Source organism: Anaeromassilibacillus sp. An250 (assembly GCF_002159845.1).
GTDB lineage: Bacteria > Bacillota > Clostridia > Oscillospirales > Acutalibacteraceae > Anaeromassilibacillus > Anaeromassilibacillus stercoravium.
In genome coordinates this window covers 1-57,671 of record NZ_NFJK01000018.1, presented here as the reverse complement: position 1 = coordinate 57,671, position 57,671 = coordinate 1, and the positions used below count along the sequence as shown (strand labels likewise).

Below are 57,671 nucleotides of genomic sequence, written 5' to 3'. Positions count from 1 at the left end.
ACATCGTTGCCATCGCTGCATAAAGCAAAAACCCCACTTCCGAAGAAGTGAGGTTTTCGTTCACAATCTCTTGGTGATGGTGGAGATAAGCGGGATCGAACCGCTGACCTCTTGAATGCCATTCAAGCGCTCTCCCAGCTGAGCTATACCCCCAGATAAGAGAGATTGTGATGTTTAATTTTTATGTTCCCTGTACGGGGGTTGTTTACCGCTTCAACCGGGCTCCCAGCTGAGCTAATGCCCCATAGTTTGCTCGAAATGGAATCGCTCGAAACAGCTTTTTTATATTAGCACACTTTTATTTTCAATGCAAGAGGTTTTGGCAAAAAAATTGTAAAAATAGAGTCTGCCCCACCCTCTGGTAAAGTAAATGATTCCGAATGAATCTGAAAAGAGAAAACCACTCACAAGATCCGCCTACTAAAGGCTGGGAAGCCCGGGGTAAGGTTCCGCTATGTAAACCACTTGTATAATAGGAACCAATGTCCATTCGGATGGAAGCCGGCGATTGTCCCGCTAAATCATCGCGATGAGAAGAAAATCCATAAGAGCATCCGATGGAATAAAAGATCGGCGTGATTCTCTGGCTATTTCAGGCTAGGGGCAAAAACTAGCGGATTGAAAATCAAGTAGAAATCTGATAAAATTGTATCAATATCAATCTATTTTACTGCAAAAGAGGAGTAATATATTATGCTAGGTGCCGATTTTGGCATTATTGTAGGGATTATTATTTGTGTAATGTTTTCAGCGTTCTTTTCTGCTTCTGAGACAGCCTTTACAACGTTAAACCGAATTCGTCTAAAAACTGAGTCCGAGGCAGGCGACTCTCGGGCCGCACTTGTACTTTCCATCGCAGAGAACTATGATAAAATGCTGTCCACAATCTTAATCGGGAACAATATTGTGAATATCGCCAGTGCTTCTCTGGCGACGATTGTATTTACCCATGTGCTGGGTGATGCCGGGGTGTCTGTGTCCACGGCGGTTATGACGGTCATCGTGCTGATTTTTGGGGAAATCTCTCCCAAAAACCTGGCCAAAGAGCATCCGGAGGCGTTTGCACGGTTCAGCGCCCCATTTTTAAGACTCTTGATTACCATCTTGACCCCGATTAATTTTATTTTTTCCCAGTGGAAGAAGCTGCTCAACAAGATCTTTAAGAAGAAGTCGGACAATCGAATGACCCAGGAGGAACTGAAAACCATTGTGGATGAAGCACAAAGCGAAGGTGGCATTGACGAGGAAAAGGGCGAGCTGATCCGCTCAGCGATCGAATTTGACGACCTGACGGCTGACGATATTTTGACGCCTCGTGTGGATATTGTTGGCATCGACGAGGAATGCCCTTTTCAGGAAATCTCGGATATTTTTCTCAAGAATACATACTCTCGCTTGCCCGTTTATTCCGATTCCATTGACAACATCATAGGAATCGTTCACGAAAAGGACTATTTCAGCGCTCAGAAAAGTGGCATCAGCGATATCAAACAGGTGATGAAGAAGGTCCTTTACATCAGCCGGACCGTAAAGATTTCCGACCTGTTGCGGACCCTGCAAAAGACAAAATCCCACATGGCGATCGTCGTCGATGAATTCGGCGGGACAGAGGGGCTTGTCACGATGGAGGATATCATCGAGGAGCTCGTGGGCGACATTTGGGATGAACACGACGTGGTGATCGACTACTTTAATCAAATCGACGACCATACTTATGTAATCAATTGCAGCGCGGACCTGCATGACCTATTTGAAGAATTTGATCTAGGAGACTCGGATGAATTTGAGTCTGCTTCCGTCGGCGGATGGGCTATGGAACTGCTCGGAAAAATCCCGTCGGTGGGGGACACTTTCGATTTTAAGGGATGGCATATTACCGTCACGAAGGCGACTTCTCACCATGCAACACAGTTGACAATGGTTTCACCAGAAGAGGGGGCAAGGGACGAATAATCTTTGGGAAAATTGGCACTTTTATCTTTTGGGATTTGTGCTATACTGAATAAAAGTTTTATCAATAAACTTGTGCGCGGCTTCGCTTGGATAAGGGGTGAGTGTATGCAAGCGATCAACCTTTCCATTATTCTGCCTGTTCGGAATGTAGAGCAGGAGATTTCTGGGATCTTGCGTTCTGTGGTGAGGCAGACAAACGGGATCGAGGCAGAATTTATTTTGGTGGATATGGGGTCCGAAGATGGGACGCCTTTGGAGTGTGTGCAGCTCATCAAAAATGAGAAGTTACATGGCTTTGTGATCCAAAATGGCGACGGCGACGTTGCCGCAGCGCTCAATACCGGAATACAAAAAGCCAGCGGAACCTATGTTTCCTTTATTTTTGCCCGGCGGTTGTATATGGACTTCTTAAAAGGCTATCTGGAAACCGCGGAGCGCACAGACGCAGATTTTGTATTTGGCAGTTTCAGTGAAGAAGATGTCCGTTTAGCGGAACGCCGTTCGCTCAGTAAGGCGGTCCAGCAGCAGTCCGGCGTGCAATACATGAAGGAAGTCATCCGTGGAAATTTGCAGATCGACCTTTCGGCAGTGTTATTGAAACGCAGTTTCCTGCGCGAATGCGGGCTGCATTTTACCGAGGGATGCCGGTACGGGTACGCGCAGGAGTTTTTATACCGCTGCCTCCTGAATGCGCAGAATATCGTGCAATCTCCAACACTTTTAAAGCGGGATACGGTGTTTGAACTCAAGCGTGGAAAAGAGAAGCCAGTCGGCAAGGAAATTTTCCAGGCGGTGGAGGCAATTCAACGGGTGGAATTGCTGTTGCAAACCAGCTTTAAGCAGGAAACGGAACTACAGGCGCTGTTTTCGCAGGAGTTGCTTCCGCGGACCGTTATGAACAGTGTGGATGTCATGCTGCGGGAGGGCAGCGGATATAACGCGGTGCGTGGCGTTTTGCGGGTTTTGGGGTACGATTCATTGCTCAAAGCAGGCAGACGTACAGAGAAAAATCTAAAGCGGCGTATCCGCGTTTGGAATCTAATCCCTTGGATGTACCAGGCAAAATGAGATGGCTGTGTAAATTGGTATTACACAGCCATTTCTTGACAGAGAATACTATGTATTATATAATATAGTAGAATAGGAGGTATCTATATGGACATACAGCTGAAAAAGGGGCTTTTGGAGGTATGTGTCCTAGCGGTGGTGGAGTGGCAAGATTCATATGGATACCAAATTATGAAGGATTTATCCGCCTGTGTGGAGATCTCGGAATCGACGTTGTATCCCATCTTGCGCCGTTTGGAGGCGAGCGGATACCTGACAACATACTCTGTTGCACACAACGGCCGTCTTCGGAAATATTACCGGATAACCTCTTTGGGAAAACGGCGGCTTTCTGATTTTTGCGAAGAGTGGAAGGAATTGGAACGCATTCATGCGTTCATTTTACAGGCAGGATGCGAAAAGCACCAGTTGCCTGCGGGGGAACGTACGGACAAGGAGGGGAAGAACCCGTGAAAAAAGAGACCTATTTCCAAACGCTGTACAAGCGGCTTCGGAAACTTCCGGAGAATGACCGCCAGACAACCGTTGCGTTTTATCGGGAAATCGTAGAGGACCGGATGGAGAACGGGCTTTCAGAAGAAGCAGCAGTGGCAAGCCTGGGAGACGTCCACCAGCTTGCCCAGAAAATTCTGTTGGAAAATCCACAGCGGCGGTCCAGCACGAAACCGTTATGGATTGCCTTGGGCGTTACGATGGCTGTCCTAGTCGGAATGGGAGCCCTGGTTACCTGTGGCGTTTTGACCTATCGGGAACTCCGGACATCTTCGGTTGCCGAACCGATCGGCCCTATGGAGGATTCTATCCCATCTTCTCAGCTTCCAGAGGGAGCTGTACAAGGGGAGAAGGCTTCCACCCCTCCATCCGAAGAGGGCCAGACGGAGAAGCATATGGAAGAATACCGCACATCCGTCGAGGAAGTGGATGTAGTGGAGGTTGATGCAGAAAACAAACAGATTCTTTTTGAATCCTCAGAAGAGGAAGAACTGGTGATCCTCTACGAGACCGATGACACACAGTTTTATTCCATCAAGAACGAAGGCCGTTCTGTAACTTTGAAAAATGAAGACCACCGGCGTTCCGACCAAACAGAGGGGAGCTATCGCATTCATGTGCAGATTCCTTCGGCTTACATGGGAAGTTTGAAGGTGGAAACCGGAAACGGAAAGATCGTTGCAAAAAATTTGCAGCAACTTGCGGATGTCTCTTGTGTGACAGACAATGCCGCAATCGTTTTGGAAGAGTTTGCAGCTCAAAAACTATCGGTAGAAAGCAAGAACGGAGCGATTTCTTTGCACGACGTCCAGGCAGATCAATCGCTGGCACTCCATGCGACGAACGGCTTTATCGGATTAACCGGTTGCACCTCGCCAGAGATCGGGATTGCGACCCGAAACGGTGCGATCCATTTGACACAGGTTCAGGCGGCGCAGGCCATCCGGGTCGAAAGCTCTAATGGGGCAATTTCCCTGGATTCTCTGGAATCCCCGGACATTCAATTGCAAAACCAGATTGGAGCAATCACTGGAAGCATCCAAGGGAAAAAGGCGGATTATCGGATCGTCACAGAACAGAAATTGGGCGAAAACAACTTGACCGAGCAATCCGGCGGCACGAAACAGCTGCAAGTGAAAACCAATCTGGGACGCATCCACGTCACTTTTAACGAATGAAGAATACAAACGAAGCAGAAGCTGGCGGAAAGAAATGCTGGCTTCTGCTTTGTTTGTTTTTTACCGTAAAGACGTTGTTCGCTTCGGTTGTAAGAGAAGGCGCTGTTTACGCCTGCAAAGCGAATCCGCCGTCCTGTAAAGCGCGCTTCGCTCGCTTGTTTTATGTATGGTGGGATTTTGGGGCAGCGGAGGAAAGGGCGAGTCTTGGGAAGGGCGGGCGGCATTGAGCGAGAGATTCGGATAAGATGGAAAATTTGTGGGGCTTATCTTGTGAAAAATGCTGCAACCCTTGCGAGAATATGCACAATATGGTATAATGACTCGAAAACCATACAACATGGGGAGGGCTAACCTTTTGGCAGAATTTTCCCAAAAACAATATATGGAGGACGTGGCGCAGATCATGGCGGTTCGTGCGTGCGGGCCTCAACCCATGGCATTTGTACACACCTATGGATGCCAGCAGAATGTCGCGGACGGCGAAAAAATCAAAGGCCAGTTGGAAGAGATGGGGTTCGGTTTTACGGACGACGTAAACGAAGCGGACTTTATTCTGTTCAACACCTGTGCAATCCGCGAACATGCCGAGGACCGGGTGTTCGGCAATGTGGGTGCTTTAAAGAATGTCAAACGCCGCCATCCGTCCGTACTGATTGCGTTGTGCGGATGCATGATGGAGCAGGAACATGTGGCGGAGCGCATTCGCAAGAGCTTTCCTTATGTCAATTTGGTCTTTGGCACACATGTGATTCATAAATTTCCGGAGCTGATGTTCCGCATGTTGACGGACGGGCGCCGTGTGTTTGAGCGCGGCGACGACAGCGAGGATCAGCAGATTGTGGAGGGGCTTCCCATCCACCGCGATGGAAATGTGCGCGCGTGGTGTACGGTGATGTATGGCTGCGACAATTTCTGTTCCTACTGTATTGTTCCCTACGTGCGCGGCAGGGAGCGCAGCCGCTCTCCTCAGGCGATTTTGGAGGAATTCACCGGCTTGGTGCAGGCCGGGTATAAAGATATCACCCTGTTGGGGCAGAATGTGAATTCCTACGGCAAGCATCGGGAGGAAGGGGTCAATTTTTCAGCGTTGCTGCGCATGCTCGACGAGGTGGAAGGCGATTACCGCATCCGCTTCATGACCTCCCATCCCAAGGACGCAACCCATGAGCTGATCGATACCATCGCGCAGGGAAAGCACATCAGCCACCATCTGCACCTTCCGTTCCAATCCGGCAACAACCGTGTGCTGCGGGAGATGAACCGCGGCTATACGCGTGAAAAATATTTGGACCTGATCGCCTATGCGAAGGACAAAATTCCGGATCTTTCTCTAACCTCGGACATCATCGTCGGCTTCCCCGGGGAAACCTATGAAGAATTCCTCGACACGGTGGACCTCATTCGGCGGGTGGAGTTTACCTCCCTCTACACGTTTATCTATTCGCCGCGCGTGGGAACCCGTGCCGCAAAGATGAATGATCCCATCCCGGCGGAGGAGAAAACCAAGTGGTTCCAGGAGCTCTGTTCTGTGCAGGAACAGATTGCGGCGCGACGCTGTGCGGCGGCTGTGGGAACCGTCCAGCGGGTGCTGGTGGAAGAGCAGAATGAAAAGACCGGCCTGCTGACCGGCCGGACGGACGGCAACGTCGTGGTGGATTTTCCGGGCGATGCGTCTCGGATCGGAACGTTTGCCGATGTTCGTGTGACAGCCGCGCGCAATTGGATTTTGCGCGGGGAACTGGAAGAAGCAAACAATTAAAGCGCTTTGAAACCTTTTTTAAGGATTCTTGATATACCACCTATATTTGATAAGGAACAGGAGCGATGGATATGGATATTATTGAGTTGGCCAGAGAGATCGGCCGCGAGCTACAGAAGGACGAGCGTTATCTGAACATGCGCACCGTGAGCGCACAGTGCGATAAGGACGAAGAGCTGCAGGAGCTGATCGGGGAGTTTAACCTCAAGCGGATTGCCATCAGCAACGAGACCCAGAGCGACACGCGCGGCGAGGAAAAACTGCAGCGTCTGAACGGCGAGATGCGCCATATCTATGCACGCATCATGCAGAATGAGAACATGACGGCCTATAACCGCGCAAAGGAGGACTTTGACCGGCTGTTGCAGCGCATCAGCGCGATCATCAGCCAGAGCGCCGACGGCGAGGACCCGAACACGGCCGACTATGTGGAATCCTGCGGCGGGAATTGTTCCGCCTGCGGCGGTTGCGGCTGATCCCGCCAAGGACGAAGAACATTCGAATGGAACCGAGAGACGATCCTCCCGCCGGGCCTGTTCCGGCGGGGATTGTTTCTTTTTTGAAAGAGGAGAGGCATTGGCATGGCGAATTTATCCCCGATGATGCAGCAGTATTTTCAGATCAAGGAGCAGTATCCCGACACGCTTCTGTTTTTCCGCCTGGGCGACTTTTATGAAATGTTTTTTGACGATGCAAAACTCGCCTCGCGCGAGTTGGAATTGACCCTCACCGGGCGCGATTGTGGGCAGGAGGAGCGCGCGCCCATGTGTGGCGTGCCGTTCCACAGTGCGGAGACCTATATCGCCCGGCTGGTTGCGAAGGGGTACAAGGTGGCCATCTGTGAGCAGATGGAGGATCCTGCGCTCGCAAAGGGGCTTGTCAAGCGCGACATCGTCCGCGTCATCACCCCCGGCACCGTGCTGGAAAGCAGTATGCTGGATGAGACGCGCAACAATTTTATCTGTTCGCTCTGCGCGGAGGGAAAGCAAGCGGGAATCTGTTTTGCAGACATCTCCACGGGGGAGCTGCATGCCACCACCCTGGAAGGGGAGGATTTGGAGGAACGCTTGGTCAATGAGCTCTCGCGCTATTCACCGCGGGAGATTCTCATCAACCCGGACGCTTTGGAATACAAAACCCTGCCGCCCTTCATCAAGGAACGCCTTTCCGCCAGCTTGGAGCTTTTGGAGGCGGCGGAGTACGAGGCGGAGACGTGTGAACCGCTTGTTTTGGAGCAATTTCAAAAGGAGACGCTCGAGGCGTTGGGCCTGGAGCAAAGCCCGCTGGTGGTGCGGGCAATTGGCGCCCTGCTGTGCTATTTAAAGCGCACCCAGCGGACAGGACTGGAGCGTATGACGGAGGTCGAGCTCTACAGCGGCGCTCAGTTTATGCGGCTGGACCTGAATGCCCGCCGGAATTTGGAACTGCTCGAAACCATGCGGAACAAGGAAAAGCGCGGGTCCCTGCTCTGGGTGTTGGATAAGACCCGCACGGCCATGGGCAAGCGCCTGATCCGCGCGTGGATTGAGCAACCGCTTCTCAGCCCGGCGCAGATCAGCCGCCGCTTGAATGCGGTGGAGGAGCTCTCGGGGGATGCCATTTTGCGCGGCAGCCTCTCGGAGCAGCTCACCGGAATCTACGATTTGGAGCGCCTGATGTCGCGGATTGTGTACGGTTCCGCCAATGGGCGGGAGCTGCGGTCTTTGGCGGCGGCAGCAGCCAAGCTGCCGGGGTTGAAGGGCCTCTTGAAGGATGCGCAATCGACCATGCTTTCTGGCGTTTACCAGGACCTGGATACGCTCGACGATGTGTTGGAGCTGATCGACCGCGCCATTGTGGAGGACCCGCCGTTTACCATCCGGGAGGGCGGCATCATCAAACCCGGCTACAGCGCGGAGCTGGACGAGCTCAAGGGCGATATGAGCGATGGGAAGGGGATCATCGCGCAAATCGAGGCCAAGGAGCGCGAACGCACGGGGATTCCGAAACTGAAGGTCGGCTATAACCGCGTATTTGGTTATTATATCGAGATCACCAATGCCTACAAGGACCAGGCGCCCCCGGAGTACATACGCAAGCAGACCCTCACCAATTGCGAGCGCTACATCACGCCGGAGCTCAAGGAGCTGGAGGGGCGCATCCTTGGCGCGCACGACCGCTCCGTCCAGCTGGAACACCAGCTCTTTGACGAGGTTCGCAAGACCGTGGCCGCCCAGCTCAACCGGATTCAAAAGACAGCGCGTGCAGTGGCTCGCCTCGACGTCCTGCTTTCCTTTGCGCAGGTCTCCGTGGACAACGGCTATACCCGGCCGGTGGTCGACCTCAACGGGAAGATTTTGCTCAAGGAGAGCCGCCACCCGGTGGTGGAAACGCTTTTGGACGCGCCCTTTGTACCGAACGACGTGCTGCTGGACAAGGGGGAGAACCGGGTTGCGATCATCACCGGCCCCAATATGGCGGGCAAATCGACCTATATGCGCCAGATTGCCCTGATTGTCATCATGGCGCAGATCGGCTGCTTTGTCCCGGCCTCCTATGCGGAAATCGGCATTGTAGACAGCATTTTCACGCGCGTCGGCGCGTCGGACGACCTCGCTTCCGGGCAGTCCACCTTTATGGTGGAGATGACCGAGGTGGCGGAAATCATCAAAAACGCGACGGACAAAAGCCTGTTGATCCTGGACGAGATTGGCCGCGGAACCTCTACCTACGACGGCATGAGCATTGCGCGCGCCGTGCTGGAATATGCCGCAGACAAAAAGGCTCTTGGCGCAAAGACGCTCTTTGCCACCCATTACCACGAGTTGACCGAGCTGGAGTCGCTTATCGACGGCGTGAAAAACTATAATATCGCGGTCAAGAAGCGCGGCGACGACATCACCTTCCTACGGCGCATCGTGCGCGGCGGGGCGGACGACAGCTTTGGCATCGAAGTGGCGAAGCTGGCCGGCGTGCCGGACAAGGTGGTTTCACGCGCAAAACAGATTTTGGCCGAGTTGGAACAGGGACAGCAGGTTTCCATGCCGAAGGCGCGCGGCAGAAAACGCCAGGAGGAGCCGGAAGTGCAGTTGGCCCTGATCCCTCCAAACGAGACAGAGGTGATGGACCGTCTGCGGCAGCTGGACGTCAACACACTGACGCCCATTGAATGCATGAACACGCTATTTGAGCTTTGTAGGATTGCAAAGGAATAAAAATAGAGATCGATAAAGATAAAGGAGGTGCCGTATGGGAAAAATCAATGTGCTGGATAAACATGTGGCCGAGCTGATCGCCGCCGGCGAGGTGGTGGAGCGGCCGAGTTCCGTCATCAAGGAGCTTGTGGAAAATGCAGTGGACGCTGGCGCGACCGTCCTGACGGTGGAGATCAAAAATGGCGGCACGACCTTTATGCGCGTCACCGACAATGGCTGCGGGATTGCGCGGGAAGACGTCCCGGTCGCTTTCCTGCGGCACGCAACCAGCAAGGTGAAGGTACAGGACGATCTGGAAAACATCGCCACGCTTGGATTCCGCGGGGAGGCGCTGGCTTCCATTGCGGCGGTGGCGCATGTGGAACTGCTCACCCGCACGGCGGACGAGCTGGCGGGGACGCACTATGTGATCTTCGGCGGGGAAGAGGAGTGCTGTGAGGACGCGGGCTGCGCCCAGGGGACTACCTTCGTGGTGCGCGACCTCTTTTACAACACGCCCGCCCGCATGAAGTTCCTAAAGAAGGATGTGACGGAGGCCAACGCGGTTGCAGCGGTGATGGACCGGCTGGCGCTTTCCCATCCAGAGGTTTCCGTGCGCTTCATTCGGGACGGCAAGGAGACGCTCCACACGCCAGGGGATGGAAAATTGAAGTCCGCCATTTACGCGGTGTTTGGCAAGGAGTTTACCGCCGGGTTGATGCCGGTGGAATACGCCTACAACGGGGTGGAGGTGTCCGGCTTTGTCAGCAAGCCTGCAAATGCCCGTCCCAACCGCAGCATGCAGCACTTTTTCCTCAACGGCCGTTATGTAAAGAGCCGGACCGCGATGGTCGCCTTGGAGGAGGCCTTTAAGGGTTCCCTGATGGTGGGAAAGATGCCGGCGTGCGTGCTGCATCTCCGTATGGCCTATGGTTCCGTGGATGTCAATGTGCATCCAGCCAAAATTGAAGTGCGCTTTTCAAATGAACGCCCGATTTTTGATGCGGTCTATCACGGGGTGAAGACGGCTTTGAATCAATGGGACAGCCCCCATGTGATGAAGCTGGAGCGCCCCGCCCAGGCCCCTTTCCCAAAAACCCGCACGGTGGAGCAGCTTCCCCTGCGGACGGAGCAGCCGGTTCCGCAGAAGGCCGTGGAGACGGAACATGCGGTACAGGAACCAGATGCTACACCTAAGCCGGAGGCACCTTCTCTACCGATCAAGCCCGCCGAGCCGCTTCCGGGCCTTGCCGTGAATGACAGTGGCGCGCCTGCGGGATTGACCCGCACCTTTGGCGCGGATATGCGCTTTGCGGATGTCGCCGGGCCGGAGGATGAAGAATGGGCGGCGGTGGAGGCGCTTCCGCAGCCGGAGGCCGTAAAAGAAGAGCAGCCGGTCCCCACAGAACAAATTCCCGCAGAACAAACTCCCACGGAGACGCTACTGCCCAAGCAAGAGCGCCCACCGGCCCGTTTGGTCGGGGAGGCGTTTGGAACGTATATCATCCTGGAGCGCGGGGATGAACTGGTTTTGATCGACAAACATGCCGCGCACGAGCGGATGCTCTACGAGGAGTTAAAGGCAAACCGTGGGACGGCCGCCCATCAGATGCTGTTGGAACCGGTGACCGTTACATTGGAAAAGAACGAATATGCCGCTGTGCTGAATGCCCTGGATCTCTTTGAGCAAGCTGGTTTTGAATTGGAGGACTTCGGCGCCGGGACAGTTTTGGTGCGCAGCGCACCGCTGATTTTGGGCGGCGAGGACATAGCGGACGCGGTGATGGAGATGGCGGGGTATCTCGCCAGCAGCAAGAACGATCTCACGACCGAACGGCTGGATTGGCTCTATCACAATGTCGCATGCCGCGCAGCGGTCAAGGCTGGGGACGAGAGCCACCCGGAGGAATTGCTCGCCTTGGCAGACCGGTTGGAGCAGAACTCGCAGATCCGCTACTGCCCGCACGGACGGCCTGTTTCGATCCTTTTGAAAAAACGCGATTTGGAAAAGCAATTCGGCCGTGTTTGACAAATTCTTTGCCAGATGGAGTTATAATAGAAATGATCTCAAAAGCAACAAAAATGGAGGAACGCATTCCTGTGGCCGCAGTGGTCGGACCCACCGCCTCCGGCAAGAGCTGGCTGGCGGTAGAGCTCGCCCTTCGGTACGATGGGGAGGTGGTCTCAGCTGATTCCATGCAGATTTATACCGGCATGACGATCGGCACTGCCAAGCCTACGGTGGATGAGATGCGCGGTGTGCCGCATCATCTGATCGACTTTGTGGACCCTCACACGCCGTTCAGCGTGGCGGACTATGTGAAATTGGCGGCACAGTGCGTGGCGGATGTCCATGCGCGCGGACGGCTTCCCATCCTAGCGGGTGGGACGGGCCTCTATGTGCGCTCTTTTCTACAGAATCTGCAATTTACGAAGGAAGACCGCGACGACGCTCTGCGCGCGGCGCTCAAGAAACGCGCAGAAGAGGAGGGCGTCCAGGTTTTGATGGACGAGCTGCGGTGCATTGACCCGGAGTCGGCGGCGCGCCTTCATCCGAACAACCTGGGAAGGGTGATCCGCGCAATTGAGATCTATCGTACAACCGGCCAGACCATGACCCAGCAGATTGCGCACTCCCGCAGGGAGCCTTCTCCCTATAATGCCTGCGTGATCGGCCTGGATTTTCTCGACCGGGACAAGCTTTATGCCCGGATCAACCGCCGGGTAGACGAGATGTTGGATGCAGGCTTGGAGGAGGAAGCCCGCCAGTCGCTCGCCCAAAGTGCTTCTACAGCGCGGCAGGCGATCGGCTACAAAGAGTGGATTCCCTATTTTCAAGGGGCGTGCACCCGGGATGAGGTGGCCGAGAACATCAAGCGCGAGACCCGCCGCTATGCCAAACGGCAGCTGACCTGGTTCCGCCGGGACGAAGGCGTCCATTGGCTGCATGTAGACGATTATCCCGATGGTGCGGCTCTCGTATCGGCGGCACAGGTTATTTTGGATGAGTGGCGGGACAATGGCTGACCGCCGGCGCTGCAAAGGGGGAATGTGAATGAACAATTCCATGTTGAAGCGATTGCTGTCCATCTTTATCGCTCTGTTGCTGTTTTTTTACATCGGCTATCAAATTTACAGCGCCAATTACAGCACCGTGCGGACAGAAACGGCTTTGAGCAAGACGGAAGCGGATACAATCGAGACGACCGGGATCGCCATCCGGAAGGAAAGCTTGATCGAGCAGCCCGCGAACGGCGTGGTGGCCTATGCCATCGAGGACGGCGGGCACATTCACAAGGACGGTACGGTGGCGGTCACCTATGCGAACGAAGCCGACGCCACAGCGCAGCGGCGGCTTCAGGAGCTGGACAGTGAAATTGAAAAGCTGCAAAAGCTCAACGCCCCCGGCGATACATATGCGGCGAATCCGGATTCGTTGAACAAGCAGATTAACCAGGAACTGACGGATCTGCTCATTGCTTCCCGGCAAGAAGGCTTAAGCGGCCTCTCAGAATATCGGGAGGAGTTTCTTTATCTATTGAACGAAAAGCAGATTGTCACAGAAAAGGTCACCGATTTCAATGCGCGCATCAGTACGCTCCAGGCGGAGCGGCAGTCCATTGCATCGTCCCATGGGACACAGACGGGAAGCATCGCTTCGCCGGCCTCCGGCTATTTTATCAGCCATGTGGACGGCTATGAAGGGGTGTTCGATTATGACCAGATCGAAGACATCACCCCGGAGGAGATCCGCGAAAAGATGGCCATGCAGGTGACACCCTCCGCCTCGATCGGCAAGGTTTGCGGGGATTTCAACTGGTATTTTGTCTGCGTTGTCGACGCGGACACCGCTCTGAAATTCCAGGAGAAGGCCAACCAGACCAGTTATGAAGCCCGTTGCGTTACATTGACGTTCCCATTTGCATCCGCTGAGCCGCTCCCGGCGGAAGTCGTCAAGGTCAATCAAAAGGATAAGGAATCCGAGGGGGCCGTTGTGATGCGCTGCAATAATATGAACGCTTCGTTGGCGCGCCTGCGAAACGAGACGGTCCAGATTGAGATCGAGGAATACGACGGAATCCGCGTCAGCCAAAAGTCGGTGCACTTTGAAACAATCACCAAGGAGACATACGACAAGGACGGCAATGTCAATGGGACCGTTACCAAGGAAGTGAAGGGCGTTTACGTCATGCATGGCAGCGAGATTCAGTTCTGCCAGATCTTCCCCCTGTACAGCACCAACAGCTATGTGATCTGCGAAGTGTTGACGACGGAAGAAGAAAATTCGCGGTCGTATGACCCCTTTGTCCAGGATGATACAGAGGGGGATGGGACGCAGCAGGAAGAACCTGTGGAAGGGCTCTTCACCGATCGGACGGTACATCTTTACGATGAAGTGGTAGTAGAAGGGACGGATTTGTACGATGGAAAAGTTGTCGAATGACGAGCTGGCGCAGCGCTGCCGCGCTCTGGAAGAAAATTTAAAGCGCATCCGGGCGGAGATCGCAGAAGCGGCGGTCCGCTCAGGCCGCAAGCCGGAGGATATCACCCTCCTTGCGGCGACCAAGACGGTCCCGGTGGAGGTCATCAACCATGGGATCGAGCTTGGGCTGGATCACATCGGGGAGAACCGCGTGCAGGAATTGTGCGACAAATACGACGCCCTGGAGCGCGAAAAAACCGACGTGCAGTTCATCGGCCATTTGCAGACAAATAAGGTAAAGTATCTGATTGGGAAGGTCAGCATGATCCAGTCGGTGGACAGCATGAAGCTGGCGCAGGAGATTTCCCGGTTGAGCGCCCGGGAACATCAAACAATGGACGTCCTGGTGGAGGTCAATATCGGCCGGGAGGAGAATAAATCGGGAGTCCTGCCGGAGCAATTGGACGGCCTGTTGGAGGAAATTTCCAGTTTGCCTGCGCTCCGGGTGCGCGGATTGATGGCGATCCCACCGGCAGATGCCGATGATGTTGCTACACAGCACTATTTTTCAAAGATGTTCGAATATTTTATTGACACGAAACACAAAAAATTAGATAATGTTTCTATGGATGTTTTGTCCATGGGAATGTCTGCGGACTATGTGCAGGCAATTCTGGCCGGCGCCAACATGGTGCGCGTCGGTTCGGCGCTGTTTGGCGCTCGAAACTATACCAATCTTTAAGAGGAAATTCTCCGAGGGAATCGGTACATGGGTCTGCGCCGCAAGTATGGCCGGCCGTTCCACGGGGAGCAGAAGAATTTTAGGAGGCTTTGGATTATGGCAGGACTGGTACAGAAATTTAAAAATATGTGGAATCCGCCAGATGACGAGTATGATTATGACTATGATTATGACGAGGCGGTGCAGGAAGAGGAGAAATCCTTGGAACATGAAGCTATCTCGGAGCCGCGCGACAGCATTCGCCGTGCGCCGTCCAGTTCTACCGGCAATAAAGTGGTCAATATCCACGCGACCGCTCAGCTTCAGGTGGTACTCTTTAAGCCGGAGCATTATGGGGAAGAAGTGCGCGCCATTGCGGACGAGCTTTTGAAACGCCACACAGTGGTGCTCAATTTGGAAAATACGGAGAAAAACATCTCCCGCCGCATTCTCGATTTCCTCAGCGGCGTCGCATATGCACAGAATGGGAAAATTAAGCCGGTGGCCACGCGCACCTTCATCATTACACCGTACAACGTCGATCTGACTGGCGACGATGTGCTGGACGAATTGGAAAACAACGGCGTGTATTTTTAATGGAAAAGCGCGCAGGAATGGACGACGCTGTTTTAGAGGCCAAGCTGCGGGACGCTGTGCGCATTGCAGAGCGCGGCCGCCCGCATTTTGTCGGCTTTTTGGATGAACGGCAAGCGGGTGTGGCGCAAACCATTATGCGCCGCACCGGCTTTTCCAATTATTTGCTTTGGGGCGGGTATGCGGAGGCGGAACGTGTGCTCTTTGGCGCTTTCCCGGATTATCTGGAGGCGTGCCCGGAGGAGTTCCCCTTGGAAACGGTAACGGTTTCATACCGGCAGTGCGATTCGCTCACCCATCGTGATTTTTTGGGATCGCTGCTTTCCAAAGGCGTTGTCCGCGAGACGATAGGGGATATCCTGGTAGAACCTGGGCGTGCGGTTTTGTTCGCGCGTGCGGAGGTTACGGATTTCCTTTTGCAGCAGACCGACAAGATCGGGCGCGTAGGGGTAAAGCTTTCGCGCGGGGCGCAGGAACCGCTTCCTGTGCCGCATACGTTTGCGCCGTTTTCCGGGGTGGTGGCGTCGGCCCGCCTGGACTGTATCGCCGCGTTAGCTGCGGGGGTCAGCCGGGAAAAAGCGGCGGGGTTGATTTCCGCTGGATTGGTGATGCTCAATCACGAGGTGGTCACCTCTGTTTCCACGCCGGTTACAGAGGGGGCTAAGCTGTCTGTCCGGGGAAAAGGACGGTATATTCTGGACCGTGTGGGTCCCTTGACAAAAAAAGGACGGCTCAGCATTGCCGGTAGAAAATATATTTGATTGGGAGGCTTCCTATATGCTTACGTTGAACGACATCATCAATGTCAGCTTCCGAAAGTCGCGGCTTTCCGGGTACAACACCGAAGACGTGGACAATTTTATCGACCAGGTCAAGGCATCGTACGACGAGCTGATGAAAAAGAACATCGAGCTGAAGGAAGAGATGGAGAAGCAAAACGCAGAGAAAGAGCAGCTTCTCAAAAAGCTGGAAGTCCTGGCCGGAAAGATTGAAGATTACCGGCAGGAAGAGGACGAAATTAAGAACGCCCTCGTCAGTGCGCAGAAGCTGGGCGATGCTTCTATCCGTGAAGCGCGTCACAAGGCGGAGATCATCGTAAAAGATGCGACGCTGAAAGCCGGGAATATCGCCAGCGCAGCGGAGGAGAATATTCAGGAGCAAAAACGCGAGTTGGAGCGCTTGAAGAAAGAGGTCTCCGATTTCCGTGCACAGCTTTTAGAGACTTACAAGAAGCATTTGACAATGATCGATGCGATTCCAACCTACAAGCCGCAGCCGGAACAGGAGGCAAAGCCGCAGCTCGCCAAAGAGCCGGAAGAAGCGCCTGCCCCTGAGGAACCGACGATGGAATTGCCGCCGGATTTCCATGTGACCATTGCGAATTTTGACGATGATTTGGACGTTTCGCCGCAGGAGCCTCTTCCACACGGCGAGGACGGCCTGAATATACCGACGGATGTATTTACGCCGGGCAAATAAAACCAAGGAGAGTAGAGACCGATGGATTATAAAAGTACGCTGAACCTTCCCAAAACCGATTTCCCAATGCAGGCCAGCCTGCCGAAGCGGGAGCCGGAGATGCTCAAAAATTGGGAAGAAAAGCATATCTATGAAAAAGTGTTGGAAAAGAACGAGGGGAAACCGCTCTTTGTGTTACACGACGGCCCTCCGTATGCCAACGGCGACATTCATCTGGGCACGGCTTTAAATAAAACGTTGAAGGACATCATCGTCCGCTACCGCAATATGGCGGGATATAAAGCGCCGTATGTGCCCGGCTGGGATACACACGGCCTGCCCACGGAGCTCAAGGCGCGCAAAAAGGCGGGTGTGGAGAATTCCACAACCATTTCGGACGTCGAGCTGCGTGAAATTTGCCGGGAATTCGCGCTGAAATATTTGGACGACCAGCGCAACCAGTTTAAGCGTTTGGGCGGCATTGGCGATTGGGAACACCCCTACATCACCTTGACACATGACTTTGAGGCAGAGCAGATCAAGATCTTTGCAGAGATGGCGACAAAGGGCTATATCTACAAGGGCCTCAAGCCTGTGTATTGGTGCCCGGAGTGTGAGACTGCCCTGGCGGAAGCAGAGATCGAATATGCAGAAGACCCCTGCAATTCCATCTATGTAAAGTTCCGTGTGACGGACGACAAGGGCCTGTTTACGGCAAAGGGAGTTGACCTTTCCAAGACCTATTTCGTCATTTGGACCACGACCACGTGGACCCTGCCCGGCAACGTTGCCATTTGCTTGGGCCCGGAATTTGAATATTCCCTGATCAAATGCGGGGACGAATATTATGTGATGGCCTCTGCGTTGATGGAAAGCGCTATGAAAGAGGCTGAGAAGACCGATTATGAAGTGGTTGCCACCTTTAAAGGGAGCGACCTCGAATATATGAAGGCGCAGCATCCGTTCCTGGACCGCACCTCTTTGGTGATCTTAGGCGACCATGTCACCCTGGAAAGCGGCACGGGCTGCGTGCATACGGCTCCCGGACACGGTGTGGAGGACTTTGAGGTCTGCCGCGACCATTATCCGGAGCTGCCCATTGTGGTGCCGGTGGACAGCCACGGCAAGCTCACCGAAGAGGCAGGGCAATTTGCAGGATTGACCACTGAGGCAGCCAATAAGGTGATCGCCAAGCACCTGCAGGAGACCGGCGCGATGTTTGCTATGCAGCACATCATCCACCAGTACCCGCACTGCTGGCGCTGCAAGAATCCGGTGCTCTTCCGCGCGACAGAGCAGTGGTTCTGCTCCGTGGACGCCTTCAAGAAGCAGGCGGTTGAGGCCATCAACGAGGTGGAATGGATCCCGGGATGGGGCAAAGACCGCATCACGTCCATGGTATTGGACCGCAAGGACTGGTGTATTTCCCGCCAGCGCCGCTGGGGTGTGCCGATCCCGATCTTCTACTGCAAGGAGTGCGGCGAGCCGTTGATCGACAAAGACGTGATGCTGCACATCTCGGACATCTTCCGGGAGAAGGGTTCCGACGCCTGGTATGCCATGGAGGAGAAGGATCTTTTGCCGGAGGGCATGAAATGTAAGAAATGCGGCTGCACGGACTTTAAGAAGGAACACGACATTATGGACGTCTGGTTTGACTCCGGTTCCTCCCATGCGGCGGTTTTGCAGCAGCGTTCCGAGCTGAAATGGCCGGCGGATCTCTACCTGGAGGGTGCCGACCAGTATCGCGGATGGTTCCAGTCCTCCCTGCTGACCAGCGTTGCAACACGCGGCACCGCGCCCTATAAGGCGGTCGTCACCCACGGATGGGTGGTGGACGGCGAAGGCCGCAAGATGAGCAAGTCCCTGGGGAACGGCATTGTCCCGCAGGAGATCATCGACCAGTACGGCGCGGACATCCTGCGCCTATGGGTGGCTTCCTCTGATTACCATGCGGATATCCGCATTTCCAAGGAAATTCTCAAACAGCTCTCCGACGCCTATCGGAAGATCCGCAACACGGCGCGCTTTATCCTGGGCAATCTTTCGGATTTTGACCCGGATCAAGATCGCGTTTCGCTCGACCAGCTTCAGCCGATCGACCGTTGGGCGCTGACAAAGCTGGATGCACTGGCTGCAAAATGCAAAGAGGCCTATGAGACGTATGAATTCCACAATGCCTATCACGCGATTCACAATTTCTGCGTGGTGGATATGTCGAACTTCTATCTCGATGTGCTGAAGAACCGTCTCTATGTGGAGAAGGCGGACAGCCAGAACCGCCGTGCAGCGCAGACCGCTATGTATATGATTCTGGATGGCATGACGCGCTTGGTTTCGCCCATTCTGGCCTATACCTCGGATGAAATTTGGCAGGCAATGCCGCACGACAGCAGTGCTGACAAGGAATGCGTGCTGTTTAATGAGATGCCGAAGACGACCGGCGTAGATGTGGACGAGGCGTTCACCGCACGTTGGGACCGCATCCATCAGCTGCGCGACGACGTCAAGAAGGCGTTGGAGCTGGCGCGTAAGAACAAGGTGATCGGTGCGTCTCTGGATGCAAAGGTGCAGTTGTTCTGCGAAGGCGAGCTGTATGACTTTGTCAAATCGGTCGAGGGCGAGTTGGCCGATGTGTTTATCGTCTCGCAGATCGAGGTATCGAACAGCGGAAAAGGCGAGTTCGCGGGCGAAGAGGTTCCGGAGCTTTCGGTTACGGTCAGCCATGCGGAGGGCGAGAAGTGCGCCCGCTGCTGGAGCTTCAGCGATACGGTGGGCAGTGATCCTGCACATCCGGATGTTTGCAAGCATTGCGCGGAGGCTTTAAGCTGATTCGCTGCGGCGATGGATTGAAAACCCATTGTATGGGAAGATAAAAAATATGGTAGGAAAGGGCGGGCAGAAGTTCGCCCTTTTTTCATCCAATACGAAACCGCGCGAAGGCGCAAAGGAGGAATTTATATTGGCCATTCTTTCCCTGGTCCTGGCGGTTGTGGCTGCCTTGGCGGATCAGCTGATTAAATGCCTGGTAGTATCACAACTCAAGCCGGTTGGAAGTGTGACAGCAATTCCGGGCCTTTTGGACTTCACTTATTTGGAAAATCGCGGTGCAGCGTTTGGAATGCTGCAAGATCAGCGTTGGTTTTTTATTGTTACAACGGGAGTCATCACGGTTTTGTTGATTGCAGGCCTATTCCTTTATAAAAAGCACAGTGCCTGCTCGATTGCTGCCTCCATTTTGATCATTGGCGGTGGGATCGGAAATTTGATTGACCGCATCTTTTTGGGATATGTCGTCGATTATATCCAGGTATCGTTTTTCCCTCCTATTTTCAATTTTGCGGACTGTTGCGTTACAGTCGGTACTGTCCTCTTGATGGTGCATATCCTGTTCTTTTTAGACAAGAAAGATGGGAAACAGTTGGAAAAGCATGAGAAATCCTGAAATGCTCCTGGGGGAGACACTGCACATCGTAGCAGGGCCGGAGGACGAGGGAATGCGCCTGGATAAGTTTCTCTCAGTCCGCGTGGAAGAACTCACACGTTCTGCCGCGGAGCGCCTGGCCGAGCAGGGCCAGGTTTCCAGTGGAGGGAAAACTCTGGATAAAAAATACCGCCTGCGCGCAGGGGATGCAATCGAAGTGATCTTGCCGGAACCGGTTGGGTTGGATATTCTGCCGGAGGCGATCCCACTGGATATCCGTTATGAGGATGCGGACCTGCTGGTGGTCAATAAGCCCAAGGGAATGGTGGTGCATCCGGCAGCCGGACATGCGGGTGGAACGCTGGTCAACGCGCTGTTGGCGCACTGCGGCGATTCCCTTTCGGGGATCAACGGCGTGATCCGGCCTGGGATTGTCCATCGGATCGATAAGGACACCAGCGGCCTGCTGATCGTTGCCAAAAACGATTTTGCCCATCAGCGTTTGGCAGAGCAGATCAAAGAACACAGTTTTACACGCATGTATGAGGCGGTGGTCCACGGGAACCTCAAGGAGGATACCGGCACCATAGATGCGCCGATTGGCCGTCATCCGACGGACCGCAAGCGCATGGCAGTCACAGAAAAGAATTCCCGCCATGCCGTCACGCATTTTGAGGTGTTGGCGCGCTATAAGGGGTTTACCCACGTGCGTTTGAAATTGGAGACCGGCCGAACCCATCAGATCCGTGTGCATATGGCGTATATCGGCCATCCGGTAGCAGGGGACCCGGTCTATGGGCCGAAAAAGCCTGTGCCGAATCTGGACGGCCAGTGTTTGCATGCGCGTGTCATTGGTTTTGTCCATCCCCGCACAGGGGAATATCTGGAGATTACAAGCGAACTGCCGTCCTACTTCACGGCGTTTCTGGAAAAATTGAAAAAACAGACATTTGGAGGAATGGAATGTGGACTTGAGCGGGATTCTTCTGGTGAGTGATCTCGACGGCACCTTAATTGGGGAGAACTTTGTTGTCCCACAGCGCAACCTAGATGCCATCGCACGCTTTCAGCAAGAGGGAGGAAGTTTCGCCATTGCGACAGGGCGTTCGATTTTGTCGGGAGGACACTATGCAGAGCTGACACATCCCAAAGGCCCCTGTATCTGCCTAAATGGGACAATCTTGTACGATTATACCCAACAGAAGATGCTGTGGGATTGCCACCTGGATCAACGTACTGCTGCTGAATACATCCAAAGATTATACGACCGGTTTCCCACAGCGGGAATCGAATATTTTTGCATCAAGACGATCCACATTCTCCGCCGCAATGCTTATGTGACCGAACATCTCAACCATGAAGGCGTCTCCTGGAAAGAAGGGCCGCCGATCGATCCTGCGCAGCCTTGGTATAAGGCGCTGTTTGCGGACGATCTGGAGAAAAAGGATGCAATGGAAGCCTTTTCCGCGACCTTTCCACATCCGGGCGTCCGGTTTGTCTCCTCTTCGGAAAATTATCTGGAAATGCTTCCGGAGCAGGCAAGCAAGGGAAACGCCCTTGTGAAGGCGGCGGAGTTGGCGGGATTCCGTATGGAAAACGTCTATGCGATTGGGGATTACTACAACGACACGGAGCTTTTGGAGGCGGCCGGCGTGTCGGTAGTCCCAGAAAATGCGCCGGACGACTTAAAAGAACAGGCTGATCTGGTGGTAGGGCACTGCTACCAGGGGGCGGTCGCGGACTTGATCGAGGAGATCGAACGAAGGCATCGCTAAAGCGGGGGGAAGTGGCTGGAACATGGAGGAGGAAAAACGGCAGACGCGGATTCTCATCGCAATTGCGCTGGTCTTTTGTGCGCTATTGATCGGATACAATGCCTTTTATGTGCCGGATGCTTCCTTGGAGAGCTTTGTAGAGACCGACGTTTCCGCTGATGGTGTGGACGAGTCGCAAGCGGAATCACCCGGGAAGATCAATCTGAATACCGCTTCCTTGGAAGAGTTGGATACGCTGCCTGGAATTGGCCCGGCGATTGCGCAACGCATTCTCGATTACCGGGAAGAGTACGGCGGTTTCACCCGCGTGGAAGAGCTCAAGGAGGTAAAGGGCATTGGCGACGCCCTTTTTGCACAGATCCAAGAAGACGTTACAGTGGATGAACCTTCTGAATCAAAAAGAGACGGTTATGTACAATAACCGTCTCTTTTTTCACATAGCAAATCTTGCTTATATATTCGGATGGGAACGTTTAAAAGGAAATGCAGTCGCTGTCCTCGGAGAAATACTCGTCATCCAGCTCCTTTTCATTCTTTTCGATGTATAGGGCGGACGCTTTTTTGATTGTGGGCAAAGATTTTTGCACGGTATCCATGCAGCGAATCCATTTCCAAAGGGCCCAGCCACTCACAGCGGTCAAAAGCACGCCGATTCCTGCGGCAACCATTCCGATCAGGCTAAGAATTTTCAAAAAGTGGTTGTGATTTTCAAAATCAAACATGGTCAGGCAACCTCCTTTACGATCAATCGCCGAAGCAGATGCCGATATCGCGCCCGGTCTGGATGACATCGCAGTCCTTCGGAACCGTTTTGAGCTTCCCAGCAACTTCCGAGAGAGGCACGGGAACAATTTCCCCATTTTGTAAAGCGACCATATTGCCGTACTGCTTCTGAACAATCAGCTTTGCGGCCGCAGCGCCAAAACGGGTGGACAGCACACGGTCATAGGGGCAGGGGCTGCCTCCACGCTGGAAATGTCCAGGAACCGTCACGCGGATCTCCTGGCCGGTCTTGTCGCCGATTTCCTTTGCCAGGCGATAGGAGATCGAGGGATATGTCATACTTGCGCGCGCAGCTTTAAATTCCTTTTTGCTGAGCTTTGCCTCTTCCTTGGACATAGCGCCCTCCGCAACGGCAAGGATGGAGAAACGTTTGCCCGATTCGTTGCGCTGACGGATGGTCTTAACAATGCTGTCGATGTCGTAGGGGATTTCCGGCAAGAGGATTACGTCGGCTCCGCCTGCAATGCCCGCGTACAGGGTGAGCCAACCGACCTTGTGCCCCATGATCTCGACAATAAAGACGCGCCCATGGGACGTAGCTGTAGTGTGGATACAGTCCAAAACGTTGGCAGCGATATCCATCGCGCTGTGGAACCCAAAGGTCATATCCGTGCCCCAGACGTCGTTGTCGATGGTCTTGGGGAGCGAGACAACATTGAGCCCTTCTTCGCTGAGCAGATTGGCTGTCTTATGGGTACCGTTGCCGCCGAGGACTACCAAGCAATCCAGCTTCATCTTCTTGTAATTGTCCTTCATGTTTTTGACTTTATCCACGCTGTTTTCGTCGATGACACGCATCAGCTTAAATGGCTGCCGCGAAGTGCCCAAAATGGTGCCGCCGAGCGTAAGGATGCCGGAAAAATTTTCCGGTTTCATGCGCTTATAATTGCCTTCGATCAAGCCGCGGTAACCGTCGTTAATGCCATAAATTTCCACATTGTCGCCGAATTCTTCATACAGCGCTTTTGCAACGCCGCGAATAGCTGCATTGAGGCCTTGGCAGTCTCCACCGCTCGTCAAAATACCAATTCTTTTCATCAAAGCCACATCCTTTTTACATCAATAATAATTACGCCCAATTCTGGTGCAGAATTCTTTCCTGCGGCATAGCGCGTCAAAACGGACCTGTAACAGAGCGGGCAGATTTTCCAAGAAGAGACACGGAAAACCTCCGGGTTTATCCTTCGAATCGCATAAAGCGTATTATTCTGCAGTACTGCGAATCGGTTTATATGGCTGAGAGGCATCCGGTACCTGCAAGGCTTTCACAGCCTTTTGTGCCATAATTGAAAATTCTACCTGGCTATTGTGTGGGGCCTTTCCGCGCCGGTCGATATGCTCATATGTGGTGTCGGAGCGGAGCATACGTGCATTTATATTGTCATTCCACATCGTTTCCAAAATGCCAAAAGCACGTTCTTTCAGATCCTCATCTTCGATGGGGAATACCAGTTCCACACGCCGGTCCAGGTTGCGGGGCATCCAGTCTGCGCTGCCCATATAAATTTTGGGGTTCCCGGCGTTTTCAAATTTGAAAATACGGCTGTGCTCTAAGAGCTGGCCCACAATACTGATTACCGTAATATTCTCGCTGACACCCGGAAGCCCTGGCACCAAACAGCAGATACCGCGAACAATCAAGCGGATCGGAACATTGGCTTGCGAAGCCTGATAAAGCAACTCGATAATCTCTGGATCGACTAGGGAGTTGACCTTGGCTGTGATGCCACAGGGCAGGCCAGCCTGCGCATTGGCGATTTCCTTTTGAATCATTCGAACAAAGAATTCCCGCAGGCCGTGGGGGGCGACTGCGAATTTGTTGTAATCCGGGGGCAAAGAGTAGCCGGTCAATACATTAAACAGGGAAGAGGCATCCCTGCCGAATGGCTCTTTGCAGGTAAAGACGCCGATGTCGGTATAGATTTTGGCGGTCGAATCGTTGTAATTGCCGGTCGCCATGTGGAGATACCGGCGGATGCCGTCCTCGTCCCGGCGCACGACCAGGAGAATCTTGCAGTGCGTCTTCAGGCCTGCCAAGCCGTAGATGACATGGCACCCGGCTTCTTCCAGCTTCTTTGCCCAGAGGATATTGTTTTCCTCATCAAAACGGGCCTTCAATTCCACCAAAACCGTGACCTGCTTCCCATTTTCAGCAGCGCGGATCAAGGCGGCGACAATCGGGGAATGCCCGCTCACACGGTATAAGGTCTGCTTGATGGCCAGCACATTTTCGTCCTCGGCTGCCTGCCGTACAAAATCCACCACGCATTCGAAGCTCTCATACGGGTGATGGACCATGCGGTCCTTATCCCGGATCGCTTCGAACATATCGCTGTAGCCCCAGAACGCTGCGGGCGGGTAGACCGGCTTGATGGGCTTGAAGCAAAGATGCTCACAACCGGAGAGATTGGCAAATTTCGAGAGGAAGGTCAGATCCAGCGGACCAGGGACTTCGTAGATTTCGCTCTTATGGATCTCCAGCATTTCGATCAGGAACTCTTTTGTCTCCTTATCGCAGCGCTGGAGCAATTCCAGGCGGACAGGCTTACCGCGTTTGCGCCGCTTGATGGATTTTACAATCTCACTGAGCAGGTCGTCCGCCTCTTCATCGATCTCCAAATCGGAATCGCGGGTGATGCGGAACGGGCAGCTCGCTTGAATCTCATTGAGCTCAAACAGCGATTCCAGCTTATAGGTAATCACATCCTCCAACAGGACAAACACGCGCCCCTCTTCACTGGGGACTTCTAAAAACCTGGAAAGAATACCCGGAACCTGCACGACCGCAAAATAGGATTCCTCAGATTTTTTGCTTTTCAAACGAACCGCTAAATTCAGGCTTTTGTTCGCCAGGAACGGGAACGGACGGCTGCGGTCCACCGCCAAAGGAGTGAGCACAGGGAAGAGGACCTTATCAAAATAGTCGGAAATGAACGCCGTCTGTTTTTCACTCATTTGATCCGGCGTAACAAACATAATGCCGTTCTTTTTCAGAGCAGGGACAATGGAACGGTGTAAACAGGAGTACTGGCGCTCTGTAAATCCATAAATCTTCGTATTCAATTGGGGAAGCAACTTCGCAGGGGTGAGGCCGGAGAAGTCCGCACGGTTGTAACCGGATTCCACCTGTTCTTTTACCCCAGCGACACGCACCATGAAAAACTCGTCAAGGTTCGAAGCAGTGATCGACAAAAACCGGATGCGCTCCATGACGGGATTTTCCTTTTCAAAGGCTTCTTCCAGGACACGGGCGTTAAAATCCATCCAGCTCAGTTCCCGGTTGATAAAGGGAAGCTGCTGCTTTTCCATTTTTTCATTTTTTTCAATCATATAACCACGCAGCCTTTTTAATAGTATTTACCCCTCGGTAAACGACGGGGGGAACCGCTCAAATCATGGTCGATTTGATGGTCAATTCCGGATTGATTCCGAACACCTCTTTAAAGAAGGGGGCTGTCTGTTCGAAAGCCCATTTTTCCAAGTAGAGGTTTTCATTGCTTTCCCCTGTAATCAACAGGCGGTTCTTGTCCAGCCGGACCTTAATATCGTCCAATTTCTGCTTATGCGCTTTGTCAAGCGCATTGGCCAGGCGGAAGATCGCCACCAATTTGGAGATGACCAACCGGATTGGTTCCCGGATGCGGATAAACTCCAAGCCATCGTAATTGGGGACATCGTATTCGTTATACCGTGCGATATAGGCGATAATCAACATTTCTTCGGCGGTCATGCCATAGAGGTCGATGTTTTTTAAAAGGTCAAAGGAACTGGAAAGATGCTCCTTTGCGTTGACATAATGGCCGCAGTCGTGCATGATGGAGGCGAGCTCCAAGAGCAGGCGCTTGCGCCGGTCCAAGCCGTGCATGCCTTTCATTTTATCAAAGATTTTGCACGCAAATTTACGGATGTTTTCTGTATGATGTTCGTTGACATTATAGACACGCGCCATAGCCCGCGCACAGGAGAGCGCGTTAACGCGCACATGTTCTGCATACTCATTAGCGCTTTTGGGGATCAGCATCTGCTTCATCAACGCGAACCAGAGGTCTACCTTAGGCGCGATGATATGATCCGCTTTGACAAACTGCATCAAACGCACATAGATGGCCAAAGCGGAATAGAGAAGCTCTGCAACCTCCTCTTCGATACCGAAGCGGTCGCTGATCTTTTCCTTGGAAAGGGAACGGATCTCCTTGAAGAGGCTTTTGATCTGTTTGGCTTTGATGATATAGCGGCCATTTTCCGGTTCAATTCCACAGATCTTAGCGATCAGCTCAATCTCGTTTCCTGTGAGGACAAGACTTTCAAAGCCGCCTTCCGGCTGGGGAAGACGGATGCGGCCGATGATGGAATCTAAGTATTCTTTTACAACAACATAGAAGGAATCGGTTTCTTCCTGAATGCTTCCTAGCATATCATGAAGTTTTAACGCGCCCATAGGGACGTTCTGGGAAAAGACCATATTTTGCCCGTCGAATACAGATAGGCCGATTGTACCCGCACCGATATAGGAGATCAATGCGTTGCCCATTTTCTGAGGAGCCATCGTTTGCAGGCCAGCAAGGATCTCCGAATAGATCAGTGTTTTTTCCTGGCTATCTTCTAAGACTTCCACAGTCATGTCGTTTTGAATTTTGAGCTGATCCAAAACGTAGGCCCTATTTTTGGCTTCCCGCAGGGCGGTGGTAGCGACCACTTTATATTGGTCTACACCATATTCCGCCATGATATCGCTGTATCCATGCAAAATGCTGGACAGCTCCCGCAGGCTTTCAAAACTGATTTTTCCTCCAGTAAAGACCTCATGTCCAAGATTAAGTGGATATTGCAGGCGGTCAAGGGTGACGATCTCCCCTTTACGGAGCTGGCAGATCCGCATTTTCAACAGATTGGACCCAATGTCGATCACAGCAGCAATTTTTCCGCCCTTCTTTTTGTTCATCTGTACACCACCTACTTATTTTTCAAACGGATGAAATTACAATTCGATGTGGAAATGCATGGAATTTTATGCTCCATAGTAGTGAGAATCGGTTCCAGCGTCTTGCACGGGAAATTTGAAAATCTCATCGATGTTTTATACTTTATTATAGCAAATCTTTGCCTTCTCAGCAATATAGGATTCCCAGTTTCTTTGCAAGATGGGATACTTCTAAATTTCTTTTAACAAATGCTGGTAGGAAAGTCGTTTTTCTCCTATTTTATTGGGAAAGATTTGTGGTATAATAACCTCACGGCATAAGCGGAAGCCAATGTTGGAAAAGGTTGCCGCCGTCTGGATGCCTAGGAAAAGAATGAACCATATGCAGAAAATGGTAACGTGTTTTCTGTTTAAGAGGGAGGCTGTCCAGCGTTTTGTTCCAGTACAATTGGTAGGATAACCTCAAATACAGTTGAAAGGAAGAGAACAAAATTGTATTTCGGAAATAAAATTTTAAAGTATCAGGATCAAATCTTTGCGGACTTGGCCAAGCTGATTGCAATCCCTTCCGTGCGAGGGGAAGCGGAACCGGGGAAGCCCTTTGGGACCGCGCCAGCACAAGCTTTGCAATGCATTTTGGAGATTGCGGAGAAGCTCGGATTCTCCACGCAAAATGTCGGAAATTATGCCGGCCACGCGGAGTACGGCCAGGGTGAGGAGATTGCAGCTGTGCTTTCCCATGTAGACGTTGTCCCGGCGGGGGACGGTTGGGAGACCGACCCATTCGTTATGACCAAAATTGGCAACCAATATTTTGGCCGCGGCGTGGCGGACGACAAAGGGGCGGCCATCGTATCGCTGTATTGCCTGAAGGTTTTGCAGGACGAGCAGGTTCCGACAAAGCGCCGCATCCGTACGATTTTCGGCGCTGGCGAGGAGACGGGAAGCGACGATCTGGAGCGCTACTTTGAAAAGGAACCCATGCCGGTGATGGGCTTTACACCGGACTCAGAGTACGGCGTGTGCAACCGGGAGAAGGGTATCCTGCGCATGAATTTCTCTGCGCCGAACGATTCTACGGTGTTGAAAAGCTTTACCGCAGGGACTGTGGTCAATGCGGTGCCGGCCGGCGCCTGTGCGGAGTTGGCCTGTACCAGAGATGAACGGGAACGTTTGCGCACGGCGATGGTTTCTATGGAAGGGCGTTTTACTTTGGAAGAGACGGACGAGGGCGCACGCATTACCTCGGAGGGGACGGCGTCTCATGCGATGCAGCCGCAGGAGGGCTTTAACGCGGCTTCCCATCTATTGGCGTTGCTTTTTGAAGTGTTCACGGAGGAACAAATGGGCACGCTTCCGGCCTTCCTCCAAAAACATATTGGCGTGGAGCTGGACGGAGCCTCTATGGGAATTAGGCAACAGGACGACGAGTCCGGCCCGTTGACGCTGAACTTGGGGCTGGTACACGCGGATGCATCCCTGTGTACGGCCGCCATCGACATCCGCTATCCTGTGACGTCGGACGGGTCTGCAATCATCGAAACGATTCAGAAGACCGCGCGGGCAGAGGATGTGTTTTCCGAGGAGGGCGGCCATATGAAGCCGCTGTTCCTGCCTGCCGACCGTCCGTTTATCGCCCTTTTGCAGAACGCTTATAAGGCATTCATAGGCGAACCCGCGCCGCTCTATTCCACCGGTGGAGGGACCTACGCGCGTGAACTGGGCGGAAAAGGGGTTGCTTTTGGGCCATTCTTCCCGGATGAGCCGGACCGCCGCTTGCACAATACGAATGAAAATATTGACATCGACCGGTTCATGCTCCACGCACAGATCTGTCTGGAAGCAATGTATCATATGGCGGTGGATGATTGAGTCCGGGGGAGGCCATTTATGGAAACATATCGGACAGTGACCTTTGAAGAGATTTGGAAAAGCGAAGAGGTCAACGCATATATCAAAAATGGAAATGATAACCTTGGCGTTATTGGCTTTACAGAGCACGGCCTAGCCCATGCAAAACGCAGTTCGGATGTTGCCAGGCAGATATTGCAAAGCTTAGGATATGATGCAAGAACCTGCGAGCTGGCGGCGATTGCCGGCTATATGCACGATATTGGCAACGTAGTAAACCGCTCCGACCATGCGCAGAGCGGCGCGTTGATGGCATTTACCATCCTGAACAAACTGCAAATGGACCCAGCGGAGATCGCCTTGGTGGTGGCGGCGATCGGCAACCACGACGAAGGAACCGCCGCGGCAGTGAACCCCATCGCGGCGGCGTTGATCCTCTCCGACAAAAGCGATGTGCGGCGTTCACGCGTGCGCGATAAAGGGACCGTGGCTGCGGACATCCACGACCGCGTCAATTATGCGGTGGAACGCTCTGCGATGGAAATTGACCCGGAAAACCGCACCGCCGTATTGAATATTGTGATTGATACCACGATTTGCCCGGTGATGGAATACTTCGAGATCTTTTTGACCCGCATGGTGCTTTGCCGGCAGGCGGCGCAGTTTTTGAACCTGCAATTTGAGCTGATTATCAACGATACACGCCTGTTGTAACTATTTTTGATAAAAATATTTTGAATTTGTCTTAGGCTGGCCCGTCCCAACGGCGCCAGCCTTGTGCTTTGGTACAGCGGACGAAGGAGGGAGACCGATGGCCTATGAGATTCGCATCTCGGTCAAAAAGCTGGCGGAGTTTTTGTTGCAGAGCGGCAGCTTGGGCAACCGGTTCGGCGGTATAGACCGGGCCAGCGAGGGAGCGCGCATTCATCGCCGCCTGCAAAAGGCGGGAGGACCGTCGTACCGCGCAGAGGTGTTCCTTTCCCAGCAGACGGAGCGCCATGCATTTCTCTATCGGGTGGAGGGAAGGGCCGACGGCGTGATTACGGATGCCGTTGGGGTGACGGTCGACGAGATCAAGACGACTGGAGCCCCGCTCACGATGATTACAGAGGATTTCAACCGGGCGCATTGGGGACAGGCGATGTGCTACGCCTATTTTTATTGCCTGCAAGAGAATCTGGAGCGGATCTCCGTACAGCTCACCTATTTTCAGGTGGACACAGAGGAGATCCGGCGCTTCCAGCGGGTGTATACTGCTGAAGAACTGGAAGCGTTTTATCTGGATCTTCTCGATCAATATGAGAAATGGGCGGCCATCCAACGGGATTGGACATCGGTGCGCGACCAGTCCATCCGGGCGTTGGCGTTTCCCTTTGCTACATACCGCGCCGGGCAGAGGCAAATGGCGGTGGCGGTCTATCGAACCATTGCGGCAAAAGGCCGGCTGTTCTGTCAGGCTCCGACCGGCATTGGGAAGACAGTTTCAACCTTGTTCCCAGCCGTCAAAGCGATGGGCGAGGGGAAGGCAGAACGCATTTTCTATCTGACCGCTAAGACGGTCACGCGCAGGGCGGCAGAGGATGCGTTTGCCCAGATGCGGGATCAGGGCTTGCGGCTCAAGACCATCACGCTGACCGCCAAGGACAAAATCTGCTTTTTGGAACAGAGGGATTGCAACCCGGAAGCCTGCCCCTATGCGAACGGCTACTATGACCGCGCCAACCAAGCACTGTATGAGCTGGTCCACGATTGCGAGGCGGTGACCCGGGAAGCGGTGGAGGCCTGCGCGCAAAAACATCGAGTGTGCCCGTTTGAACTCTCTTTGGACGCCGCCCTTTGGTGCGACGCCATCATCGGTGACTACAATTATCTGTTCGACCCGGTGGTGTATCTGAAGCGCTTTTTTGGGGAAAGCCCAGGCGAGTATGTCTTTTTGGTGGATGAGGCGCACAACCTGGTCGACCGCTCCCGCGACATGTATTCGGCGGCGCTGCACAAATCCACCGTGTTGCAGGCAAGGAGGCTCGTTGGAAAGGAAGAGCGCAAGCTTTTCCGTGCACTGGGCGCCGTGAACACCGAGATGCTTACTCTGCGCAAGGCGTGCGGGGAATCCCGAACGCTTACGCAGGAAGAAGCGCCCAAAGAACTCCTGACCGCTCTGAACCGCTTTATTTCTTGCTGGGAGGAGTGGGCGGAGGAGCACCGCCATTCCCGGACCGATCCGCTCCTGTTGCAGCTCTATTTTGACGCATTGTTTTTTCTGCGGATTGCGGAGCTCTACGACGATCACTTTGTCACCTACGTGACGGTCAGCGGGAGCGATGTAACAGTGAAGCTCCTCTGTCTGGACCCGTCGCCCTTGCTGGACAAGGCGATGCAGCGCGGCCGTGCGTCCATTTTCTTTTCTGCCACACTTTCCCCGTTGGACTATTTTACTTCGGTGCTCGGCGGGGATGACACCACAAAGAAATATGTGCTGCCCTCCCCGTTCGATCCGGCCCACCTGGGGCTCTTTATCGACGACCGGGTCAGCACCAAATATCGGGATCGGGCGCGCAGCCTCCATCCTGTCGCGGAATTGCTTTATGCCATGTTACAGGGGAGGCAGGGAAATTATTTGGCCTATTTCCCGTCCTACTCCTATATGAACGAAGTGTACCGTGTTTTCCGGGAGCGTTACCCAGAGGTGCAAACCCTTTTGCAGACCGCTGGTATGGACGAAGAAGCACGGATGGAATTCCTCAACCGTTTTGATGTGGAGCCGGAAGGGACCTTGCTGGGGTTTTGCGTATTGGGCGGCATTTATGCAGAGGGGATCGATCTGCGCGGGGAGCGGTTGATCGGCACGGCGATCGTCGGCGTTGGACTGCCGCAGGTGAACGCAGAGCAGGAGATCCTGCGCGCTTACTATGACCGGACAAACGGGGAAGGGTTTGCCTTTGCCTATCAATATCCAGGGATGAACAAGGTTTTGCAAGCGGCAGGGCGTGTGATCCGCGGCGAGCAGGACCGCGGAGTGGTCCTGCTGATCGACAGCCGCTTTTCCACCGCATCCTACCGAAACTTGTTCCCCGCACATTGGCGGCATTTTCAGACGGTGCGTTCGGCTCCCGAGTTGGAACAGGCCGTGGCTGCCTTTTGGGAGCACTAAAATTTGAGAATCTTTTTGCAGGAAGTTGCATTCTCTCCGTGCTTTTACTATAATATGAGTATTATTGAGGTCTTAAAGGGAAATGATGAGAGAGGTAGAACATGAAAGCAGTAGGGTTTGATAACGACAAATATTTGGAGACACAATCGAAGCATATTTCCGAGCGCATTTCCATGTTTGACAACAAGCTGTACTTAGAGATGGGCGGGAAACTGTTCGACGATTTTCACGCTTCGCGCGTGTTGCCGGGATTCCAGCCGGACAGCAAGATGAAGATGCTTCTGCATCTTTCCGATCAAGTGGAAATCGTGATTGTCATCAATGCGACGGACATCGAGAAAAGTAAAATGCGTGGGGACATCGGCATCACCTACGATGCGGATGTTTTGCGTCTGATCGATGCGTTCCGGGACATCGGCCTCTATGTGGGAAGTGTAGTAATTGCCCAGTATGCAGGGCAACCCGTAGCGGATGCCTTTAAAAACCACTTGGAGCAGTTGGGCGTAAAGGTATATCTGCACTATCCGATTGAGGGGTATCCGTCCAATATCCCCCATATCGTCAGCGACGAAGGCTTTGGCAAGAATCAGTATGTGGAAACCTCGCGTCCGCTGGTGGTGGTGACGGCTCCTGGGCCGGGCAGCGGAAAAATGGCGACCTGCCTTTCACAGCTCTACCATGAATACAAGCATGGCATCAAAGCGGGATATGCCAAATTCGAGACGTTCCCGATTTGGAATCTGCCGCTGAAGCATCCGGTCAATCTGGCGTATGAGGCGGCGACGGCCGATCTCAATGACGTCAACATGATCGATCCGTTCCATTTGGAGGCTTATGGGGAGACCACGGTCAATTACAACCGCGATGTGGAGGTGTTCCCGGTTTTGAATGCCATTCTGGAAAAGATCACCGGAAGCAGCCCCTATAAGTCGCCGACGGATATGGGCGTCAATATGGCGGGAAATTGCATCATTGACGATGAGGTTTGCCGGGAGGCATCCAAACAGGAGATTGTCCGCCGGTATTACCACGCGATGTGCGAGCAGCGGCAGGGGCGCATTGCGGAAGACGTTGTATATAAACTGGAACTTGTGATGAACCAGGCGGGCGTTACGGTGGAGGACCGCCATGTGGTGCGCCCCGCCTTGGAACGTGCAGAAGAGACCGGCATGCCTGCTGCGGCCATTGAATTGGGGGATGGTAAAATCATCACAGGGAAGACCTCTTCGCTCTTGGGGGCCTCCGCTGCGGTGCTGCTGAACGCACTCAAGCATCTGGGGGGGATCAGCCATACCATGCCGCTGATTTCTCCGATTGTCATTGAACCCATCCAGAATTTAAAAACGAGGCATTTGGGGAACCTGAACCCACGTCTCCATACAGATGAAATCTTAATCGCTCTTTCCATCTGTGCTGCTACCAATCCAACCGCAGAGTTGGCGCTCCGCCAGTTGCCGAAATTGCGCGGATGCGAAGCCCACTCTTCGGTGATCCTTTCCCCGGTGGATGAGACCACCTTCCGCAAATTGGGCGTCAATCTGACCTGCGAACCGAAGTACCAGACCAAAAAGCTCTATCATAAATAACGGCGGGAAGGGAGAAGCGATATGCGGATTGTCGTAATCGACGGACAGGGAGGCGGCATCGGGAGAAGCCTCGTAGAGCGCATTCGTTCCGAATTGCCAGACGTGCAGATTGTTGCCGTCGGCACCAATTCCCTTGCAACGTCGGCTATGCTTAAGGCGGGGGCAAATGTCGGCGCGACGGGCGAAAACGCCGTGATTTGTAATGTGAAACATGCGGATGTAGTTGCCGGCCCAATCGGGATGATGGTGGCAAATTCCCTGTGGGGTGAAATTACCCCGGCAATGGCGTCGGCAGTTTCTGAAAGCCCTGCGCAAAAGGTGTTGATCCCTGTGGAGCAGTGCCATGTGCATGTGGCCGGTGTTGTAGAAAAGCCGATGTCCCGATATATCGAGGACGCGGTGGCTGTTATTCGATCCTGTCAATAAAAAACCGCTGCCAGTGCTTTTTGCATGGCAGCGGTTTTTTTATAGCCCAAACGGCTTGGTGCCCCCCTTTTTTAAAGTAGCGCCAAACCAAGGCCGGTCAAATTTTTGAATATCCGTAGCTGTTTACAATGGCGTCGATCTTGCGCTTCTGCTGGCAGTCCGGACAATCTTTAAAAGCATAGGTTTGGTAGTTTGGAATATCTTCGGGAGTAAAGATGGTATCGACATGCACACCGCCCATTTCGGTGATTGCGCTGAAAATGGCGGAGATTCCGATCACATTGCCTCCATAGTATTTGATGCATTCCAGGGATCGGTTGATGGTCTTGCCGGTGGTTGCGGAAGCCACCAGGAGAAGAATGTTCTTCTGCCAGACCATCGGCTGGATATTGTCGCGGAAAATCATCTGCCCGTTGGTATTGAATTCCGGGGTGATGATGCAGATGTCGCTCTTATCGTTCATGGACATGATGCCAGATTTAGAAAGATAGCGCGCTAAGAAAGCGGCGATAACCTCACAGCCATCCATACATACGATTGTGTCTACCATGGTGTTGTTTTCGTACTTCATCGCCATGGTCGCTGCCGCTTCATAAGCCATTGCATGGCGGTGCTTGATACTGGTCATATCAATATAATAGTTGATATGCGAGTGATTGGTGGCAAAATGACCCGGGATCACTTTGATCGAGATTTTGCTGTTCTTAGGGGATTTAATTTTGATCGCTCTGCTTTCCATACGATTCCTCCATTCTCCAATTGCTGGAATGAATTTTCAAGCCGCAGCCATCCGCAAATTGGCGTTTTGATGCAAAAAGCTGATGCCCTGGAAATTTTGCAAACACGAATCGCTGTGGATTTATCTATACCATACCATTTATTTGTAAAAAACGCAATATAGTTTAAAAAATATATACAAAACATATAAATTCTTGTGCGAAATTTTTTGCAAGACTTTGTTTAATATAATAGGAATTGTTAAAGCGAGTGTGGCAAATCTTTTCGAAAGGGATGCGATCGAAATGTCATTTGAAGATGTTTGGCAAAAGTTTTTAACATGGCTCTTAGATATGTTGCCCAATGTAATTGGCGCCGCGCTAATCTTTGCCGGCGGATGGTGGCTGAGCAACGTGGTAGTGCGCTTAATCAAGCGCACGATGACACGAGCCCGCACAGAGACTGGGATCGTTACATTCTTGTGTTCCCTGGCGAATGCAGCGGCGAAGATTATCATCAGCATTATGGCCCTGTCGCAGTTGGGGGTTCCCGTCGGGCCAATGATCACGGCGATTGGTGCGGCAGGAGTGACCGTTGGCTTAGCGTTAAAGGAAAATATGACCAACATCGCCAGCGGTGCACAGATCGTTTTTACAAAGCCCTTTGCAGTGGGGGATTACCTCTTGGTAGACAATGTAGAAGGCACAGTGGAGCGCATTGAGATGATGTTCACAACCCTTCGGACCTTTGACAACAAGGAGATCGTTATCCCGAATTCGACCATTACCGTCAGTACGATTATAAATTATACGGCGATGAAAACACGGCGGTTGGATTTGCGCTATTCGGTGGGATACGAAGACGATCTTTCAAAAGTAAAAGAGGTGCTTCAAGAACTGACGGATAAGAATCCTTTGGTCGAGCGGGATCCAGAGCCATTGATCGCCGTGGAGGAACATAAGGACAGTTGTATCCAAATGCTGGTGCGCGTTTGGTGCAAAACGGACGATTACTGGACGCTTTACTATCAGATGCAGGAGGATGTGAAACTGGCATTTGACCGCGAGGGAATTCACATTCCATTTCCACAATTGGATGTGCATCTGGACCGGCCGGTTGACAAAATATAGAAATCCGTTTAAAATAGGGCACAGGATATAGGTGCTCCTTTCCAGGAAAGGGGCTGAAAAGGGAAGCGGGTGTGATTCCCGCGCAAGTCCGTTGCTGTGAATACGGAGCGAGCTCCAAAAACCACTGGGAAACCGGGAAGGTGGAGTGTTGCAGAGATGTATGAGCCAGAATACCTGCCTATATGCTTCATGCGACTCCACGGTACTGGAGTGCGCGTGGCTGAAGGAACCACAGTGGGAGCAGAAGGACTGCGCCCATGATTTCCGCCATTCACGCCATTCGGTCATGCGAGTGACTGAATGGCGTTTTTTATTCGCAGGAGGACCGCCCATGAAGCTGGAGGAATATGTTTACCGGGACCAGAAGCGCCTGCGGTGTGGTTATACCACCGGCAGCTGTGCAGCGGCAGCGGCAAAGGCCGCCGCGCAGATGCTGCTTTCCGGTGAGCGTGTCGATCAGGTGGCGCTTTCTACACCGAAGGGGGTTCTTTTGCAATTGCCGGTCGGCCATATCCGGCTTTCGGAGGAGTCTGTTTCCTGCGCGGTGCAAAAGGACAGCGGGGACGATCCCGATGTGACGGACGGCGTATGGGTATTTGCAGAAGTGCGCCGTGCGGACAAGGGGGTATATATTGCCGGCGGAGAGGGCATTGGCCGGGTGACGCGCCCGGGGCTTGCTTGCGCCGTTGGGGAGGCGGCCATCAATCCCGGCCCGCGCCGGATGATCGCCAACGTTTTGCAGGAGGTTGGGGAAACCTATGGGTATACCGGCGGTTGGCAGGTGACCCTTTCCGTACCGGAGGGGAAACGGCTTGCGGAAAAGACCTTTAATCCCCGGCTGGGGATCACCGGGGGGATTTCCATCCTGGGGACTAGCGGGATTGTGGAGCCGATGAGCGAACGCGCGCTGGTCGATACCATCCGGACGGAGCTCCGGCAGTTGCGCACCTTGGGGGCGCGTACGGTTGTGGCAGTACCCGGAAATTACGGGGAAACCTTTCTGCGGGAACAGATGCGCCTTTCTTGCCGTGCCGTCTCATGCAGCAATTACATTGGGGAGCTGCTGGACATGGCGGTGGAATTCGGCTTTGAGGGGCTTCTGCTGGTGGGGCATGCGGGAAAGCTGGTCAAGCTGGCCGGTGGCGTGATGAATACCCATTCCCGTTACGCGGACGCCCGGATGGAGATTATCACCGCCCATGCCGCGCTCTGCGGCGCTTCCTCCGCGCTGGCGGGAAAGCTGATGGACTGCGTCACAACGGATGAAGCGTTTGAACTCTTGCAAAAAGAACAGTTGCTGTCCCCTGTGATGGACAGCCTCATACAAAAGATACATTTTCATATAAACGCCCGCGTCCGCGGACAGCTGACGGTTGGAGCGGTCTTGTTTTCCAATGCATTTGGCCTTTTGGGGCAAACCGCAGAGGTAGATGGATTGTTGCAACGCCTGAAAGGAGAGGAAATCGAATGATTCATATTGTCGGAGCGGGGTCCGGCGCCGTTGATTTGATTACGGTGCGGGGCGCACGGCTGCTAGAAGAAGCGGATACGGTGGTCTATGCCGGTTCCCTGGTGAATCCGGAAATCCTCACGACCTATACGAAATCCGGCTGCAAAGTCTATGACAGTGCCCGGATGACCCTGGAAGAGGTGCTGGACGTGCTTCTGACAGCGGAACGGGCAGGGGAAAAGGTGGTCCGGCTGCACACAGGAGATCCGTGCTTGTACGGTGCCATCCGGGAGCAAATGGATGCATTAGATGCCGCCGGTGTACCGTATGAAGTGGTGCCGGGGGTCAGCTCATTCTGTGGGGCGGCCGCTGCGCTGCACGCGGAATATACGCTGCCGGGCGTCTCGCAGTCCGTTGTGATCACGCGGATGGCCGGGCGGACGCCGGTCCCGGAAAAGGAGTCGGTCGCCAGCTTTGCGAAGCACGGTGCGACCATGGTCGTTTTTTTGAGCACCTCCTATTTGGAAGGCCTGCGGGAGCAGCTCCTGGAGGGCGGATATGCAAAGGACACACCCGCAGCCATTGTCTATAAGGCGACTTGGCCGGACGAAAAGGTAATCCACGGCACAGTGGACGACCTCCCACAGATGGCTTCGGAAAACGGGATTACCAAAACAGCGTTGATTTTGATCGGAGGATTCCTTGGGACGCAGTACGACCGCTCAAAGCTCTACGCGCCCGATTTCTCTCACGGATACCGCGCAGCAAAAACCGGAGGCGCGCCCCATGCGGATTGAGTGCGCCGCATTCACCGCCAATGGCGTCCGGTTGGCGCAGCGGTTGGCGGAGTTTTTCCGCGACGGAGGGGACGTTTGTACCGTAAGTGCGCCGGAAAAATACGCGGAAAATGGCGTCGCGGCCTTGGGTTCGCTTGCAGATTGGACAGCGCGCTCCTTTGGGCAGGCGGATGCGCTCATCTTTGTCAGCGCCTGTGGCATTGCAGTCCGCAGTGTTGCACCGCATTTAAGGAGCAAATTTACCGATCCGGCGGTAGTGGCCGTGGACGACTGCGGACGGTTTGCCATACCGCTTGTATCCGGGCATGTGGGGGGAGCCAATGCGCTCGCCCGGCGGATCGCCGGTGCGATTGGAGCACAGGCGGTTGTCACCACGGCAACCGATGGGAACGGTGTGTTTGCGGTGGATACATGGGCGGCGGGCCAGGGGTTCCTGGTCATGCGCCCCGGTGCAGCAAAGGCCGTTTCCGCCGCGTTGCTCAATGGGGAACCAGTGGGATTCTATAGTGACTTTCCGGTGGAAGGGCCACTTCCAAAAGGAATCGTTCCAGCAAAGGAAGGCAAGGTCGGAATCCGTATATCCCTTGCGTATGAAGAGATGTTTCAGGCGACCTGTTGGATTCTCCCAAGGATTTTGACGCTTGGAATTGGCTGCAAAAGAGGGACAGAACCGATCAAGATACAAAAAGCGGTTGATTCCACCTTACAAGGGAAATACCTTTACATGGAAAGCGTGCAAAATGTTGCGTCCATCGACAAAAAATGCGATGAAATCGGGCTTTTGGAGTTCTGTAAAGCAAATTGCCTTGTCTGTAATTTTTTCTCGGCGGAGCAGCTAACGAGGGCAAAAGGCCGCTTTACGGGGTCTGCATTTGTGCAAAATACGGTCGGCGTGGACAATGTTTGCGAGCGCGCAGCCGTACTGGGGAGCGGCGGAGCGCTTCTCGTGGGAAAACAAGTGTTTTCGGGTGTGACCGTCGCAGTGGCGGCCGCGCCGCTGGTGATCCGATTTTAGTGGAAAGAGGGGACGCTATGAAACTCTATATTGTTGGAATCGGTCCGGGAGAGGCGACGCAGATGACCCAGCGTGCGCAGGCTGCCTTGGAGCGCAGCGAGTTGATCGTGGGGTATACCGCTTACGTCGATCTGGTCCGCCCTCTTTTCCCTGGAAAATCGTTTTTGACCACTTCGATGCGCGGCGAGGTGGAGCGCTGCCGGTTGGCGGTGGAACAGGCGCTCACCGGGCGGACCGTATCCTTGGTTTGCAGCGGCGATGCGGGCGTTTACGGGATGGCAAGCCCGGCTCTGGAGGCGGCGGAGGCCTATCCCCAGTTGGACATCGAGGTGGTCCCGGGGGTGACGGCCGCGTGCAGCGGTGCTGCGCTATTGGGAGCGCCTCTTTCCCACGACTTTGCCGTCATCAGCCTGAGCGACCTCCTAACCCCTTGGCCGTTGATTGAGAAGCGATTGGCTTGCGCGGCGGAGGCGGATTTTGTCCTGTGCCTGTACAACCCGTCGAGCAAGAAACGCGCAGATTATCTCCGCAGGGCCTGTGAGATTGTCCGGCGGTTCCGCCAGGCGGAGACCCCTGCGGGGGTTGTGCGGGAGATTGGACGTGCGGGAGAGTCCCATGCGTTGATGACCTTGGAGGAATTGCAGGAATACCGAGCGGACATGTTTACGACGGTATTCATCGGCAACTCCCAGACCAAGATCCTCAACGGCCGCTTGGTGACGCCGCGCGGCTATCGAACCTGATGGAGGAAGAAGCATGGCGCCACAAATTTTGCTGTTTGCAGGGACCAGCGAGGGGAGGCGGTTGGCCGAACGCCTTTCCGCGCATGGGATTTCCTTCTATGTCAGTGTTGCAACCGCATACGGCGAGACGCTTTTAGAACATGCGCACGCCTCCATCCTACAGGGGCGGATGGACCGGGAGGAAATCATCGCGTTTTTGCGGGCACATCCCGTCGAGTGTGTGGTGGACGCCACGCATCCATACGCAGCTTTGGCCACGGAACATATCCGAGGCGCCTGCCGGGAGACGGGGACGGAGTATCTGCGCCTTTTGCGTGAAGCGCCTGAAGATGGCTGGCGGGAAGATTGTCTCTATGTCTCCACCGCGCAGGAAGCGGCGCAATCGCTCAAGAACTTGCCGGGAAATATCTTATTGACGACCGGGTCAAAAGAGCTCTCGGCTTTTACGGAAGTCCCGGACTATGCAGAACGGTCCTTTGTGCGGATGCTCCCCACGGAAGAGGCCGTGCGGAAGGCGCTGTCGCTCGGATGGACGCCGGGGCATCTGATTTGTATGCAGGGACCCTTTTCCGAGGAGCTGAACCTCGCCTTGCTCCACCAGCTCGACATTCGGGTGCTGGTGACCAAGGAATCGGGAAAAGCGGGCGGCTTTTGGGAAAAGCTCTGTGCGGCACAGAAGGCGGGGGCACGCACCATTGTGATCGGGCGGCCGCCCCAAGTTCCAGGGGATTCATTTGAGGTGCTTTGGCAAAAGTTGTGTAAGCGATTTATGATAAACTCCCGATAAAGAGAGAAAAGGCGGTGGTAGGCATGGCAAAGAAGATTTGGCTGGTAGGAATCGGCATGGGGAATCGGGATACCTTGACCATTGGCGCATGGAACATCTTAAAGAACTGTGACTGTCTGATCGGCGCCCAGCGGATGCTCGACGCTTTCCCAGAGCTTACCTGCCGTCGATTCGCAGCAACGGCGCCGGAAAAGATCGCTGCCTTTCTCCAAGAACACCCGGAGTTCCAGACGATCGGCGTGGTGTTCTCCGGCGATGTGGGCTTTTACAGCGGGGCGAAAAAGCTGCGCAGTTTGTTTCCAGAGCATTTGATCGAGGAATGCTGCGGCATCAGCACGGTAGCCTACCTCTGCGCCAAGCTGCATACCCCTTGGGAGGACGTGCGCCTTGTGAGCGCGCACGGGCAGGCTTGCAACCTGGCGGGAGAGGTGCGCACCCATGAAAAGGTCTTTGTCCTGGCGGGAAAGGTTTCGGCGCAGGAACTGTGCAAAGCGCTTTGCCGGGCTGGGCTGGGCGGCGTGACCGTATCGGTGGGGGAACGGCTTTCATATCCGGAGGAGGCCATTACAACCGGTCCAGCGGAGCGGTTGTCCGGGCAGACATTTGATCCTCTCAGCGCCCTTCTCATCCAGAACCCCGCGCCTTTGTCCAATGACACTCTTGCCTTCGGCTTGCCGGATGAGCGGTTTATTCGGGGAAACACGCCGATGACCAAATCCGAAGTCCGGTGTATCTCGCTTTCTAGGCTTCGCTTGCAACGGGAGAGCACCGCCTGGGACATCGGTGCAGGGACTGGATCGGTGTCCATTGAGATGGCGTTACAGGCGGTCCGCGGTATGGTGTATGCGGTGGAAAAGGATGCGGACGCATGCCAATTGATCGAGCAAAACCGGCGGCAATTTGCATGTACCAACTTGAAGGTTGTCCATGGGGCCGCGCCGGAAGCGCTGGACGGATTGCCCGCACCCGACTGCGTTTTTGTCGGTGGGAGCGGCGGCAATATAGACGAAATCCTTCGGCTGGCTTTGCAGAGGAACCCGTATGTGCGGGTGGTAATCAATGCGATTACGTTGGAGACGGTGGCGGCGTCCATGCGGGCGTTGGAAGCGCTCGGCTTCGTGGATGTCGCCGTTTCGCAGATTACGGCTTCCCGTGCAAAGCGCGCCGGAGGCTATCATATGATGCTGGGGCAAAATCCGGTGTATATCCTGAGCGGACAGGGGGCGGGACTATGACCGTCCATGCACCGCGCATCCTTTTGGCAGCGCCGTCCAGCGGCGCAGGAAAGACAACGGTGACGTGTGCCATTCTGCGTGCTTTCCACCGCCGGGGCCTGCACCTTGCAGCATTTAAATGCGGGCCGGATTACATTGACCCTATGTTTCATCGGGAAGTGCTCGGCGTTCCTTCCACCAATCTGGATCTTTTCCTGTTGGGGGAGGACATGGTCCGGCAGATCCTTCTGGAACATGCGCGGGGAGCGGCATTTTCCTTGTTGGAGGGTGCGATGGGCTATTACGACGGGATCGGTTTCACCGAACGCGCAGGGAGTTATGACTTGGCGCGCGCGACCCGGACGCCGGTCGTTCTGATTGTGGATGGACGAGGTGCGGCACAATCCCTATTGGCGCAGGTGAAAGGCTTCCTGACCTATCGGACGGACAGCCGGATTGCAGGCGTTATCTGGAACCGGTTGTCTCCAAGCTTGTATCCCGCTTTGCAGCAGCGTCTGGAGCAGGAATTTGGAATCCGGTCCCTGGGCTTTTTGCCGAAGATGGATGCGGCTGTTTTGGAGAGCCGCCACCTCGGGCTGGTCACGGCGGCGGAGGTGGACAAGCTTCAACAGAAGATGGACTGTTTGGCGGAGCAGGCGGAGCGCACCGTCGATTTAGACGGCCTTCTTGCCGTCGCGCAACAAGCGGAGCCGCTTTCGCAAGAGGGTTTGGAGCTTCCAGAAAGGGGACGTGGCCGTCCGCGGATTGCCGTAGCGCGCGACCGGGCGTTCTGCTTTTATTATGCGGATTCCCTGCGGTTGTTGGAGCGCCTGGGGGCGGAGCTTTGTTTGTTTAGCCCTCTGACGGACGCCGCCTTGCCGCCGGGATGCAGAGGGATGCTGCTGGGCGGTGGGTATCCGGAGCTTCACGCGGCGGAATTGGAGCGCAACGCCCCGATGCGGGAGAGCGTGCGCGCCGCCGTACAGGACGGGATGCCGTGTGTAGCGGAATGCGGCGGATTCTTATATCTGCATCGGACGCTGGAGGACGCGCAGGGGATTTCCCATCAAATGGTGGGGGCGATTGCAGCGGATGGCAAGAGGACTAACCGGCTGCAACGCTTCGGCTATGCGACGTTGACCGCCCTTAGGGATAATCTCCTTTGCAAGGCCGGGGAGCGCATCCCCATCCATGAATTTCACTATTGGGAGAGCACGGACAGCGGGAATGCATTCCAGGCGGAAAAGGCATCCAACGGCCGGACATGGCCCTGCATCCATGCGTCTGGAACGCTGTTTGCCGGTTTTCCACACATACATTTTTGTTCCAACCCACGCTGGGCCCAACGTTTTTTGGAGGCGTGTGTACAATATGAGGAGGCGCAAAAATCATGACATTGGAGGAGACGCTTCGCCGGATTGTTCCTGCGGATCGTTCGATCGAAGAAGAGGCTTGGCGGCGTTGGGATAGCATCGCAAAGCCCTTGCGCGGATTGGGGCTGCTCGAAGAGGCGGTTGCACGCATCGCCGGGATGACGCGCACGGTGGAGGTAGACCTCAGCCGCCGTGCCGTTGCTGTCTTCTGCGCGGACAACGGCGTGGTGGAGGAGGGCGTGACACAGACCGGGCAGGAGGTCACGGCGGTGGTCACAGAGAATCTCTCCAAGGGGGACACCAGCGTTTGCAAAATGGCGCGCGTCGCCCATGCGGATGTGTTTCCCGTGGACATCGGCGTAAAGTGTGCGGTTACAGGGGAAAACATCCTTCCCCGCAAGGTCGCTCACGGAACGCGCAACATGACCAAGGGCCCGGCCATGACAAGGGAAGAGACGGTGAAAGCCTTGGAGGTTGGGATCGAGCTGATGCAGGACCTCAAACAACAGGGATACCGGATTGTCGCCACAGGCGAGATGGGGATCGGCAATACGACGACCAGCAGCGCAGTGGCTTCGGTCCTGCTTGGACTGCCTCCGGAAGAGGTCACAGGCAGGGGCGCGGGACTTTCCTCCGAGGGCTTGGCGCGTAAGAGGCTTGCGGTCCGCCGAGCGATTGCCTGCAATGCACCGGACCCATCGGATGCGTTCGATGTTTTACAAAAGGTCGGTGGACTCGATTTGGCGGGAATGGCTGGGGCGTTTCTCGGCGGTGCGGCTATGCAGATGCCCGTGGTGATCGACGGCTTCATCTCGGCGGCGGCCGCTTTGCTTGCCGCCCGCATGTGTCCTGCAGTGGTGGATTATATGCTTGCCTCCCATGTATCCGGGGAGCCGGCGGCCCGCCTGCTTTTGCAGGAGCTGGGGTTAACCCCCTTTTTAACGGCGAATATGACCTTGGGAGAAGGCACCGGCGCGGTGGCGGCCCTTCCGCTTTTGGACATGGCTTGTGCGGTATATGGCACGATGCGGACGTTTGAGCAGATTTCCATTGAGCCCTATCAGCCGTTGCACTGAGGGAGGGGACAACCGGTGTTTGTTTTGGTTACGGGCGGTGCGGCCAGCGGGAAATCCGCCTATGCGGAAAACCTGCTTCTCCGGTCGCCGGCATCCCCGAAATGTTATCTTGCAACCATGTTGGCGCAGGATGCGGAAAGCCGGGCGCGCGTGGAGCGCCACCGCGCCATGCGAAAAGGGAAAGGGTTTCTGACGCTGGAATGCCCTTTTGCTTTGGAGACGCTTGTTGTTCCAAAGAATTCCGCTCTATTGTTGGAATGCCTGTCCAACCTCTTGGCAAATGAATGCTTTTGTCCGGAAGGGGCAGGGGAACATGCGCAGGAAGCTATTTTGCGGGGGATCGAACGCCTCTGTTCCGCGGCGGCGGACATCGTCGTCGTTTCCAATGAAATTTTTTCGGATGGCACTCCGTACGACCCATCCACGCAGGCTTACATTGCACGTTTGGCGCACCTGAATGCGGCTCTGGCGCAAAGAGCAGACACTGTCGTTGAGGTGGTCTGCGGGATACCCATTGTACAGAAAGGGAGGGAATGGCTGTGCACCTGATAAAGTCCTGCCTGATCGCCTTTTCCATGTATTCGCGCATCCCCATGCCGCGAACCGAATGGCAGGAAGAGGATATGCGCTATGTCATGTGCTTTTTCCCCTTGATCGGCCTGGCGATTGGCCTGGTGCTCTGCGGTTGGGTCTGGTTGGCCGGGCGTTTGCAGATTGGAGTGGCGCTCTTTTCCGGAGTTGCTACGGCGCTTCCCGTGTTGATCACCGGGGGAATCCATTTGGATGGCTTTTGCGACACGCTGGACGCCCTGAGTTCCCGGCAGCCGCAGGAGCGAAAGCTCGAAATTCTAAAGGACTCCAACAGCGGCGCGTTTGCCGTCATCGGCTGCGGCCTGTATTTTCTGCTCACCTTTTGTTTCTGGATGGAGTGGTATCCGCAGGGCCGGTATACATGGATGTTGGCTTTGGGATTTGTCCTTTCCAGAACGTTGAGCGGCCTATCGGTCGTGCGGTTTCCCTGTGCAAAGAACAGCGGCCTGTTGGCGATGTTCTCCCATGCGGCCGCCAAAAAGCGCACGGCATGGGTCTTATTCGGTTACCTAATCCTGTGCGGCGGAGCGATGCTCCTGTTTGGAACGTTCGTGGGGGCGGCGGTGCTTTTGCTCGCTCTGGGAGTGTTTGGATATTATCATCATGTTTCCTGCAAAGAATTTGGCGGGACGACCGGCGATGTAGCGGGCTGGTTTCTGCAATTGTGTGAACTGGCGCTACTCGCTGGAATGGTGCTTTTACAAAAATGGATTTGAAGAAGGAGGGAGCCGCATGCGGCTGGTGATAGGCGGAGCGTACCAGGGGAAATTGCACTGGCTTCTACAGCAGACGGGATATACATCCTCCGACGTTGCATATACACTGGCGGATGCGCAGCGGAAAACGATCCTCGCTGCCCTGCATTTGGAGATCCGCAAACTGCTGGAAGAGGGGCGGGAGCCCATGCGGGAAGTTGAAGCGCTTTTGCGGGAGAATCCCCACATCGCCGTTGTGTGCGACGAGATTGGATGCGGCGTGGTGCCGGTGGACGCCTTTGAGCGGGCATGGCGCGAGGAAACAGGGCGCATTTGCTGCATGCTGGCGGAAAGGGCTGCGCGCGTCGACCGAATCTTCTGTGGAATTGCCACCTGCCTCAAACAGGAGGGAACCCCATGACAGCCTGGTTGTTTTTGTTGCCGCTGCCTTTAGGTTTCCTGTTGGACCTCTGTTTTGGCGACCCTCATTGGATGCCGCATCCGGTGCGCGCCATTGGATGGTTGATCGCCTGGTTGGAAAGGCTTCTGCGCGGTTTGTTCCCCAAAACGCCCAAAGGGGAGCGTTTGGCGGGCGTTTTCCTGGCGATACTGGTTCCTCTCTTCACCAGCGGGACGGGGATTATGCTCTTGTGGGGGGCATATGCGGTTCATCCCGGGCTTTGGCTTGTTTTGGAAACGCTGTTTTGTTACCAGCTTTTAGCGGCGAAGGCGCTCCGGGTGGAGAGCATGAAGGTCTACGATCGGCTGCGCGCGGACGATTTGCCCGGCGCGCGGTGGGCGGTTTCCATGATCGTGGGGCGCGATACGCAGGCGCTCACAGAGGAAGGCGTGACCAAGGCGGCCGTCGAGACGGTCGCGGAAAACACTTCGGACGGGGAGATCGCCCCGCTGTTGTTTTTGGCCTTGGGCGGCGCACCGCTCGGGTTATTTTACAAAGCGGTCAATACCATGGACTCCATGGTTGGATATAAAAACGAAAGGTATCTCTATTTTGGCTGGGCAGCGGCCAAGCTGGACGATGTACTCAACTGGATTCCGGCGCGGTTGTCGGCCTGGCTGCTGGTGGTCTCTGCATATTTGCTCGGCATGGATGGGAGGAATGCGGCGCGCATCTATAAACGGGATTGCCGCAAGCACGCCAGCCCAAACAGTGCGCAGACGGAAGCGGCCTGCGCAGGCGCTCTGCGCGTCCAGCTGGCGGGCGACGCCTATTACTTTGGAACGCTCTACAAAAAGCCGACGATCGGGGACAATCTGCGGCCCATCTGTACAGAGGATATCCGCCGGGCAAACCGGCTGCTTTATGCGGCGTCTTTCCTGGCGCTGGCCCTTTTGCTTGTTATGCGCCTGGAAATCGGAATTTTGGGAGGCTGGCTATGCATCTGATACACGGCGGCGACGTATATTCCGCGCGTCAGAAAATGAAACAGGAACCACTCGATTTTTCTGCGAACATCAACCCGATGGGGATGCCGCCGGGGGCTGTCCGCGCGGCGGCGGATGCGTTGCAGCAATGTACGCAGTATCCGGACCCACTTTGCCGGGAATTGCGCGCAGCGCTTGCGGCGTATGAGGGCATCCCAGCGGAACAGATCGTCTGTGGAAACGGTGCGGCGGATCTGATTTTTCGGATCGTCGCGGCCACGCATCCTCGAAGGGCGCTGCTGTTGGCGCCGACCTTTGCAGAGTACGAGCAGGCGCTCCGCGCGATGGATTGTTCCATCGCGTATTTTCCTTTGCAGGAGAGCGAGGGATTTGTGTTGCCCGAAGCATTTTTACAGCAGCTGACGCCGGAGATCAATTTGCTCTTTCTCTGCAATCCAAACAATCCCACGGGACGGACGGTGCCTCCAGCGCTGTTACGGGAAATCTGGAAACGCTGCGAAGAAGCCGGTATCCTCCTTGTGGTGGACGAATGCTTCAACGAGTTCCTGGAACATCCAGAGCAGAATACGCTAAAGGGCGTGTTGAAAACGGGAACAAATTCCGTGATCCTCAAGGCGTTTACAAAGAGCTTTGCCATGCCGGGCCTGCGCCTGGGGTATGGCCTCTGTGGGAACGGGGACTTGGCGGAACGGATTTTCTCCTGCGGGCAGCCGTGGGGCGTGTCCATCCCGGCACAAGCGGCGGGGGTCGCCGCGTTGCAGGAGAAGGGATATTTGGAGCGCATGCGGCGCCTGGTTCAAACGGAGCGGCGTTGGCTTTCGGAAAACCTTGTCCGGTTGGGATTGTGCGTTTTCCCGTCGGAGGCAAATTATATCCTGTTCCGCACGGAGACAGAGATCCCTCTGCGGGAGCGGATGGAACAGCGCGGCGTGCTCATCCGCGCCTGCGGCAACTACCGCGGGCTGGACAACCGCTACTACCGCATTGCTGTGCGCGGGCACGACGAAAATGAACGTTTGATAGCGGCGCTGAAATGCGCCTTGGAGGAATAAACATGGCGAAGGCAATTATGGTGCAGGGCACAATGTCCAATGCGGGAAAGAGCTTCCTGGTGGCGGGGCTTTGCCGGATCTTCCGGCAGGATGGCTACCGGGTAGCGCCGTTTAAATCGCAGAACATGGCGCTCAACTCGTTTATCACAACGGAAGGGCTGGAAATGGGCCGGGCACAGGTCATGCAGGCCGAAGCCGCCGGCGTGGAGCCCAGCGTGCGGATGAACCCCATTTTGCTGAAGCCGACCAACGATACGGGTTCCCAGGTGATCGTCAACGGCGTGCCCATCGGGAATATGGATGCGGCGGTGTATTATCAATATAAACGGAAGCTGGTCAAGCCGATCATGGAGGCATATGACTCCCTCGCAGCGGAAAACGACATTCTGGTGCTGGAGGGAGCGGGGAGCCCTGCCGAGATCAACCTCAAACAGGAGGACATCGTAAACATGGGGATGGCAAAACTGGCCCATGCGCCGGTGCTCCTGGCAGGAGACATCGACCGCGGCGGCGTGTTTGCTTCCCTATACGGGACGATGGCCCTGTTGGAGGAATCGGAACGCGCCATGGTGAAAGGGATGGTCATCAACAAATTCCGCGGGGATGTCGAGCTGCTAAAGCCCGGCTTGCGCATGTTGGAGGAGCGGACGCATGTGCCCTTTGTGGGGGTGGTGCCCTATCTTCCCATCGAATTGGACGACGAGGACAGCCTGTCGGAACGGCTGTCCGGACGGCCCAAAGAGGGGGTGCTGGACCTGGTGGTGATCCGCTGGCCGAAGGTCTCGAATTTTACGGATTTCAACCCATTGGCCCGCATCCCCGGTGTAACATTGCGGTATGTGGACCGCCCGGAATGCTTTGGAGAGCCGGACATTGTCCTGCTGCCCGGCACCAAAAATGTGATGGGCGATCTCGCTTGGATGCGCAACAACGGGTTGGAGAACTGTATCCGCAGGTATGCGTCCCAAGGAGGCCCGGTTCTGGGAATCTGCGGCGGGTATCAGATGCTAGGGATGACCATCCGCGACCCAGAGCATGTGGAAAGCGGCGGCTCCATGCAGGGGATGGGCCTTCTGCCGGTCGATACGGTCTATGCGCGGGAAAAGGTGCGCACCCGCGTGCGCGGTACGGTGCTGCCGGTGGGCGGTGAGCTGCGGGAACTGTCCGGCGTGCCGTTTGTTGGATATGAGATTCACATGGGACGCACAACACGGCGGGAAGGTGCAGCTCCTTTTGCGGTCCTACAGGAGCTCGGTGGCGCGGAAAAGGAGGACGGCGCGGTCTGCGGGAATGTCTACGGCACCTATGCGCACGGCTTTTTCGATGCGGAACCCGCCAGCGCCTTGGCGCGCATTTTGCTGCGGAAAAAAGGCTTCGATGGGGACGCTATTCAGTCGGTTGACGCCCATGCGTTTAAAGAACAACAATACAACCAGTTGGCGGACGCCCTTCGGACGCATCTGGATCTAAAAAAAATCTATGCCATCTTGGAACAGGGCTTGTCAGAAGGGGGAGAAGCGGATGTTTGAAACCATCTTGCCAGAAGAAATTGAACAGCGCAGTTTCGCTATCATCGAAGAAGAACTGGGGGAGCAGGTACTCAATCCGGTACAGGCCCCTGTCATAAAGCGTGTCATCCACACCACGGCGGATTTTGACTATGTGGAAAACTTGTGTTTTTCCGAGCAGGCGGTGGAAAAGGGCGTCAAGGCCCTAAAGGACGGCGCGTGCATTGTAACCGACACAGAGATGGCGCGTGCGGGAATCAACAAGAGGGCCCTCGCCCGCTTTGGTGGAGAGGCGTTTTGCTTCATATCCGATGAGGAGGTCGCGCGCGAGGCAAAGGCCCGCGGCGTCACTCGCGCCAGCGTCAGCATGGAGCGGGCGGCTTCTTTACATAGGCCTTTGGTCGTTGCAATCGGCAATGCGCCCACGGCGCTCGCCCGCTTGTACGAATTGACCCGTGAGGGGAAAATCTCTCCCGAGCTGGTGATCGGCGTGCCCGTGGGATTTGTCCATGTGGTAGAGGCCAAAGAGCTGTTTTTACAGAGTGAAGTCCCCCATATTGTCGCGCGCGGCAGAAAAGGCGGCAGCAATGTGGCGGCCGCGATCTGCAATGCGCTGCTCTATCTGGCAGGGGGACGAACCCTATGAACGTTACAGAAACCATTGTAGTAAATGACGCAGCAACATTGGAAAGGAGCGATACCGTGAGCAGGAATGCAATTTTAGCGGTGAGTTTTGGCACGGTTCACACAGAGACACGGGATAAGACGATTGGTGCGATTGAACAGGCCATGCGGGAAGGGTTTCCAGGCTGGGAGGTGCGGCGCGCCCTCACAAGCCCGACCATTCTGCGAAAGCTGGCGGCAGCAGGAGAGCCTACGGCCAATCTTTGGCAGGCGTTGGGGCAGCTGCGGGAGGAAAGCGTTTCCCGGGTGGTGTGCCAATCCACTTATGTGGTCAACGGGGAAGAGCAGGAGACGATGGTGCGCGAAGCGGAAAAATGTGCGCATTGGTTTGACCAGCTTGTCTGTGGCACTCCGCTTTTGACATCGCAGGAAGATCTCGAAGCGGTAGCTCGCGCCATTGAAGCGGAATTTTCCGGCCTTTCTTCGGAAGAAGCGCTTGTATTGGTGGGACATGGGACAAGGCACAGCGCGAACACGGCCTATGCCGCATTGGAATATGTCTTTCACGATCACGGCGCCTGTAATATTTTTGTGGGGACGGTGGAATCCTACCCCGGGCTTTCGTCAGTGCTCCGCCAGGTGGACCGCTTAAAGCCGCAAAAGGTGACCATTGCACCGCTGATGGTTGTCGCGGGTGAACATGCGCGCAACGATATGGCCGGGGAGCGCCATTCCTGGAAGGCAGCTTTTGAAGAGCGAGGGTATCCGGTGCAGGCTATCCTGAAGGGGCTGGGGGAATATCCGGGCATCCGTGCGGTTTACGCCGCCCATGCGAGGCAAGCGGCGGAACAACTGCAATAAAGAAGTAAAGAGACTGGTTTTCTTTTGCGGGTTTCACAGGGCAAAGAAATTCTCTGTGAAAACCCAATACATACGCCTGAAATAGATGTTGGGATTCCCATAGCCGTTTTGAGGCGGAAACGATATACAAACATGAAAAGGAAACCCGTAAAGGAGGGAATCTTTCGATGATTTTACGCGGAACCGTCTTTTCCAACATCTTGGGGAAGGACACTGGGATCACCATTGTGACGCCCGGCAATTTGCAGGAAGGCGGTCCCTATAAAGTGGCGTATCTTCTGCACGGCTTGTGCGGTGATAGCGCAACTTGGGTGGACGATTCCATGCTTCCGGTCTATGCGCGGGAAGGGCGCACGATTTTTATTCTTCCGGACGCGGCCAGAAGCTTTTACAGCGATATGCGGCATGGCCCGCGCTACTTTACGTATTTGGTGGAAGAATTGCCGCAGCTTTGCAAAGCGGTCTTTCAGATCTCCGCCCGCCGGGAGGATACGGCCATTCTGGGCGCATCCATGGGTGGATATGGCGCGCTCAAGTGCGCGTTGTCCCGGCCCGAGCAATACGGGATGTGCGGGGCGTTTTCTTCCGCCTGCCTTTTTTTGAAAGATGGCCTTGCAGAGCAGCAAAAACCTGGAGGCAAGCAGGCGTTTATTGAGCAGTATGGGGAGCAGCTATACCTGGACTTCCTCGCAATCTTTGGCGAAGAACTGGAGTGGAAGCCGGAATACGAGTTATTGGAGTTGGCAAAGCGGTTTCAAAATAAGGAGAGCAAGCCAGCAATCTATATGACCTGTGGCAGCAGTGATTCATTCCAGCCATCCCACACGCAATTCCGAAAAGAGATGGAACCCCTGGGCTTTGATTTTCAATATGAGGAATGGCCGGGAGGGCACGACTTTTTCTTCTTCGACCATTCGTTAAAGCGTGCGATCCATCATTTTGGGTTGTAGAAACGGAACGATATTCCGCATCGTAAGGCCGGGAGAAGCGGCAGCGTTCTCCGTGTATCTTGCGGTCACGGCTGAAAGAGAATGGCTTTTTCAAATAAATGAAGATTGAAGGGGCGTTTGCGCGAGATAGATGCAAAAAATCCGCCATGGGCAAGAATCAAAGCCCATGGCGGATTGTCGTTTGATTTAAGGAATGGAAATCTGGAAACGCTGGCCCCGGTGGGAAATCTGCAAAATACGATCCCGATAGGAGGCTGTGCGGGGGTCGTGGTTAATGCGTTCAAAGATGGAACCATTGGACCCAAAGTGCATGGGGACGATCCAACGGGCGCCCACCTGCTTCATGAAATAGTCCAATCCCAATAGGGCATTTTCCTCCTGGCGTGGATCGACCGGGATGAAAGCGATGTCGATGGATTCCCCCTTTAAGGAGTCGATCTGTTGTTGATACCGGCGGGCCATCGCGCGATTGGCTTCCTCCGGTTCGTCGTTCCAGTGCCACCAGTTGAGGTCCCCGGCGTGATACAGGCAAAGCCCGTCCGCCTTGACCAGGAAAGCGACGCCTAAATCGGTGGAATCCAAGGTGCGCACCTCCAGGCCGCCAAGCGGGTAGGTTTTGCCTGCTTTAACGGAAAGGACGTCTTCTTTTGTTGCAATTTCATCCGCAAGGATATAGCGAATCTGTGGATTTCCTTTACGCCATTGGAAAATGGCTGGATTGTAGTGGTCGCCGTGGCTATGGGATACGAAGACAACCACGTCGCGGCCTTGCAGCATCGAAGGGGAGACAACTCCCTGGTCCGGCCCACAGCCGCGCGGTGTATCCAAGTAGTAATCGAAAATAAACAGGTGGGACGCGGTTTCGACCGCGAATCCGCTGTGGTATAGATATTGGATAGAAACGGACGGCATCTTTTTCCCTCCATTCACATTTCAATGGAACCGGCAGACGCCACGCAAATTGCATCTGCAATTGAGATTGATTATAATGGGTTCGAAGGGAACTGTCAATGAAAAGGATGAGCGGTTGAAGATGGAACGAACGGTCTTATGCAACGGGGAACCATTGCAGTACCAGCTACACTATAAAAAAGTCAAGAATGTAAATATCCGGGTCGTTTCGGGAGGCGTGGTACAGGTTTCTGCCAGCCGCCGGGTCGGAGCGGCGGAAGTGGACCGGATTGTTCAAAAAAAGGCCGATTGGATTGCCCGCGCGAAGGCGTATTATGCCAGCCGTTCTGAGGAACCACAGATGCCCCGCGTTTATGCGGCGGGAGAACCTGTGTGCCTTTTAGGGCGGAGGTACCGGCTTCGGATAGAACCCTCCGACCGGGACCGGGCGGCCATCCAAGGGGAAGAGATTGTACTCTTTTTACGAAACCCCGAAAACGAATCCCAACGCAAAAAGGTGTTTGAGGCTTGGTACGGCGGCTTGTGCAGGGATCTCTTTGAAGCGGCGGCAAAGCGCGTTTATCCGCTTTTTCAAGCCTATCGAATCCCGATGCCCGCCTTTCGCATCCGGCGGATGAAAACGCGATGGGGGAGCTGTTCCCCGCAAAAACGCGCGGTGACGCTGAATCTCTATCTGGCCCAAGCGCCGGTTCCCTGCGTCGAGTATGTGATCGCGCATGAGCTGGCCCATTTGGTGCAGCCCAATCATTCTCCCGCGTTTTATGCGGTGTTGGATGCGGTCATGCCGGATCACCGGGAACGCAAACAGCTTTTACGCGAGCAGAAGATCAACTGTTCTGGGAGTCCGTGAGCGCCGTTTTGGTTGTATGCTGCTTTTCTTTCCAAATCAGGAGAAGGCTGGCCGCTGCGGTTATGATCTGAGAGATCGGGACTGCCAGCCAGGTCCCTTGGATTCCAATGGCGGCTGGAAGGACGAGCAGCAGGAGTAATAAAAGCAGAGGTTCCCCATAGATTAGCAGATATGCGCGTACATTCTGATTGACTGCATAGAAAAAGGCTGTTGTTACCCTGGAAATACTGGCAAACAGGAACCCCACGATAAAGATAGGTAGGATACGCGCGACCTCCTGCGTTACCTGCGGGGAAGCGCCGAAGATTTTTGCGGCGTTTTCCCGCGTAAAGAACAGGACGGCCATGCAGATTGCCGACACAACCCCGGCGAATTGGTACCCCAGATTGCGCACAGCTTTTGCGCGAGGGAGATCCCCCTCTCCATAGGCGAGGCTGATCAGCGGCTGGCTGCCGTCGCTGACGCCTTGCAGGAGGAGCATCACCACACAGGAAATGTAGCTGACGGTGGCATAGCAGGTGACAGCCATTGTGCCGCCGAATAGGGCTGCGCTCTTATTGACCAGAATCAAGGTAATATTGGGAGAAAAGGTCAACCCGAATGGGGAGAGTGCAACGCTCAGAACATGTTTTGTAAAGAAGCACTGTTGCTTTTCAAATTGGAAACAGGGGCGCGCTTTTTTCCAAATAAAGAACAGTACGCACACCAAAAAAGTCATCGCTTGCCCAATGACCGTGGCAACTGCCGCGCCCATCATCCCCCAGGGGAGAACCCATACAAACAAGTAGTCCAGAAAAATATTGGTCAGGAATCCCACAACCATGGCAGCCATGGCGGTGACGGAGCTTCCCATGTTGCGGATAAAGGGGACCAGCCCCGTCCCCAATACCTGGAAAATGGCGCCATAGCTGATATAGAGCAAATATTCCTTTCCCAGTGTTTCAATTTCGCCGGTAGCGCCGAAAAGGTGAAGGACAGCCGGGGCGCCCAATAAGAATAGCACGGTCAAAAGAATGCCCGCCAAAACAAGCAGGATGAGGGACATCCCAAAAAATTGATTGCCACGTTTTTCGTTTTTGTTCCCGATGCTGATGGTGTAGCTGACAGCGCCGCCCATGCCAATCCCTGTGCCCACGGCTTGTAAGAACGCCGTAAGCGGATATGCCATATTGATAGCGGCGAGGGCGTTATCTCCCAGCGCATTCCCCACAAAAAAGCCGTCGGCAATGGCATAGATTCCCGATAGGGCAAACGCCAGCATAGACGGGATTACATAGCGGAAAAATTCTTTATGTATCTTCATTGAGGCCGGCCTCCTGGAAATATTGGTTGTATCGCCTTGTATATTCAATTAACGCATTTGCCCGCTCCGCACCGAGCTTTTTCCAGACAGCCCGTTCGCAGCGCTGTAATTCACCGGCAATTGCACAGATGTTTTTTTCTCCGATTGGCGTTAGACGGATTGTTTTATTCCTTCGGTCGTCTTCACAGGGAGTAAGTTCAACCCATCCGTGTTGCACAAACGCTTTTAAAATAGTATGGACGGTCTGTTTGGGAAGCTGCCAAACTTGGCAGATGTCCTTTTGTTTACAAGCGGATTTATCTGCCAAAGACAGGATGACAAGCAGTTCGTAATACGATAGCCCATGCTTTTTCGCCCATTTCTCGTATAAAGCGTTTGTCTCCTGCCAAAGAGTGGTATACAATTTTATTTGTTCTGCAATTTTCATTGGTGGTATGCCTCCTATATAGTCTGCAAACAGACTAATTCTAACATAGAAAAATGCGCGCGTCAAGGAAGTACCTTGGTGTGATAGTTCAAAATGGGCCAGCCTAAAGGGAGCTTTTTAAAATAGCAAAAATAAAATCCGGACTCTTTACCATTTTGAACTGCACCCCATTTGTTAGACAGTATGATATACTGAATAACAAGTGGGGTGCATTATTATGCCGAAAGGAATACCAAACAAACGCTATACACCAGAATTCAAGAAGCAGGTAGTAGAGGCGGTCATACAGGACGGACTAAGCTATCAGGAGGCCGCCAGAATTTATGAAGTCCAAGGACATGACCGCATTCAAAGTTGGGAACGGATCTATCTGGAAGAAGGCCCGGAAGGCCTTGCAGTTGAACGCCGCGGGCGGAAGAGCACAGGCAGGCCGAAGAAGCTGCCCAGCAAAGTAGAAGAGGACTTGCTTGCCGAAGTGCAGCGTCTGCGTGCAGAAAATGCTTACTTAAAAAACTTGCAAGCCTTGGTTTTGGAAGAAGAGCGACGCCAGCGCAAAAAGCGCAGGTAGTTCAAAAACTGAGGCATGAATTCTCGCTGGACCTTCTGCTCACAATCGCTCAGCTTCCCCGTGCGACCTTCTACTACCATCTGAAGCGGATGATAGTTCCGGACAAATACAAGGAAGTCAAGGCAGAAATTGTTGCGATTTACCAAGAGAACAAAGGACGGTACGGATACCGCCGTATCACAACTGAGTTACATAACCGTGGATTTTCCATGAACCACAAGACAGTCCAGCGGCTTATGAAGGAGTTGGGGCTGGTTTGCCGTGTCAGAATCAAGAAATATCATTCTTACAAGGGCGAAGTGGGGAAAATTGCCCCTAATCTGCTAAACCGGAACTTCTATGCGGAAAAGCCAAACCAGAAATGGGTGACCGATGTAACTGAGTTCAGTCTGTTTGGACAGAAGATGTATCTCTCGCCCATTTTGGATTTGCACAACGGTTATCTGGTCAGCTATACCATCTCTGACCGGCCAGTATTGGGTATGATAACTTCCATGCTGGAGAAGGCGTTTGAGACGATACCCGATGGAACAGGATTGATCCTCCATTCTGATCAAGGCTGGCAGTATCAGCACAAGAAATACCAACACATGATCAGGAGGAAAGGGATTCGCCAGAGCATGAGCCGTAAGGGCAACTGCCTGGACAATGCCGTCATGGAGAATTTCTTTGGTTTACTCAAAAGTGAGTTGCTGTACCTGCAAAAATTCGATTCCCTGGAACACTTCAAGCAGGAACTGGTGGACTATCTGGATTACTACAATAACCGCAGAATCAAGATAAAACTAAAGGGCTTGCCGCCTGCTCTTCACAGACAACAAGCCCTTTCGGTTGCTTGAGCAATTTCTTCAAAAATATTGTCTAACTTTTCGGGGTCACTTCATT

The 57,671-nt window shown here is 54.3% G+C and carries 53 protein-coding genes, 1 tRNA gene, 1 pseudogene and 1 riboswitch (1 of these 56 running past the window's edge); of the genes and pseudogenes, 46 read left to right on the top strand and 9 right to left on the bottom strand.

Annotated features, from left to right (window positions below; translation table 11 throughout):
- Nucleotides 1-23: the 3' portion of a recombinase family protein gene (locus B5F54_RS14075; RefSeq protein WP_015574134.1), read on the top strand. 1,600 nt of this gene lie to the left of the window's left edge; only the last 23 of its 1,623 coding nucleotides appear in the window; the start codon falls outside the window, past its left edge; it ends in the stop codon at nt 21-23.
- A gap of 54 nt (nt 24-77) precedes the next feature.
- Here the strand turns inward: B5F54_RS14075 and B5F54_RS14070 are convergent.
- A tRNA-Ala gene (locus B5F54_RS14070) sits at nt 78-153 on the bottom strand.
- 540 nt (nt 154-693) lie between these two features.
- On the opposite strand from B5F54_RS14070, the gene B5F54_RS14065 reads away from it, so the two are divergent.
- From B5F54_RS14065 to B5F54_RS13970, 19 genes are all read left to right on the top strand, one after another.
- Nucleotides 694-1,953: an HlyC/CorC family transporter gene (locus tag B5F54_RS14065; protein WP_087234887.1), complete on the top strand. Its 1,260-nt coding sequence runs from the start codon at nt 694-696 to the stop codon at nt 1,951-1,953.
- A gap of 105 nt (nt 1,954-2,058) precedes the next feature.
- A complete protein-coding gene (locus B5F54_RS14060) occupies nt 2,059-3,021 on the top strand; it encodes a glycosyltransferase family 2 protein (RefSeq protein WP_087234886.1) in 963 nt (320 codons plus the stop codon).
- Between the two features lie 87 nt (nt 3,022-3,108).
- Nucleotides 3,109-3,474, top strand: a complete 366-nt coding sequence (locus B5F54_RS14055) for a PadR family transcriptional regulator (RefSeq protein ID WP_087234885.1) — start codon at nt 3,109-3,111, stop codon at nt 3,472-3,474.
- Nucleotides 3,471-4,691: a DUF4097 family beta strand repeat-containing protein gene (locus B5F54_RS14050; RefSeq protein ID WP_172749751.1), complete on the top strand. Its 1,221-nt coding sequence runs from the start codon at nt 3,471-3,473 to the stop codon at nt 4,689-4,691. The genes B5F54_RS14055 and B5F54_RS14050 overlap by 4 nt, the downstream gene beginning before the upstream one ends.
- Before the next feature lie 355 nt (nt 4,692-5,046).
- The gene (miaB, locus tag B5F54_RS14040; protein ID WP_242969716.1) at nt 5,047-6,450 is read left to right on the top strand and encodes a tRNA (N6-isopentenyl adenosine(37)-C2)-methylthiotransferase MiaB; all 1,404 of its coding nucleotides are present in this window, start codon (nt 5,047-5,049) and stop codon (nt 6,448-6,450) included.
- 71 nt (nt 6,451-6,521) lie between these two features.
- Nucleotides 6,522-6,926 (top strand): YlbF family regulator, encoded by a 405-nt coding sequence (locus B5F54_RS14035; RefSeq protein WP_087234882.1) that lies wholly within the window; start codon nt 6,522-6,524, stop codon nt 6,924-6,926.
- A gap of 105 nt (nt 6,927-7,031) precedes the next feature.
- A complete protein-coding gene (gene mutS, locus B5F54_RS14030) occupies nt 7,032-9,644 on the top strand; it encodes a DNA mismatch repair protein MutS (protein WP_087234881.1) in 2,613 nt (870 codons plus the stop codon).
- Nucleotides 9,645-9,678: 34 nt separating this feature from the next.
- Nucleotides 9,679-11,652: a DNA mismatch repair endonuclease MutL gene (mutL, locus tag B5F54_RS14025; protein WP_087234880.1), complete on the top strand. Its 1,974-nt coding sequence runs from the start codon at nt 9,679-9,681 to the stop codon at nt 11,650-11,652.
- A 32-nt stretch (nt 11,653-11,684) separates the two neighbouring features.
- A complete protein-coding gene (gene miaA / locus B5F54_RS14020) occupies nt 11,685-12,650 on the top strand; it encodes a tRNA (adenosine(37)-N6)-dimethylallyltransferase MiaA (RefSeq protein WP_237966828.1) in 966 nt (321 codons plus the stop codon).
- Nucleotides 12,651-12,678: 28 nt separating this feature from the next.
- Entirely contained in the window at nt 12,679-14,067 is a 1,389-nt protein-coding gene (locus tag B5F54_RS14015) for an HlyD family efflux transporter periplasmic adaptor subunit (RefSeq protein WP_087234879.1), read from the top strand.
- Nucleotides 14,048-14,788, top strand: a complete 741-nt coding sequence (locus B5F54_RS14010) for a YggS family pyridoxal phosphate-dependent enzyme (protein WP_087234878.1) — start codon at nt 14,048-14,050, stop codon at nt 14,786-14,788. Before B5F54_RS14015 ends, B5F54_RS14010 begins: the two co-directional genes overlap by 20 nt.
- A 96-nt stretch (nt 14,789-14,884) precedes the next feature.
- A complete protein-coding gene (locus B5F54_RS14005) occupies nt 14,885-15,364 on the top strand; it encodes a cell division protein SepF (protein ID WP_087234877.1) in 480 nt (159 codons plus the stop codon).
- Entirely contained in the window at nt 15,364-16,122 is a 759-nt protein-coding gene (locus B5F54_RS14000) for a YlmH family RNA-binding protein (RefSeq protein ID WP_087234876.1), read from the top strand. Before B5F54_RS14005 ends, B5F54_RS14000 begins: the two co-directional genes overlap by 1 nt.
- 16 nt (nt 16,123-16,138) lie before the next feature.
- Nucleotides 16,139-16,840, top strand: coding sequence for a DivIVA domain-containing protein (locus tag B5F54_RS13995; protein ID WP_087234875.1), 702 nt, complete (start codon nt 16,139-16,141; stop codon nt 16,838-16,840).
- A gap of 21 nt (nt 16,841-16,861) precedes the next feature.
- Nucleotides 16,862-19,651: an isoleucine--tRNA ligase gene (gene ileS, locus B5F54_RS13990; RefSeq protein ID WP_087234874.1), complete on the top strand. Its 2,790-nt coding sequence runs from the start codon at nt 16,862-16,864 to the stop codon at nt 19,649-19,651.
- 130 nt (nt 19,652-19,781) lie between these two features.
- A complete protein-coding gene (lspA, locus tag B5F54_RS13985) occupies nt 19,782-20,264 on the top strand; it encodes a signal peptidase II (protein ID WP_237966826.1) in 483 nt (160 codons plus the stop codon).
- Nucleotides 20,251-21,240, top strand: a complete 990-nt coding sequence (locus B5F54_RS13980; RefSeq protein ID WP_419761406.1) for an RluA family pseudouridine synthase — start codon at nt 20,251-20,253, stop codon at nt 21,238-21,240. Before lspA ends, B5F54_RS13980 begins: the two co-directional genes overlap by 14 nt.
- A complete protein-coding gene (locus B5F54_RS13975; RefSeq protein WP_087234871.1) occupies nt 21,209-22,018 on the top strand; it encodes a Cof-type HAD-IIB family hydrolase in 810 nt (269 codons plus the stop codon). The genes B5F54_RS13980 and B5F54_RS13975 overlap by 32 nt, the downstream gene beginning before the upstream one ends.
- A 22-nt stretch (nt 22,019-22,040) precedes the next feature.
- Nucleotides 22,041-22,439, top strand: coding sequence for a ComEA family DNA-binding protein (locus B5F54_RS13970; RefSeq protein WP_087234870.1), 399 nt, complete (start codon nt 22,041-22,043; stop codon nt 22,437-22,439).
- A 52-nt stretch (nt 22,440-22,491) separates the two neighbouring features.
- Here B5F54_RS13970 and B5F54_RS13965 read toward each other — a convergent pair whose 3' ends face one another.
- From B5F54_RS13965 to B5F54_RS13950, 4 genes are all read right to left on the bottom strand, one after another.
- On the bottom strand, nt 22,492-22,740 hold the full coding sequence (locus B5F54_RS13965) for a hypothetical protein (protein WP_087234869.1): 249 nt from the start codon (nt 22,738-22,740) through the stop codon (nt 22,492-22,494).
- 22 nt (nt 22,741-22,762) lie between these two features.
- Nucleotides 22,763-23,839, bottom strand: a complete 1,077-nt coding sequence (locus B5F54_RS13960) for a 6-phosphofructokinase (protein ID WP_087234868.1) — start codon at nt 23,837-23,839, stop codon at nt 22,763-22,765.
- A gap of 165 nt (nt 23,840-24,004) precedes the next feature.
- Nucleotides 24,005-26,131 carry an RNA degradosome polyphosphate kinase gene (locus B5F54_RS13955; protein ID WP_087234867.1) on the bottom strand — a complete coding sequence of 709 codons (2,127 nt, stop codon included), beginning with the start codon at nt 26,129-26,131 and terminating at the stop codon, nt 24,005-24,007.
- Between the two features lie 58 nt (nt 26,132-26,189).
- Entirely contained in the window at nt 26,190-27,743 is a 1,554-nt protein-coding gene (locus B5F54_RS13950; protein ID WP_087234866.1) for a Ppx/GppA phosphatase family protein, read from the bottom strand.
- A 471-nt stretch (nt 27,744-28,214) separates the two neighbouring features.
- Here B5F54_RS13950 and B5F54_RS13945 point away from each other — a divergent pair, with 471 nt between their 5' ends.
- The 5 genes from B5F54_RS13945 (at nt 28,215) to B5F54_RS13925 (ending at nt 34,736) form a co-directional block, all read left to right on the top strand.
- Entirely contained in the window at nt 28,215-29,594 is a 1,380-nt protein-coding gene (locus B5F54_RS13945; protein WP_172749750.1) for a Sapep family Mn(2+)-dependent dipeptidase, read from the top strand.
- 18 nt (nt 29,595-29,612) lie between these two features.
- The gene (locus tag B5F54_RS13940; RefSeq protein ID WP_087234864.1) at nt 29,613-30,287 is read left to right on the top strand and encodes an HD domain-containing protein; all 675 of its coding nucleotides are present in this window, start codon (nt 29,613-29,615) and stop codon (nt 30,285-30,287) included.
- A 97-nt stretch (nt 30,288-30,384) separates the two neighbouring features.
- A complete protein-coding gene (locus tag B5F54_RS13935) occupies nt 30,385-32,724 on the top strand; it encodes an ATP-dependent DNA helicase (protein ID WP_087234863.1) in 2,340 nt (779 codons plus the stop codon).
- Between the two features lie 101 nt (nt 32,725-32,825).
- The gene (locus tag B5F54_RS13930) at nt 32,826-34,310 is read left to right on the top strand and encodes a DUF1846 domain-containing protein (protein WP_087234862.1); all 1,485 of its coding nucleotides are present in this window, start codon (nt 32,826-32,828) and stop codon (nt 34,308-34,310) included.
- Between the two features lie 21 nt (nt 34,311-34,331).
- Nucleotides 34,332-34,736 carry a DUF3842 family protein gene (locus B5F54_RS13925; RefSeq protein WP_087234861.1) on the top strand — a complete coding sequence of 135 codons (405 nt, stop codon included), beginning with the start codon at nt 34,332-34,334 and terminating at the stop codon, nt 34,734-34,736.
- 97 nt (nt 34,737-34,833) lie between these two features.
- Here the strand turns inward: B5F54_RS13925 and B5F54_RS13920 are convergent, their stop codons facing one another.
- Nucleotides 34,834-35,475: a phosphoribosyltransferase gene (locus B5F54_RS13920; RefSeq protein WP_087234860.1), complete on the bottom strand. Its 642-nt coding sequence runs from the start codon at nt 35,473-35,475 to the stop codon at nt 34,834-34,836.
- Nucleotides 35,476-35,758: 283 nt separating this feature from the next.
- Between B5F54_RS13920 and B5F54_RS13915 the strand changes: the two genes are divergently transcribed.
- From B5F54_RS13915 to B5F54_RS13830, 18 genes are all read left to right on the top strand, one after another.
- A complete protein-coding gene (locus B5F54_RS13915) occupies nt 35,759-36,583 on the top strand; it encodes a mechanosensitive ion channel family protein (RefSeq protein WP_087234859.1) in 825 nt (274 codons plus the stop codon).
- Nucleotides 36,584-36,595: 12 nt separating this feature from the next.
- A riboswitch (cobalamin riboswitch) is annotated at nt 36,596-36,779 on the top strand.
- Between the two features lie 135 nt (nt 36,780-36,914).
- On the top strand, nt 36,915-38,054 hold the full coding sequence (gene cbiD / locus B5F54_RS13910) for a cobalt-precorrin-5B (C(1))-methyltransferase CbiD (RefSeq protein ID WP_087234858.1): 1,140 nt from the start codon (nt 36,915-36,917) through the stop codon (nt 38,052-38,054).
- Nucleotides 38,051-38,830, top strand: a complete 780-nt coding sequence (gene cobM, locus B5F54_RS13905) for a precorrin-4 C(11)-methyltransferase (RefSeq protein ID WP_087234857.1) — start codon at nt 38,051-38,053, stop codon at nt 38,828-38,830. Before cbiD ends, cobM begins: the two co-directional genes overlap by 4 nt.
- A complete protein-coding gene (locus B5F54_RS13900) occupies nt 38,820-39,845 on the top strand; it encodes a cobalt-precorrin 5A hydrolase (RefSeq protein ID WP_087234856.1) in 1,026 nt (341 codons plus the stop codon). The genes cobM and B5F54_RS13900 overlap by 11 nt, the downstream gene beginning before the upstream one ends.
- A 17-nt stretch (nt 39,846-39,862) precedes the next feature.
- Nucleotides 39,863-40,588, top strand: a complete 726-nt coding sequence (gene cobJ, locus B5F54_RS13895) for a precorrin-3B C(17)-methyltransferase (protein WP_087234855.1) — start codon at nt 39,863-39,865, stop codon at nt 40,586-40,588.
- A 13-nt stretch (nt 40,589-40,601) separates the two neighbouring features.
- Nucleotides 40,602-41,375 carry a precorrin-6A reductase gene (cobK, locus tag B5F54_RS13890; protein WP_087234854.1) on the top strand — a complete coding sequence of 258 codons (774 nt, stop codon included), beginning with the start codon at nt 40,602-40,604 and terminating at the stop codon, nt 41,373-41,375.
- A gap of 23 nt (nt 41,376-41,398) precedes the next feature.
- The gene (cbiT, locus tag B5F54_RS13885; RefSeq protein ID WP_087234853.1) at nt 41,399-42,610 is read left to right on the top strand and encodes a precorrin-6Y C5,15-methyltransferase (decarboxylating) subunit CbiT; all 1,212 of its coding nucleotides are present in this window, start codon (nt 41,399-41,401) and stop codon (nt 42,608-42,610) included.
- Complete coding sequence (locus B5F54_RS13880) at nt 42,607-43,983, top strand: cobyrinate a,c-diamide synthase (RefSeq protein WP_207651975.1); 1,377 nt, start codon at nt 42,607-42,609, stop codon at nt 43,981-43,983. The genes cbiT and B5F54_RS13880 overlap by 4 nt, the downstream gene beginning before the upstream one ends.
- A complete protein-coding gene (gene cobT, locus B5F54_RS13875; protein ID WP_087234852.1) occupies nt 43,980-45,038 on the top strand; it encodes a nicotinate-nucleotide--dimethylbenzimidazole phosphoribosyltransferase in 1,059 nt (352 codons plus the stop codon). The genes B5F54_RS13880 and cobT overlap by 4 nt, the downstream gene beginning before the upstream one ends.
- A 15-nt stretch (nt 45,039-45,053) precedes the next feature.
- Nucleotides 45,054-45,587 carry a bifunctional adenosylcobinamide kinase/adenosylcobinamide-phosphate guanylyltransferase gene (locus B5F54_RS13870; protein ID WP_087234851.1) on the top strand — a complete coding sequence of 178 codons (534 nt, stop codon included), beginning with the start codon at nt 45,054-45,056 and terminating at the stop codon, nt 45,585-45,587.
- On the top strand, nt 45,578-46,345 hold the full coding sequence (locus tag B5F54_RS13865) for an adenosylcobinamide-GDP ribazoletransferase (protein WP_242969715.1): 768 nt from the start codon (nt 45,578-45,580) through the stop codon (nt 46,343-46,345). The genes B5F54_RS13870 and B5F54_RS13865 overlap by 10 nt, the downstream gene beginning before the upstream one ends.
- Before the next feature lie 16 nt (nt 46,346-46,361).
- Nucleotides 46,362-46,745: a bifunctional adenosylcobinamide kinase/adenosylcobinamide-phosphate guanylyltransferase gene (locus B5F54_RS13860; RefSeq protein WP_087234849.1), complete on the top strand. Its 384-nt coding sequence runs from the start codon at nt 46,362-46,364 to the stop codon at nt 46,743-46,745.
- On the top strand, nt 46,742-47,731 hold the full coding sequence (gene cbiB / locus B5F54_RS13855; protein ID WP_087234848.1) for an adenosylcobinamide-phosphate synthase CbiB: 990 nt from the start codon (nt 46,742-46,744) through the stop codon (nt 47,729-47,731). Before B5F54_RS13860 ends, cbiB begins: the two co-directional genes overlap by 4 nt.
- Nucleotides 47,722-48,783 carry a threonine-phosphate decarboxylase CobD gene (gene cobD / locus B5F54_RS13850; protein ID WP_087234847.1) on the top strand — a complete coding sequence of 354 codons (1,062 nt, stop codon included), beginning with the start codon at nt 47,722-47,724 and terminating at the stop codon, nt 48,781-48,783. Before cbiB ends, cobD begins: the two co-directional genes overlap by 10 nt.
- Before the next feature lie 2 nt (nt 48,784-48,785).
- On the top strand, nt 48,786-50,312 hold the full coding sequence (locus B5F54_RS13845; RefSeq protein WP_087234846.1) for a cobyric acid synthase: 1,527 nt from the start codon (nt 48,786-48,788) through the stop codon (nt 50,310-50,312).
- Nucleotides 50,305-50,937, top strand: a complete 633-nt coding sequence (locus B5F54_RS13840) for a precorrin-8X methylmutase (protein WP_087234845.1) — start codon at nt 50,305-50,307, stop codon at nt 50,935-50,937. The genes B5F54_RS13845 and B5F54_RS13840 overlap by 8 nt, the downstream gene beginning before the upstream one ends.
- Nucleotides 50,934-51,776, top strand: coding sequence for a sirohydrochlorin cobaltochelatase (locus tag B5F54_RS13835; RefSeq protein ID WP_087234844.1), 843 nt, complete (start codon nt 50,934-50,936; stop codon nt 51,774-51,776). The genes B5F54_RS13840 and B5F54_RS13835 overlap by 4 nt, the downstream gene beginning before the upstream one ends.
- Nucleotides 51,777-51,943: 167 nt before the next feature.
- Nucleotides 51,944-52,726, top strand: a complete 783-nt coding sequence (locus B5F54_RS13830; protein WP_087234843.1) for an alpha/beta hydrolase — start codon at nt 51,944-51,946, stop codon at nt 52,724-52,726.
- Between the two features lie 186 nt (nt 52,727-52,912).
- Here B5F54_RS13830 and B5F54_RS13825 read toward each other — a convergent pair whose 3' ends face one another.
- A complete protein-coding gene (locus B5F54_RS13825) occupies nt 52,913-53,638 on the bottom strand; it encodes an MBL fold metallo-hydrolase (RefSeq protein ID WP_087234842.1) in 726 nt (241 codons plus the stop codon).
- Between the two features lie 121 nt (nt 53,639-53,759).
- Between B5F54_RS13825 and B5F54_RS13820 the strand changes: the two genes are divergently transcribed.
- The gene (locus B5F54_RS13820) at nt 53,760-54,488 is read left to right on the top strand and encodes a M48 family metallopeptidase (protein ID WP_242969717.1); all 729 of its coding nucleotides are present in this window, start codon (nt 53,760-53,762) and stop codon (nt 54,486-54,488) included.
- Here the strand turns inward: B5F54_RS13820 and B5F54_RS13815 are convergent.
- Together B5F54_RS13815 and B5F54_RS13810 are read right to left on the bottom strand one after the other, a co-directional pair.
- Nucleotides 54,466-55,791, bottom strand: coding sequence for an MATE family efflux transporter (locus B5F54_RS13815; protein WP_087234840.1), 1,326 nt, complete (start codon nt 55,789-55,791; stop codon nt 54,466-54,468). The genes B5F54_RS13820 and B5F54_RS13815 overlap by 23 nt on opposite strands.
- Nucleotides 55,778-56,218: a MarR family winged helix-turn-helix transcriptional regulator gene (locus tag B5F54_RS13810; RefSeq protein WP_087234839.1), complete on the bottom strand. Its 441-nt coding sequence runs from the start codon at nt 56,216-56,218 to the stop codon at nt 55,778-55,780. Before B5F54_RS13810 ends, B5F54_RS13815 begins: the two co-directional genes overlap by 14 nt.
- A 217-nt stretch (nt 56,219-56,435) precedes the next feature.
- Here B5F54_RS13810 and B5F54_RS13805 point away from each other — a divergent pair, with 217 nt between their 5' ends.
- On the top strand, nt 56,436-56,786 hold the full coding sequence (locus B5F54_RS13805; protein WP_087234838.1) for a helix-turn-helix domain-containing protein: 351 nt from the start codon (nt 56,436-56,438) through the stop codon (nt 56,784-56,786).
- Nucleotides 56,717-57,625, top strand: a pseudogene (locus B5F54_RS13800) (IS3 family transposase); the annotation flags it as partial. The gene B5F54_RS13805 and the pseudogene B5F54_RS13800, both read left to right, overlap by 70 nt.
- Nucleotides 57,626-57,671: the final 46 nt, after the last annotated feature.

Bases quoted from the DNA above. Each gene is read 5' to 3' on its own strand.
- B5F54_RS14065 (WP_087234887.1), top strand. From the start codon at position 694: ATGCTAGGTGCCGATTTTGGCATTATTGTAGGGATTATTATTTGTGTA.
- B5F54_RS14060 (WP_087234886.1), top strand. From the start codon at position 2,059: ATGCAAGCGATCAACCTTTCCATTATTCTGCCTGTTCGGAATGTAGAG.
- B5F54_RS14055 (WP_087234885.1), top strand. From the start codon at position 3,109: ATGGACATACAGCTGAAAAAGGGGCTTTTGGAGGTATGTGTCCTAGCG.
- B5F54_RS14035 (WP_087234882.1), top strand. From the start codon at position 6,522: ATGGATATTATTGAGTTGGCCAGAGAGATCGGCCGCGAGCTACAGAAG.
- mutS (WP_087234881.1), top strand. From the start codon at position 7,032: ATGGCGAATTTATCCCCGATGATGCAGCAGTATTTTCAGATCAAGGAG.
- mutL (WP_087234880.1), top strand. From the start codon at position 9,679: ATGGGAAAAATCAATGTGCTGGATAAACATGTGGCCGAGCTGATCGCC.
- miaA (WP_237966828.1), top strand. From the start codon at position 11,685: ATGATCTCAAAAGCAACAAAAATGGAGGAACGCATTCCTGTGGCCGCA.
- B5F54_RS14015 (WP_087234879.1), top strand. From the start codon at position 12,679: ATGAACAATTCCATGTTGAAGCGATTGCTGTCCATCTTTATCGCTCTG.
- B5F54_RS14010 (WP_087234878.1), top strand. From the start codon at position 14,048: ATGGAAAAGTTGTCGAATGACGAGCTGGCGCAGCGCTGCCGCGCTCTG.
- B5F54_RS14005 (WP_087234877.1), top strand. From the start codon at position 14,885: ATGGCAGGACTGGTACAGAAATTTAAAAATATGTGGAATCCGCCAGAT.
- B5F54_RS14000 (WP_087234876.1), top strand. From the start codon at position 15,364: ATGGAAAAGCGCGCAGGAATGGACGACGCTGTTTTAGAGGCCAAGCTG.
- B5F54_RS13995 (WP_087234875.1), top strand. From the start codon at position 16,139: ATGCTTACGTTGAACGACATCATCAATGTCAGCTTCCGAAAGTCGCGG.
- ileS (WP_087234874.1), top strand. From the start codon at position 16,862: ATGGATTATAAAAGTACGCTGAACCTTCCCAAAACCGATTTCCCAATG.
- B5F54_RS13980 (WP_419761406.1), top strand. From the start codon at position 20,251: ATGAGAAATCCTGAAATGCTCCTGGGGGAGACACTGCACATCGTAGCA.
- B5F54_RS13970 (WP_087234870.1), top strand. From the start codon at position 22,041: ATGGAGGAGGAAAAACGGCAGACGCGGATTCTCATCGCAATTGCGCTG.
- B5F54_RS13965 (WP_087234869.1), bottom strand. From the start codon at position 22,740: ATGTTTGATTTTGAAAATCACAACCACTTTTTGAAAATTCTTAGCCTG.
- B5F54_RS13960 (WP_087234868.1), bottom strand. From the start codon at position 23,839: ATGAAAAGAATTGGTATTTTGACGAGCGGTGGAGACTGCCAAGGCCTC.
- B5F54_RS13955 (WP_087234867.1), bottom strand. From the start codon at position 26,131: ATGATTGAAAAAAATGAAAAAATGGAAAAGCAGCAGCTTCCCTTTATC.
- B5F54_RS13950 (WP_087234866.1), bottom strand. From the start codon at position 27,743: ATGAACAAAAAGAAGGGCGGAAAAATTGCTGCTGTGATCGACATTGGG.
- B5F54_RS13940 (WP_087234864.1), top strand. From the start codon at position 29,613: ATGGAAACATATCGGACAGTGACCTTTGAAGAGATTTGGAAAAGCGAA.
- B5F54_RS13935 (WP_087234863.1), top strand. From the start codon at position 30,385: ATGGCCTATGAGATTCGCATCTCGGTCAAAAAGCTGGCGGAGTTTTTG.
- B5F54_RS13930 (WP_087234862.1), top strand. From the start codon at position 32,826: ATGAAAGCAGTAGGGTTTGATAACGACAAATATTTGGAGACACAATCG.
- B5F54_RS13925 (WP_087234861.1), top strand. From the start codon at position 34,332: ATGCGGATTGTCGTAATCGACGGACAGGGAGGCGGCATCGGGAGAAGC.
- B5F54_RS13920 (WP_087234860.1), bottom strand. From the start codon at position 35,475: ATGGAAAGCAGAGCGATCAAAATTAAATCCCCTAAGAACAGCAAAATC.
- B5F54_RS13915 (WP_087234859.1), top strand. From the start codon at position 35,759: ATGTCATTTGAAGATGTTTGGCAAAAGTTTTTAACATGGCTCTTAGAT.
- cbiD (WP_087234858.1), top strand. From the start codon at position 36,915: ATGAAGCTGGAGGAATATGTTTACCGGGACCAGAAGCGCCTGCGGTGT.
- cobM (WP_087234857.1), top strand. From the start codon at position 38,051: ATGATTCATATTGTCGGAGCGGGGTCCGGCGCCGTTGATTTGATTACG.
- B5F54_RS13900 (WP_087234856.1), top strand. From the start codon at position 38,820: ATGCGGATTGAGTGCGCCGCATTCACCGCCAATGGCGTCCGGTTGGCG.
- cobJ (WP_087234855.1), top strand. From the start codon at position 39,863: ATGAAACTCTATATTGTTGGAATCGGTCCGGGAGAGGCGACGCAGATG.
- cobK (WP_087234854.1), top strand. From the start codon at position 40,602: ATGGCGCCACAAATTTTGCTGTTTGCAGGGACCAGCGAGGGGAGGCGG.
- cbiT (WP_087234853.1), top strand. From the start codon at position 41,399: ATGGCAAAGAAGATTTGGCTGGTAGGAATCGGCATGGGGAATCGGGAT.
- B5F54_RS13880 (WP_207651975.1), top strand. From the start codon at position 42,607: ATGACCGTCCATGCACCGCGCATCCTTTTGGCAGCGCCGTCCAGCGGC.
- cobT (WP_087234852.1), top strand. From the start codon at position 43,980: ATGACATTGGAGGAGACGCTTCGCCGGATTGTTCCTGCGGATCGTTCG.
- B5F54_RS13860 (WP_087234849.1), top strand. From the start codon at position 46,362: ATGCGGCTGGTGATAGGCGGAGCGTACCAGGGGAAATTGCACTGGCTT.
- cbiB (WP_087234848.1), top strand. From the start codon at position 46,742: ATGACAGCCTGGTTGTTTTTGTTGCCGCTGCCTTTAGGTTTCCTGTTG.
- cobD (WP_087234847.1), top strand. From the start codon at position 47,722: ATGCATCTGATACACGGCGGCGACGTATATTCCGCGCGTCAGAAAATG.
- B5F54_RS13845 (WP_087234846.1), top strand. From the start codon at position 48,786: ATGGCGAAGGCAATTATGGTGCAGGGCACAATGTCCAATGCGGGAAAG.
- B5F54_RS13840 (WP_087234845.1), top strand. From the start codon at position 50,305: ATGTTTGAAACCATCTTGCCAGAAGAAATTGAACAGCGCAGTTTCGCT.
- B5F54_RS13835 (WP_087234844.1), top strand. From the start codon at position 50,934: ATGAACGTTACAGAAACCATTGTAGTAAATGACGCAGCAACATTGGAA.
- B5F54_RS13830 (WP_087234843.1), top strand. From the start codon at position 51,944: ATGATTTTACGCGGAACCGTCTTTTCCAACATCTTGGGGAAGGACACT.
- B5F54_RS13825 (WP_087234842.1), bottom strand. From the start codon at position 53,638: ATGCCGTCCGTTTCTATCCAATATCTATACCACAGCGGATTCGCGGTC.
- B5F54_RS13820 (WP_242969717.1), top strand. From the start codon at position 53,760: ATGGAACGAACGGTCTTATGCAACGGGGAACCATTGCAGTACCAGCTA.
- B5F54_RS13815 (WP_087234840.1), bottom strand. From the start codon at position 55,791: ATGAAGATACATAAAGAATTTTTCCGCTATGTAATCCCGTCTATGCTG.
- B5F54_RS13810 (WP_087234839.1), bottom strand. From the start codon at position 56,218: ATGAAAATTGCAGAACAAATAAAATTGTATACCACTCTTTGGCAGGAG.
- B5F54_RS13805 (WP_087234838.1), top strand. From the start codon at position 56,436: ATGCCGAAAGGAATACCAAACAAACGCTATACACCAGAATTCAAGAAG.